Origin of the sequence: Halopiger djelfimassiliensis, assembly GCF_000455365.1 — an archaeon.
Taxonomy (GTDB): Archaea; Halobacteriota; Halobacteria; order Halobacteriales; family Natrialbaceae; genus Halopiger_B; species Halopiger_B djelfimassiliensis.
The window spans coordinates 592779-650449 of sequence record NZ_HG315686.1; the positions used below are offsets into that span (position 1 = coordinate 592779).

At 63.4% G+C, this 57671-nt stretch carries 50 protein-coding genes and 1 tRNA gene; 28 read left to right on the forward strand and 23 right to left on the reverse strand.

Translation table 11 applies throughout. From position 1 onward, the window contains the following. Nucleotides 1-201 (forward strand): hypothetical protein (locus TX80_RS19820; RefSeq protein WP_230198735.1); only part of this gene is annotated, 201 nt, incomplete at its 5' end. 97 nt (nucleotides 202-298) lie between these two features. On the opposite strand, the gene TX80_RS18710 is transcribed toward TX80_RS19820, so the two are convergent. The 4 genes from TX80_RS18710 to TX80_RS13915 all read right to left on the reverse strand — a co-directional run bounded on the left by TX80_RS18710 (nucleotide 299) and on the right by TX80_RS13915 (nucleotide 6654). After that, a complete protein-coding gene (locus TX80_RS18710; protein ID WP_195893085.1) occupies nucleotides 299-1453 on the reverse strand; it encodes an outer membrane protein assembly factor BamB family protein in 1155 nt (384 codons plus the stop codon). Between the two features lie 294 nt (nucleotides 1454-1747). Next, a complete protein-coding gene (locus TX80_RS13905; RefSeq protein WP_049923725.1) occupies nucleotides 1748-1954 on the reverse strand; it encodes a hypothetical protein in 207 nt (68 codons plus the stop codon). A 308-nt stretch (nucleotides 1955-2262) separates the two neighbouring features. After that, a complete protein-coding gene (locus TX80_RS13910; protein ID WP_049924091.1) occupies nucleotides 2263-6132 on the reverse strand; it encodes a PAS domain S-box protein in 3870 nt (1289 codons plus the stop codon). 69 nt (nucleotides 6133-6201) lie between these two features. Next, nucleotides 6202-6654, reverse strand: coding sequence for a hypothetical protein (locus TX80_RS13915; RefSeq protein ID WP_049924092.1), 453 nt, complete (start codon nucleotides 6652-6654; stop codon nucleotides 6202-6204). Nucleotides 6655-6881: 227 nt separating this feature from the next. Between TX80_RS13915 and TX80_RS13920 the strand changes: the two genes are divergently transcribed. Continuing rightward, nucleotides 6882-7292 carry a hypothetical protein gene (locus tag TX80_RS13920; protein WP_195893086.1) on the forward strand — a complete coding sequence of 137 codons (411 nt, stop codon included), beginning with the start codon at nucleotides 6882-6884 and terminating at the stop codon, nucleotides 7290-7292. Between the two features lie 11 nt (nucleotides 7293-7303). Here the strand turns inward: TX80_RS13920 and TX80_RS13925 are convergent, their stop codons facing one another. Both TX80_RS13925 and TX80_RS13930 read right to left on the reverse strand, forming a co-directional pair. Further along, nucleotides 7304-8116 (reverse strand): mechanosensitive ion channel family protein, encoded by an 813-nt coding sequence (locus TX80_RS13925; protein ID WP_049923726.1) that lies wholly within the window; start codon nucleotides 8114-8116, stop codon nucleotides 7304-7306. 600 nt (nucleotides 8117-8716) lie between these two features. After that, nucleotides 8717-9508, reverse strand: a complete 792-nt coding sequence (locus TX80_RS13930) for a creatininase family protein (protein ID WP_049923727.1) — start codon at nucleotides 9506-9508, stop codon at nucleotides 8717-8719. Nucleotides 9509-9690: 182 nt separating this feature from the next. Between TX80_RS13930 and nikR the strand changes: the two genes are divergently transcribed. Further along, the gene (nikR, locus tag TX80_RS13935; protein ID WP_049923728.1) at nucleotides 9691-10119 is read left to right on the forward strand and encodes a nickel-responsive transcriptional regulator NikR; all 429 of its coding nucleotides are present in this window, start codon (nucleotides 9691-9693) and stop codon (nucleotides 10117-10119) included. A gap of 42 nt (nucleotides 10120-10161) precedes the next feature. Here nikR and TX80_RS13940 read toward each other — a convergent pair whose 3' ends face one another. Next, the gene (locus tag TX80_RS13940; protein WP_049923729.1) at nucleotides 10162-10683 is read right to left on the reverse strand and encodes a hypothetical protein; all 522 of its coding nucleotides are present in this window, start codon (nucleotides 10681-10683) and stop codon (nucleotides 10162-10164) included. A 198-nt stretch (nucleotides 10684-10881) separates the two neighbouring features. On the opposite strand from TX80_RS13940, the gene TX80_RS13945 reads away from it, so the two are divergent. From TX80_RS13945 to TX80_RS13965, 5 genes are all read left to right on the forward strand, one after another. Beyond that, nucleotides 10882-11259, forward strand: coding sequence for a cupin domain-containing protein (locus tag TX80_RS13945; protein WP_049923730.1), 378 nt, complete (start codon nucleotides 10882-10884; stop codon nucleotides 11257-11259). A 91-nt stretch (nucleotides 11260-11350) separates the two neighbouring features. Next, nucleotides 11351-11797, forward strand: a complete 447-nt coding sequence (locus TX80_RS13950; protein WP_049923731.1) for a hypothetical protein — start codon at nucleotides 11351-11353, stop codon at nucleotides 11795-11797. 123 nt (nucleotides 11798-11920) lie between these two features. Then, nucleotides 11921-13321: a cytochrome P450 gene (locus TX80_RS13955; RefSeq protein WP_081661610.1), complete on the forward strand. Its 1401-nt coding sequence runs from the start codon at nucleotides 11921-11923 to the stop codon at nucleotides 13319-13321. A 67-nt stretch (nucleotides 13322-13388) separates the two neighbouring features. Then, nucleotides 13389-14543 (forward strand): acyl-CoA dehydrogenase family protein, encoded by a 1155-nt coding sequence (locus tag TX80_RS13960; protein WP_049923732.1) that lies wholly within the window; start codon nucleotides 13389-13391, stop codon nucleotides 14541-14543. Nucleotides 14544-14679: 136 nt separating this feature from the next. Further along, nucleotides 14680-16647 (forward strand): PAS domain S-box protein, encoded by a 1968-nt coding sequence (locus tag TX80_RS13965; RefSeq protein WP_049923733.1) that lies wholly within the window; start codon nucleotides 14680-14682, stop codon nucleotides 16645-16647. A gap of 4 nt (nucleotides 16648-16651) precedes the next feature. Here the strand turns inward: TX80_RS13965 and TX80_RS13970 are convergent, their stop codons facing one another. Then, nucleotides 16652-17230 carry a HalX domain-containing protein gene (locus TX80_RS13970; RefSeq protein WP_049923734.1) on the reverse strand — a complete coding sequence of 193 codons (579 nt, stop codon included), beginning with the start codon at nucleotides 17228-17230 and terminating at the stop codon, nucleotides 16652-16654. A gap of 362 nt (nucleotides 17231-17592) precedes the next feature. Continuing rightward, nucleotides 17593-19566, reverse strand: a complete 1974-nt coding sequence (locus TX80_RS13975; protein ID WP_049923735.1) for a 3-hydroxyacyl-CoA dehydrogenase/enoyl-CoA hydratase family protein — start codon at nucleotides 19564-19566, stop codon at nucleotides 17593-17595. Nucleotides 19567-19681: 115 nt separating this feature from the next. Here TX80_RS13975 and TX80_RS13980 point away from each other — a divergent pair, with 115 nt between their 5' ends. After that, nucleotides 19682-20833, forward strand: coding sequence for an acyl-CoA dehydrogenase family protein (locus tag TX80_RS13980; protein ID WP_049923736.1), 1152 nt, complete (start codon nucleotides 19682-19684; stop codon nucleotides 20831-20833). A gap of 91 nt (nucleotides 20834-20924) precedes the next feature. On the opposite strand, the gene TX80_RS13985 is transcribed toward TX80_RS13980, so the two are convergent. Next, on the reverse strand, nucleotides 20925-21452 hold the full coding sequence (locus TX80_RS13985; protein ID WP_049923737.1) for a hypothetical protein: 528 nt from the start codon (nucleotides 21450-21452) through the stop codon (nucleotides 20925-20927). A 61-nt stretch (nucleotides 21453-21513) separates the two neighbouring features. On the opposite strand from TX80_RS13985, the gene TX80_RS13990 reads away from it, so the two are divergent. Both TX80_RS13990 and TX80_RS13995 read left to right on the forward strand, forming a co-directional pair. Then, complete coding sequence (locus TX80_RS13990) at nucleotides 21514-22257, forward strand: helix-turn-helix domain-containing protein (protein WP_049923738.1); 744 nt, start codon at nucleotides 21514-21516, stop codon at nucleotides 22255-22257. Between the two features lie 87 nt (nucleotides 22258-22344). Continuing rightward, a complete protein-coding gene (locus TX80_RS13995; protein ID WP_049923739.1) occupies nucleotides 22345-24933 on the forward strand; it encodes a heavy metal translocating P-type ATPase in 2589 nt (862 codons plus the stop codon). 273 nt (nucleotides 24934-25206) lie between these two features. Here TX80_RS13995 and TX80_RS14000 read toward each other — a convergent pair whose 3' ends face one another. Continuing rightward, nucleotides 25207-25824, reverse strand: coding sequence for a DNA-3-methyladenine glycosylase family protein (locus TX80_RS14000; RefSeq protein ID WP_049923740.1), 618 nt, complete (start codon nucleotides 25822-25824; stop codon nucleotides 25207-25209). Nucleotides 25825-26084: 260 nt separating this feature from the next. Between TX80_RS14000 and TX80_RS14005 the strand changes: the two genes are divergently transcribed. Continuing rightward, a complete protein-coding gene (locus TX80_RS14005; protein ID WP_049923741.1) occupies nucleotides 26085-27347 on the forward strand; it encodes a hypothetical protein in 1263 nt (420 codons plus the stop codon). Between the two features lie 165 nt (nucleotides 27348-27512). On the opposite strand, the gene katG is transcribed toward TX80_RS14005, so the two are convergent. The 5 genes from katG to TX80_RS14030 form a co-directional block, all read right to left on the reverse strand. Then, complete coding sequence (katG, locus tag TX80_RS14010; protein WP_049924095.1) at nucleotides 27513-29639, reverse strand: catalase/peroxidase HPI; 2127 nt, start codon at nucleotides 29637-29639, stop codon at nucleotides 27513-27515. 319 nt (nucleotides 29640-29958) lie between these two features. Beyond that, the gene (locus tag TX80_RS14015) at nucleotides 29959-30207 is read right to left on the reverse strand and encodes a PRC-barrel domain-containing protein (RefSeq protein ID WP_049923742.1); all 249 of its coding nucleotides are present in this window, start codon (nucleotides 30205-30207) and stop codon (nucleotides 29959-29961) included. A 67-nt stretch (nucleotides 30208-30274) separates the two neighbouring features. Further along, the gene (locus TX80_RS14020) at nucleotides 30275-31606 is read right to left on the reverse strand and encodes a RimK family alpha-L-glutamate ligase (RefSeq protein WP_049923744.1); all 1332 of its coding nucleotides are present in this window, start codon (nucleotides 31604-31606) and stop codon (nucleotides 30275-30277) included. A 95-nt stretch (nucleotides 31607-31701) separates the two neighbouring features. Further along, on the reverse strand, nucleotides 31702-33171 hold the full coding sequence (locus TX80_RS14025) for a flippase (RefSeq protein ID WP_049923745.1): 1470 nt from the start codon (nucleotides 33169-33171) through the stop codon (nucleotides 31702-31704). A gap of 251 nt (nucleotides 33172-33422) precedes the next feature. Next, a complete protein-coding gene (locus TX80_RS14030; protein ID WP_049923746.1) occupies nucleotides 33423-34172 on the reverse strand; it encodes a GNAT family N-acetyltransferase in 750 nt (249 codons plus the stop codon). A gap of 157 nt (nucleotides 34173-34329) precedes the next feature. Between TX80_RS14030 and TX80_RS14035 the strand changes: the two genes are divergently transcribed. From TX80_RS14035 to TX80_RS14060, 6 genes are all read left to right on the forward strand, one after another. Continuing rightward, nucleotides 34330-35427, forward strand: coding sequence for a succinylglutamate desuccinylase/aspartoacylase family protein (locus TX80_RS14035; protein WP_049924096.1), 1098 nt, complete (start codon nucleotides 34330-34332; stop codon nucleotides 35425-35427). Nucleotides 35428-35666: 239 nt separating this feature from the next. Continuing rightward, on the forward strand, nucleotides 35667-36098 hold the full coding sequence (sdhC, locus tag TX80_RS14040; RefSeq protein WP_049923747.1) for a succinate dehydrogenase, cytochrome b556 subunit: 432 nt from the start codon (nucleotides 35667-35669) through the stop codon (nucleotides 36096-36098). Further along, nucleotides 36098-36463, forward strand: coding sequence for a succinate dehydrogenase (locus TX80_RS14045; RefSeq protein ID WP_049923748.1), 366 nt, complete (start codon nucleotides 36098-36100; stop codon nucleotides 36461-36463). The genes sdhC and TX80_RS14045 overlap by 1 nt, the downstream gene beginning before the upstream one ends. A 1-nt stretch (nucleotide 36464) precedes the next feature. Then, nucleotides 36465-37343, forward strand: coding sequence for a succinate dehydrogenase/fumarate reductase iron-sulfur subunit (locus TX80_RS14050; protein WP_049923749.1), 879 nt, complete (start codon nucleotides 36465-36467; stop codon nucleotides 37341-37343). Between the two features lies 1 nt (nucleotide 37344). Continuing rightward, nucleotides 37345-39180 (forward strand): FAD-binding protein, encoded by a 1836-nt coding sequence (locus TX80_RS14055; RefSeq protein WP_049923750.1) that lies wholly within the window; start codon nucleotides 37345-37347, stop codon nucleotides 39178-39180. A gap of 92 nt (nucleotides 39181-39272) precedes the next feature. After that, nucleotides 39273-40577, forward strand: a complete 1305-nt coding sequence (locus TX80_RS14060; RefSeq protein WP_049923751.1) for a 5'-deoxyadenosine deaminase — start codon at nucleotides 39273-39275, stop codon at nucleotides 40575-40577. A gap of 42 nt (nucleotides 40578-40619) precedes the next feature. On the opposite strand, the gene TX80_RS14065 is transcribed toward TX80_RS14060, so the two are convergent. Then, nucleotides 40620-40814: a XapX domain-containing protein gene (locus TX80_RS14065; RefSeq protein WP_049923752.1), complete on the reverse strand. Its 195-nt coding sequence runs from the start codon at nucleotides 40812-40814 to the stop codon at nucleotides 40620-40622. A 158-nt stretch (nucleotides 40815-40972) separates the two neighbouring features. On the opposite strand from TX80_RS14065, the gene TX80_RS14070 reads away from it, so the two are divergent. After that, the gene (locus tag TX80_RS14070; protein WP_049923753.1) at nucleotides 40973-41197 is read left to right on the forward strand and encodes a MarR family transcriptional regulator; all 225 of its coding nucleotides are present in this window, start codon (nucleotides 40973-40975) and stop codon (nucleotides 41195-41197) included. A gap of 28 nt (nucleotides 41198-41225) precedes the next feature. Here the strand turns inward: TX80_RS14070 and TX80_RS14075 are convergent, their stop codons facing one another. The 3 genes from TX80_RS14075 to TX80_RS14085 all read right to left on the reverse strand — a co-directional run bounded on the left by TX80_RS14075 (nucleotide 41226) and on the right by TX80_RS14085 (nucleotide 43465). After that, the gene (locus tag TX80_RS14075) at nucleotides 41226-42041 is read right to left on the reverse strand and encodes an HD domain-containing protein (RefSeq protein ID WP_049923755.1); all 816 of its coding nucleotides are present in this window, start codon (nucleotides 42039-42041) and stop codon (nucleotides 41226-41228) included. A 61-nt stretch (nucleotides 42042-42102) separates the two neighbouring features. Further along, entirely contained in the window at nucleotides 42103-42582 is a 480-nt protein-coding gene (locus tag TX80_RS14080) for a redoxin domain-containing protein (RefSeq protein ID WP_049923756.1), read from the reverse strand. 166 nt (nucleotides 42583-42748) lie between these two features. Continuing rightward, nucleotides 42749-43465, reverse strand: coding sequence for an archaellin/type IV pilin N-terminal domain-containing protein (locus TX80_RS14085; protein ID WP_049923757.1), 717 nt, complete (start codon nucleotides 43463-43465; stop codon nucleotides 42749-42751). A 501-nt stretch (nucleotides 43466-43966) separates the two neighbouring features. Between TX80_RS14085 and tatA the strand changes: the two genes are divergently transcribed. Then, nucleotides 43967-44272: a twin-arginine translocase TatA/TatE family subunit gene (gene tatA / locus TX80_RS14090; RefSeq protein WP_049923758.1), complete on the forward strand. Its 306-nt coding sequence runs from the start codon at nucleotides 43967-43969 to the stop codon at nucleotides 44270-44272. Nucleotides 44273-44285: 13 nt separating this feature from the next. Next, a tRNA-Arg gene (locus TX80_RS14095) sits at nucleotides 44286-44358 on the forward strand. Between the two features lie 239 nt (nucleotides 44359-44597). Here the strand turns inward: TX80_RS14095 and TX80_RS14100 are convergent. Beyond that, nucleotides 44598-45842, reverse strand: coding sequence for an acyl-CoA dehydrogenase family protein (locus TX80_RS14100; protein ID WP_049923759.1), 1245 nt, complete (start codon nucleotides 45840-45842; stop codon nucleotides 44598-44600). A gap of 179 nt (nucleotides 45843-46021) precedes the next feature. Next, nucleotides 46022-46789 carry an SDR family NAD(P)-dependent oxidoreductase gene (locus tag TX80_RS14105; RefSeq protein ID WP_049923760.1) on the reverse strand — a complete coding sequence of 256 codons (768 nt, stop codon included), beginning with the start codon at nucleotides 46787-46789 and terminating at the stop codon, nucleotides 46022-46024. Nucleotides 46790-47143: 354 nt separating this feature from the next. On the opposite strand from TX80_RS14105, the gene TX80_RS14110 reads away from it, so the two are divergent. The 7 genes from TX80_RS14110 to TX80_RS14140 are packed head-to-tail and all read left to right on the forward strand — an operon-like array spanning nucleotide 47144 to nucleotide 56291. Then, nucleotides 47144-50971: an ATPase, T2SS/T4P/T4SS family gene (locus tag TX80_RS14110; RefSeq protein ID WP_049923762.1), complete on the forward strand. Its 3828-nt coding sequence runs from the start codon at nucleotides 47144-47146 to the stop codon at nucleotides 50969-50971. Further along, a complete protein-coding gene (locus tag TX80_RS14115; protein ID WP_049923763.1) occupies nucleotides 50968-53022 on the forward strand; it encodes a type II secretion system F family protein in 2055 nt (684 codons plus the stop codon). Before TX80_RS14110 ends, TX80_RS14115 begins: the two co-directional genes overlap by 4 nt. A gap of 1 nt (nucleotide 53023) precedes the next feature. After that, complete coding sequence (locus TX80_RS14120; protein WP_049923764.1) at nucleotides 53024-53578, forward strand: DUF7287 family protein; 555 nt, start codon at nucleotides 53024-53026, stop codon at nucleotides 53576-53578. Between the two features lie 4 nt (nucleotides 53579-53582). Further along, nucleotides 53583-54230, forward strand: coding sequence for a DUF7288 family protein (locus tag TX80_RS14125; RefSeq protein ID WP_049923765.1), 648 nt, complete (start codon nucleotides 53583-53585; stop codon nucleotides 54228-54230). 35 nt (nucleotides 54231-54265) lie between these two features. Next, nucleotides 54266-55063 (forward strand): hypothetical protein, encoded by a 798-nt coding sequence (locus tag TX80_RS14130; protein WP_049923766.1) that lies wholly within the window; start codon nucleotides 54266-54268, stop codon nucleotides 55061-55063. Beyond that, a complete protein-coding gene (locus tag TX80_RS14135) occupies nucleotides 55060-55539 on the forward strand; it encodes a DUF7266 family protein (RefSeq protein WP_230198736.1) in 480 nt (159 codons plus the stop codon). Before TX80_RS14130 ends, TX80_RS14135 begins: the two co-directional genes overlap by 4 nt. Continuing rightward, complete coding sequence (locus tag TX80_RS14140) at nucleotides 55536-56291, forward strand: DUF7289 family protein (protein WP_049923767.1); 756 nt, start codon at nucleotides 55536-55538, stop codon at nucleotides 56289-56291. The genes TX80_RS14135 and TX80_RS14140 overlap by 4 nt, the downstream gene beginning before the upstream one ends. 7 nt (nucleotides 56292-56298) lie before the next feature. On the opposite strand, the gene TX80_RS14145 is transcribed toward TX80_RS14140, so the two are convergent. Next, nucleotides 56299-57537: a hypothetical protein gene (locus tag TX80_RS14145; protein ID WP_049923768.1), complete on the reverse strand. Its 1239-nt coding sequence runs from the start codon at nucleotides 57535-57537 to the stop codon at nucleotides 56299-56301. Nucleotides 57538-57671 lie beyond the last annotated feature (134 nt).

Consider the following 57671-nt stretch of genomic DNA (forward strand, 5'->3'; position numbering starts at 1 on the left):
GAAGTTGGGAAGAACGAAGCAATAGACTTCGAGACGTATACAGAGGTCATCGTGCTTATGCCGGGTGCGGTCATCTCGAAAGGTGGACCGGTACCAGCGGTAGCAGATGGTAGATTCGTACGGAAGGGCACAACATACTGTTCAGATACCTGGAAAGTAGTGGGACCGGAAGCTAGCACAGATACAAAAAAGTGCCTTTGATGTAATTGATTGTATTTAGGTTATGAGTCCAGAAAATTATTCTTAGCCCGTTATATAATATAAATAATATTGGAACATTATATTGGATGTTAATTTATTAACCAAACGCAACAAGCCCAGGATCATCAATTGGGAGGAGAATTAATCCGTTCAAAATAACAGGCATGTGATTCTCTGATAATTCAACTGTTTCTTTCCCCCAATTAACATCTCCTGTTTCTGGATCTATTGATATCAATTCTTGGGGTGTATTCCAACCAGTGCTATGTACGGCATAGGAATTCCCATCTGCAAACAGCATTGCTTCGTTACTCTTCTCTTCTGGATCCCATTCAGCTGCTTTCTCAGCTGTTTCTAGATTGTATGAACGTAATACACCAGTACTAACATATATGTTATTATCATATATTGTTGGTCTAGACCAGGGAGTGTGATCTAAATCTATGACATCTGATCTTTCTCCGGTTTCAGTATCAATTGAAATGATATTCTTCTCATCGACTGTAAATACCTCTCCATTAATAAGCGGGAAAGTACGGGTCTGACGGTCGTCTCCCCATGATTGAACGTGAGTGATCTGCTCTCTCCAGCTAAAATCGCCGGTATTTCGGTCATAGCCAGCCATTATAAATCCGTCTTTATCTTTGTCTGGTCGTGACCGTACGATAATCTTGTTCTCATCAATTGCCAGTGATTGTACCGTTTTATCGACCTCAAAGACAAGTTGTTCTTCTCCGTCTTTATCCAAAACAAGGACGCGGTCTTCAAGTCCAGCGTAGATTAGTTCATCGTGGACTCGAAGAGACTCAACTGATTGATCGTGATTAGTTCTCCAGAGAACATCTCCCTTATCATGATCAAGTGCTTCAACACCTTCACCTGCAACGAAAAGAGCTGCCTCAGAGACGGCAATTGCTTTTCTATCGGATGTTTCGTGATTCCAAATAGGATCACCATTTGAGAGGTCCACAGCAGTATAACTACTGTGATTGTGACTAACGAATGCAGTGTCATTGTAGACAACAGGTGGTTCTACTATTCCCTCAAGTTCAGTAGTCCAGCGTATTTCCGGTTCACCATCGAGACCAGAATGCGGGACCGAAAGCCGATTCGCAGCATTATACCGGACCATCGGCCACGGACCGTACTCACCGTCGTCCTCGACGCCGCCCGGCGAAGCGTCGGCCGTCGCCTTGTCGCCGTCGTCGCTCAACGCGTTACAACCGGCAAGGGTCGCCATCCCAGCAGTCACACCCGCACACGTCGCCAGCCATCGACGACGAGTTTGTCCATGCTCCGTCATTCATTTACTTATCGGAAATTCTCTCGTGATGAACCCTTCGGACTGACGATTAATCGGTGGACGCGATCGATACACGAACTGGCTCGAGAAAACACGGGGAAACTGCAGCGGCCGGACTCGAGCCGCGATTGCGGGCCGGGTCGGCGAGGGAACGGCTGGGAGCTGTCGATGGAGGGAGAACCGGCCGACCCGGCTGGCCGCCGCGGCTCGAGTCCCCCACCCCGAAGGGGTCGAGCCGCGGGGCTACTCGCGGTCGCCGTCGTCGCGGTTCATGACCGAGCCGGGCGCGACCCGACAGCCACACGGGCCGGCGACGGCGTCGATGGGACCGATGACCGAGACGGTCGCCACGGGGGTTCCACACCGGGGACACTCGGGGACCGACGACTCGTCGCTCGATTCGCTCGAGTTCGGCGACTCATTGCCGGCCGGGTCGGGTGCGTCGCTCATCGCACCACCCGCGGGCCATCGACGCTCGGTATCGGTGCTCGAGTGCGGTACGCCTGCCGTGCGGGACGTTTATATCCCGGTAGAATGTACGCAATCATGGCTTCGAAGCCGCTGCTTGGAAGCCACGTCTCGGGTGTCTCCAGCACCCGGGGCATTTCGGCGCATGCCCCCGCGGCGGGTTGGGACGCGACTTCCATGCTACTTGTCGTCGTGATGTGACTTATATCTAACTGTTAGCGCGTGGAACGAACCGGTCGGCTCGGTGATCGAACGCGATCCCGTCGCTTCGGTAACGGTGGAGGCGGGGTTCAGGCGCGGTCGCTCGAGTCGTCCGGTCCGTCGATCGCCGGCAGGGTCATCGAGAACGTCGTCCCCTCGCCGGGTTCGGACTCGACCCAGATCCGGCCGCCGTGGCGCTCGATGATCCGCCGACAGAGCGTGAGTCCGAGGCCGGTGCCGTCGTGTTCCTCGCGGCTGTGGAGTCGCTGGAAGATCTCGAAGATCCGATCGGCATCCGCCGGATCGATGCCGATCCCCTCGTCGCTGACCGAGATGACCCACTCGGTACCGTCCCGTTCCGCGGAGACGGTCACGCGTGGCGACTCGTCGCCGCTGTACTCGAGGGCGTTGGCCACGAGGTTCTGGAACACCTGCCTGAGTTGGTTCCCGTCGCCGCGAACCCGGGGGAGCGATTCGACCGTGATCTCGGCGTCGGTCTCCGCGATCTGCAGTTCGAGGTCCCGCCGCACGTCCTCGACAACGTCCCTCAGATCGACCGGCTCGAACGGCTCGCCGCGCGTCTCGACCCGCGAGTACTCGAGCAGGCCGTCGATCATGTCGCTCATCCGCTCGGCCCCGTCGACGGCAAACTGGATGAACTCCTCGCCGTCCTCGTCGAGCGCGTCGGCGTACCGCTGCTCGATAAGCCCGAGGTAGCTCGTGACCATCCGCAGCGGCTCCTGTAAGTCGTGGGAAGCGGCGTAGGCGAACTGCTCGAGGCGTTCGTTCGAGGCCTCGAGTTTGCGCTCGTACTCCTTGCGCTCGGTGACGTCCTGCACGACGAGCATCCCCGACTGGATCTCGCCGCCGGCCCGGACCGGCAGGGTGTGTGCAAGCAACTCCCGGCCGTGGTAGGTCACCTCGAAGGACCGTTCCTCGCCCTCGAGCGCGGCCCGGAAGTGAGGTTCGACCTCCGCGAGGAACTCCTCGGAGTACCGCTCGGTGATCGGGCGGCCGATCGCGTCCGTTCGATCGATCCCGAGTTCGTCGATGAGTTCGCCGCCGGCGGCCGTATACCGCAGGCCCTCGTCGAACAGCGCGACGAGCCCGTTCGGGAAGTTCTCCGCGAGCGTGCGGTAGCGTTGCTCGCTCTCCTCGAGCCGTCGCCGTCGTTCCTTCCGTTCGGAGACGTCCCGGACGACGCCGACCCGTTCGCGCCCGTTCTCGTCCGTGGTGAACCCGGTGACGGTCGCTTCGACCGGGACGCGATCGCCCGATTTCGTCTCGAGTTCCGCCTCGACGGTCGAGGTCTCATCGTCGTCCTCGGCTACTTGCTGGGCGCGTTCCATCGCCGGCTCGTCGGCGACGAGCGAGGCGTGACTGCCCAGTAGCTCCTCGCGATCGTAGCCGGTCAGTTCCGTGTAGGCCTCGTTGACCGCCGTGAATTCGCCGGCACCGTCGATCGTGTAAACGCCGTCCTCCATCGTTTCGACGAGCGTCTCGTACTTTGCCAGCGCTCGCTCGCGTTCCCTGTGTTCGGTTACGTTCTGGGACATCGCCATGCCCGCGAAGACCTCGCCCTCGTCGTCCGTGAGCGGGGCCGTGTGGACACGCCAGACCTTCCCATCGTATTCGTCCTCGATCACCTGTGACTCGCCGTCGAGGGTACGCTCGAACGCGGTTTCGAGTTTCGATCCGATGGGTTCGGGAAAGACGTCGGTCGGCCGTTGCCCCTCGAGATCGGCTCCGGACAGCGACAGGTCGTCGAACGCCTTCCCGTCCGCCAGCGTATACTCCAGCTCCTCGTTGTACAGCGTGACGACGCCGTTGGGGAAGTGTTCGGCGAGGGTGCGGTAGCGTTGCTCGCTCTCCTCGAGCTTTCGAATCCGTTCTTTGCGTTCCGTTATGTCCCGGAAGTACACCGACAGCCCGGTTTCGGAGGGGTAGGCTTGGATCTCAAGCCATCGATCGAGCGACTCCGAGTACCGTTCCCACGAAACGGACTGCTGAGTTTCCATCGCTTCGATGTAGCGTTCGAAGAGATCGGAGCCGACCGTGCCGGGGAACACCTCCCAGACGACGCTACCGATGAGTTCGTCGCTCGAGTAGCCGAGCAGTTCCTTGGCGTGTTCGTTGACGTGGGTGAACCGCCACTCCTCGTCGAGCGCGTAGAAGCCATCCGAGATGCGACCGAAGATCTCGCGCAACTCGCTTTCGAGTTCGTTCTTGCGCTGCTCGATCTGGCGTTTGCGCTCCTTGAGCGCCGTAATGTCCTCGGCGCTGGCGACGACCCGTTCCAGGGTGTCGTCGGAGCCGAACACGGGGACGGCGTTGACCGAGAGCCACCGCCGTTCGCCCGTCGGCCCTTCGACCATGAGTTCCCGGTCGAAGACCGGTTCGCCGGTCTCTCTGACGTGTGCGGCCGGTCCTGCGTCGGGACTGAGCGGTTCGGTCGCGGCGTCGTAGACGTCCCATTCCTCTATCAACTCCGTCTCGCCGAGTCCCTCACGGGAAGACAGGCCGAACCTGTCTTGGATTCGCTGGTTGGCGAGGACGGTCTCGCCGTCGGCGTCTTCGACCGAAATCCCGATCGGGACGGATTTGAGGAGTTTTTCGGTCTGGGCGCGCTCGCGCTCGAGTTGCCGTTCGTGTTCGATCCGATCGAACGTCGCTTCGAGGCTCGAGGTGACGACGTTGGCGATCGACAGGTTGGCGTCGTCGAACGCGGTTCGCTGCTGGGAACCGATGAGGACGACGCCGTGGTCGCCGATGGGGAGACAGATCTCGCTGCGGATCGGCGTCTCGGGGTTGTAGACGTCCGGGTCCGTCGTGACGTCGTCGTGGACGGCCGGCTCCCCGGATTCGAAGACGCGCCAGGCGACGCCCTCGCCGGCCCGGAACCGCGGGATTTCCTCGAACAGGGATTCGGCCCTCTCGGACCAGCCGGCCGGCTGGAGTTCCTCCGCGTCCGGATCGTAGAGAAAGATACCGTTGATATCGAGCTGGAAAATCTCCTGAATCTGGCGGCTCGCCGTCTCGGCGACCGCCTCGCGCGAGTCCCCGGCGAGCCACTCGTGGACGGCCTCGTGCAACCGTCGAAGCTGTGCGACGCGTTCGTGCTGTTCGGTGACGTCGTAGTACAGTTCGACCCGGCCGCCGGCGTACGGGCCGGACTCGATCGGTCTGCTCCGGTGCTCGAGCCACCGCTTTTCCCCGTCGTCGCCGGTAACCCGGCACTCGAAGCGTTCGACGTAGCTGTTGTCGTCGTACGTGGCGACGACGGCGTTCGCGAACGCCTCCGGATCGGCCACCCGATCCGTGATCGTCTCCTCGATGAGTTGGCGCTTGTCACGTCCGAGCACGGCCGCTCGATCGAGACCGAAGTACCGTTCGATCGTCTCGTTGATCCAGGCCACGTCGAACTCGTCGTCGAGAACGAAGACGCCGACGTCGGCGTCCTCGAGAACGGTCGTCGCCGCTTCGAACGGACTTCCGGTCGCGGACTCGGTCGGCGTCGGCTCGGGTTCGGTTTCGATTCCGGACTGCCGGCGTTCATCGACAACCCCCACCGCCCCCCGAAACCGCCCGTCGGACCGAACGCCGGTTAACTTGATGACGGCCGGCACCGGGTTGCCCTCCGCGGTCCGGAGCGACACCTCGAGACGACTGCTGGGACCGTCGTCCCGGGCCGTACGGCGTCGCGGCCGGCCCGCTCCCTCCAGTTGCTCCGACGCGGCCTCGGAGACGAGTACGGAGACGTGTTCCCCGACGACCTCGTCGCGGCGATACCCCGTCGTCTCGAGGAGGGTATCGTCGACCGCGACGATCCGGTCGTCGTCGTCGAGCCGAAACACGCCCTCGTCGATCGTCTCGACGAGCGCCCGACACCACCCGGGTTCCGATCCCTCGGTGTCGCCCCCCCAGAAGTTCGTGTTCGGTGACTCTGTTCGCTCGTTCATCACCAGCATCAGGGCGTTCGGACCCATAAGTCCAGCGCAGAACGTCATCCTCGAGACGACGGCGTGGGACTACTCGTCCCCACCGTCGGCCAGAACGCGTTCCTCGGGCGACGGCCGACCGGGATGAAGCCCGTAGACGGCGAAGCCGTACAGTACCGTCACCGCCACCGCACAGCAGACCGCCGCGCCGGCGATCGCCTCGAGCGCGAGCGGGACGGGCGATCCGGCGACCGCGTCGCTGAGGGCCGTCGCCGCGTCGCTTTCGGGGGCCGCCACCAGGGCGTAGGGGAGGAAGGTGACGAACGCGAGGGTCCACCATCGCTTCGTCATCAGCCGGAGGCGATCGACGCTGTAGTCACGGACTGCAGCGGTAACGCAGGCGACCCCGAGGACGGTCAGGAGCAGCGCGGGGACCAGTCGATACGGTGACTCCAAACCGGCATTAACCGCGACGCCGGCGGCGACGGCGGCGACGGAACCGGGGTACAGCAGGGCGGACGGGAGCGAGAACGGGCGGGACATGACTGCAAAGCGGTAGTGAGTCATTGTACAAAACTCCCGCGAATCGGCCGCGACCCGATCGCGGGGGTGGTGACCGACTCCCGGTCGCGGCCGACAACAAAGAACGTATTACCGGTGTCGACAAGACGAACGTGAACACGAATGTGGACGAAACCGAAGGCAAGTCGGTCGCACGCGCGTCCATCCCGCCGCGTCGCCCGGCAGGGGGCGTCCCCGGAGGGTGAGTCGTGCAGTTCCTGAAACGACTCTGGAAACGCCGCGTGCGGGGGCGACCCGACGGCTATCAGGCGTACGTCTCCCTTCCGACGCGCGACGGACGACCGTTCGGTGAGGTACACGGCTGTATCGAGGCCCTCGAGCGGGTCTTCGAGGGTCGTCTCGACGTGTACGCACGGACCAACGGTATCGCGGTGGCGACCGACCGCGTCCCCGCGGCCCAGTTCGACGGCGACGCGTTCGAGACAGCCATCGACCGACTCGAGGAGTGTTACGCCGAGACGCACTCGCTGGCGCGACTCGAGAAGTGGCGGCCGGCCGACGGCCGGGTCGTCAAATCGTACGTCGTCGTGCCGGTCAAGCCGCTCTTTCCCCGCGAACGAGCCGACGACGCGCCGCGTGCTCGCTCGGCCGCCGAGTGACGATCCGCCGTTCAGGCGTCGCCCGGCCCGGGTTCGGAGCCCGGTTCGCGGTCGGAACGGGCGGAGCGACTCCCGCTCGTCCGGTCGCTTTCTGTCGTGCGTCCGCTCCCGGCAGCCTCCTCGTCGGGGGTGACGGTGGCCGTCCGGCCCATCCAGCGATCGATGTTATTGGCGACGTAGTCCTTGCCGCCCCAGCCGAACGCGACGCCCGCGCCGATGGCGACCGCCGCGGCGAGTCCCCACGCGAGTGCCCGCGCGAACACGTAGAGGATGCCCACGTCGATCCCCATCGTATCGAGGCCGATGACGATCGCCGTAAAGTAGAGGAACATCCGCGCGCCGTTGGCGAACCAGCTACCGTAGACGGTCTCGGCGGCCGCTTGCGTGCGTTCGATGACGTCACCGATGAAGTCCGCGACGACGAAGCCGATGACGATGACGAGCAATCCGGCGATGAACGCCGGCAGGTACGCGACGGCCGTCGAGATCCACTCCGACAGCAACTCGATCGCTAACGCGTTAGCGGCCGCGAGGATGGCGAGACCGTAGACGAACCACTTCGCGAGCGTTCCGAACGCGCTCGAGACGGCCCGCTCCGTCCCGCCGAGGATGCGACCCAGCGGCGTCTCGAGGACCATCCGATCGAGTTCGATCCCGTCGGCGATCCGCCGAACGGCCCGCGCGGCGATGCGTCCGGCGATCCAGCCGATAAAGAGGATCACCAGCGCACCGATCAGGCGCGGAAGGAACGTCACCAGATCCGCGACTGGGTCCTGCAGCCAGTCGGGCAACTGTACTTGTTGGGCAGGTTGAAGCTGTACCATATGTTCATCGGTGTCACCTCACGGCGCTTCGTAATTGAGTCCCTATCGAACTGTCGGCAAAGCAACCACTATCGCGCCGTGAACCCGCCGCGATTGAAGTGTCCGTTGTCCCGAATTGCGCGGCGACCGAACCGTGACGTATCGATGCCGATCGCGCGTCGCCGGTCGACGTAATCCGACGCCGACGAGACGGTATCGCCCCCCGCCGGCTAGCGATAACGGTGTTTTGGCGGCCTCGTTTCGCTCCGTTCGACGCGTCATCGGACGGCAGCGTCAGTTTCGCGGGCCGCCACCGACCGTAGCTATCGAGTTTCATTCACGACTGCGACCCTGCATAGGCCGGTCGGCCGCGAGCGAGACGGCGCAGTTCCGCGCGCCGAAATCGGACGATCACGGCCCCCTCTGGGCACTGAAACGCCCCGAGAGATCGGATCCTGACGGAACGCACACACTGGAATCGGTCGCCCGGACGGTCGCTCGACCGGCGGCCTCCCGGTAACGGTGGATTAGCCGATCACTCCGCAACGGGGCTCGCTCGAGACCGCGCGGTGGTCGGGACCACGGCCCGACGCGTACGAACGCCGACGGGAACCCGGCGAATTACGCGCCGCTGCCGGGTTGGGGATCGAGGTGTGGTTTCGGCAACAGGTCAGCGAAGGGTTGTGCATCGAGCCACTCGAGCAAGGCCACGAGCTGGTCCGCCGCGGCCTCGAAGAGTCGCTCACCGATCTCGGGCGTCGCGTCGGTCTGATCGCCGAAGACGCCGTTCGGACTGTTCTCGATGGAATCGTAGAACGTGGTCGCTCCATGGACGCGTTCCGCGTCGGAATCGAAGACGGCACCCCCGTCGTGGGCCGCCTCGAGTCGATCCTCGCGAACGAGTTCCTCGGCGATGTGCATGATCATCGCGGTCTCCTTCGGGCCGCCGTGGGGACCGGTGGTTTCGAAGACCGCATCGATCAGGTCGGGGATCGACTCGTCCCACATCCACTCGATCGCGTAGGCGGTCCCGTCCTCGTGAAGCCGTCGTCCCACCTCCCGGAGGTGTGAGACGTTTCCGCCGTGGGCGTTGACGTAGACGATCCGGTCGATCCCGTGGGAGGTGAGGTTGCGCGAGAGGCTCTCGACGTAGTCCCGAAACACCGGCGGTTCGACCCACATCGTGCCGTGGAACTGCCGATGATGGGAACTGACGCCGACGGGGATCGGCGGCGTACAGAGGTGTCCGGTCCGGTCGGTCGCCGCACGAGCGAGCGCCTCGGCGATCAGATAATCGGTTCCCTCGGGGAGGTGTGGACCGTGTTGCTCCGTCGAGCCGAGCGGGACGACCGCGAGCGATTCGGTTGCGGCGTACTCGGCAAGCTCCGGCCAGGAACGGTGTGACAGGAACATACTCTCAGGACGGAACGGACACGCAAAACGTTGTCTGGCCGGTCACAACGGACGAAGATCGACCACGATAGTGCCGGTTCGAACGGGTAACGAAGCCGGAGCGACCGTCTTCCTCGCTGCTCGAGACGCCGACGAACGCGTGGTATGATAAGCCTTAATAGCTGACTACTTCGAGTTATTATATGGCAGTTGTCAGCGTCTCGATGCCGGACGAACTCCTCGAGCGGCTCGACCAGTTCGCGGACGAGCACGGCTACACCGGCCGCAGCGAAGTCGTCAGGGAAGCGTCCCGGAACCTGCTCGGCGAGTTCGAGGACACCCGGCTCGAGGATCGCGATCTGATGGGGATCGTCACGGTCCTGTTCGACTACGAGACCACGAGCGTCGAGGAGCGCATGATGCACCTTCGCCACGAACACGAGGACCTCGTGGCCTCGAACTTCCACAGCCACGTCGGCGACCACTACTGTATGGAACTGTTCGTTCTCGAGGGCGAACTCGAGGACATCTCGTCGTTCGTCGGCAAGATTCGAGCGACCAAGGACGCGCTGACGGTCGATTACTCGGTCATTCCGGTCGACAGCTTCGATCCGATCGCACAGGATCCCTGAGCCGGACGACTGACCGAGGGCCGGCGTCCGTCTCGGGTCCGGTCACTTCCGGCTTCGCAGGGTGACATACACCAGGCCCGTGAGACAACCGACCGGGATGGTGGCCCACCACGTGAGCGCGAATCCGACCAGAACGGCGAGTCCGGAGAGTTCGACGGTGGCTCCGATACTCGTGGAAAGGTCCTTCGTAGCGACCATGGTGACGGCGAGGAGCACGAATCCGACGAGATACGTGCTGATGGTTCCGAGACCACCGACGACGAATCCGGCACCCGACGTCCGCGCCGGCAAGAGCCGCCATCCAACGGTCCCAACCAGAAACGCCGCCGGAACGACGAACAGCTGTCCCCGCGTCGCGAAGTACAACACCCAGCGGCGTTCGAGCGCCATGAAGTACACCGACCGGTCGACGGGGAGATGACCGGAGTCGATGAGAACGACCGTGGCCACGTACAGCGTCGTCGCGACGACGGCGGCAATCACGGCCGCATAGCCCGCACCGATGTCGCGTCGATCCGTCCCCGGACCGTACCGCTCGTACGTGGTTCGAAGGGCATGCTGCATACGCAGAGAGAAGTCGGTTTTATAACATAACTATTTCGTTGCGTGATGAATGTATTCGTCCGAATAATACCACAACAGCCGATAGCCGGGACGGAATCCGTCGGTCCCGGGCTGGTCGGGCCGTTCTCGATGGGTAGGTCTGTATGAGCTTCGGTGACGAACGCGTAGTTTTACTGCCGGTCCGTCCGAAGGGGCGGTATGACCTATCGGAAGGTAAACTACGAGGACGTCGAGCAGGTCTCGAGCGCGATGCACGTTCTCAGCGATCCCCTCGAGACCGAGCAGGTGGGCGTCACCGTCGCCCGCTGTGATCCCGGCTGGAAGAGCAAACCTCACGATCACACGGACAACGACCACGAGGAGGTCTACGTCCTCATCGAGGGGAAGGCGACGGTCGTGGTCGACGACGAGGACGTCGAGATGGAGGCCGGCGACGCCCTCTGGATTCCGCCGGAGTCGACCCGGCAGATCCGCAACGGCGACGCCGAGAGCGCGTTCGTGCTCGTGAGTGCTCCGAGCATCGGCGACGAGGACGGTGAGGACGGCGACTGGCTGCTGTCGGGGTTCGCCGGATAGCCCGGCCAGAAAATCGGCGGGACGGTTTAGTGTCTCGACGCCGTCCCTCGAGAGCGGGTGAGGATCGATCTACTCGAAACACCACGCCGTCGTGTCGTTCGTCGTCGCGGCCGTACTCGGGTACGCGCTGTCGCCGATCATCCTGCTCGGGGACGCCGTCCCGACAGCCCTCGTCGTCCTCTACGGGACGGCCGTCGGCGTGCTCGTCGACCTCGATCACTTCCTGATCGCCAGACTGAAAACCGGCCGCTGGGACGCCGTACGCTTTTGTCTTCGAACCCCGTCCGCGGCCGTGGCCGACCAGGGGCGGATCTTCGGGCAGGGTGACGTCGGCATGCTCTCGCGGCTGTTGAGCCACCTCCTGATCCTCGGCGTCGTCGTCCCGTTGCTGGCGGCCGTCAGCGTCCCGCTGGCGATCCTTACCGGGGCGATCCTGTACGTTCACCTCGTCTGTGACGTCGGCTGGGACATCCGACGGCTTGATCACCACGTCGACGACGCCACGGACGAGGAGGACCTCGTCCGGGCGCTGCGGTGAGGTGTCGGCCGCGGGAACGGCGAGCCATCGATGGCCCGGCGGGCGGTGTCGGATCGCGTCGGGCATAAAAAGCCTAGCCGCTCCGGCACAACGTCGATCCGTTCGGCATCCGAACCAACGCGTATGACGACGCAGCCTCCAGGCGACACGGACGATGACGGGCGGTTCGATTCCGCTACGGAACGATCGTCAGGGACGGCGGACCGACACCCCAACGCACAGCCGCTGCCGCCCGGCCCCGACGGCTACCCGATCGTCGGCAACACCCTCGAGTTCGTTCGCGATCCGTTCGGGTTCTACGATGAACTCGAGGAGTACGGCGACGTCGTCCGGTACAGGGTGGCCGGCCGCACGTTCGCCGCGTTGTTTGCTCCGGCGTCCGTCGAACGGGTGCTCGTCGGGGAACCGAAGCGGTTCGAGCGGTTCCTCTTTTCCGATCTCGGACTCGACTTCGCGCCGGAGGGACTCCTGTTCACCGACGGCGCGCAGTGGCGAACCCAGCGCCGGGCCATGCAACCCGCCTTTACGATCGATCGGATCCGATCGTACGCCGATGCGATGGTCGACGAAGCCGAACGAACCGCCGAGTCCTGGCGCGACGGACAGCCGGTCGCGCTCAACCGGGACTTCTCGGATCTCACCCTCCGAATCCTCTCGAAGGCGCTCTTCGACGTCGATGCCGATCCCGACGCGGAGGACGAGCCGATCACCCGCGCCGCCAGAGTGATCAACGAACGGGGCGACTCGCGTCGTCTCTCGACGTTCCTTCCCACCTGGCTCCCCACGCCGGCGAACCGCCGGTTCCGGCGGGCGATGGCCGCGTATCGCGACCGGGTCGACGAACTGATCGCCCGGCGTCGCGCCGATCCCGACGGCGACGATCTGCTGTCGATCCTGCTCCGGACCGACGACCTCTCCGAAACCGAGATCCGTGACAACCTGATCACGTTCACGTTCGCCGGCCACGAAACCACCTCGCTCGGCCTGACCTACACCTGCATGCTGCTGGCCGAGCACGACGACGTCGCCGAAACGCTCCGGCGGGAACTCGAGACGGTCCTGGACGGCGAGCGGCCCCGATTTGAGCACGTGCCGCAACTCGAGTATACCGAACGCGTTCTCAACGAAGCGATGCGGCTGTACCCGCCCGCGTACGTGCTCTTCCGAAGGGCGACCGAGGACGCCGTCGTCGGCGGGTATCGGATCCCGGAGGGGACGGTCCTGTCGCTCCCGCAGTTTCACCTGCACACCGACGAGCGGTTCTACGACGACCCCGAGGCGTTCAGACCCGAGCGCTGGAGCGAGGACCGCGACCGACCCGAGTACGCCTACTTCCCGTTCGGCGGCGGTCCGCGCCACTGTATCGGCATGCGCTTTGCGACCCTCGAGATGAAGCTCGTTCTCGCGACGCTGGTCCGCCGATTCGACCTGCGTCTGCTGAGCGATCCCGATCCGGAACTCGCGGTGGGGGCGACCCTGCAACCGGACGAGGACGTCCGGGTTCGAGTCCGTCGGCGGTCGTAGCCGGGCACCCACCACCCCGTGCAGCGCAGCCCCCGGCTATATTCGGCTCGCTGTCGACTGACGGGACATGGACCTGCTTGACGACAGCATCGTTCCGGAGCACGCCCGCGACGTCAAAGCAGACGCCCGCGAGTTCGCGCGCGAACACATCGAACCGAACGCGACGGCGTACTTCCAGTCCGGCGAGTACCCACACGACGTGCTCGAGGCGGGACGGGAGGCGAACCTCGTCGCTCAGGACATTCCCGAGGAGTGGGGCGGGCGCGGCCTCGATCTCCCCCAGTTGCTCGCGATCACCGAGGAGTTCTACCGGGCGGATGCGGGCATCGCCCTGACGCTTCAGCTGGCGAGTTTCGGCTGCGAGATTACCTACGAGTACGGCTCCGACGAGCAGTGCGAGGAGTATATCCGGCCGGTCGCCGAGGGCGAACAACTGTCGGGACTTGCCGTCTCGGAACCGGAGACGGGGAGCGATCTCGCGGGAATGGAAACGCGCGCCGAGCGGGACGGCGACGAGTACGTACTCAACGGCGAGAAGTACTGGATCGGAAACGGCGTCGAAGCCGACTGGGTGACCCTCTATGCACGAACGGACGACGACGAGGACAACCGGTACGGCAACCACTCGATGTTCATCGTTCCCACCGATACCGACGGCTACGAGGCCGAGCACATCCCGGAGAAGATGGCGATGCGCGCCTCGAAACAGGCTCACATCGAACTCGAGGACTGTCGAATTCCGGCCGAGAACCTGATCGGAACGGAAGGAGCCGGCTTCTGGATGCTCGCGGAGTTTTTCAATCAGGGGCGGGTCGTCGTGTCCGGACACGGACTGGGGATTGCCGCGGCCGCCATCGAATCGACCTGGGAGTTCGCCCACGACCGCGAGGAGTTCGGGCGGTCGATAACCGAGTTTCAGGCCGTCCAGCACGGGCTCGCCGACATGCTCGTCGCGTTCGAAGGGGCACGGTCGCTCACGTGGCGCGCCTGTGAGAAAGTCAAAAACGGTGAGAACCCGGGGTACTGGGCGGCCCTCTCGAAGACGAACGCGACGGAGGCGGCGGTCGACATCGCCGAACAGGGGATGCAGTTCCACGGCGGCCGGTCGATCCTCGACGAGCGTCGGATCGCCCGCGTCTATCGCGACGCACGGATTCCCGTCATCTACGAGGGAGCAAACGAGATCCAGCGAAACCTGATCTACGGACAGGCTCCCCAGTAGCGTCGGCCGAACGAGGGCGGCAGGCATCGCGATCTCGCCCGGGTCGGTGTCGAAAGAACAATCCGTTTCGACGCGAACTGTACTGCAAGACCGCCACCACCGTACCGACGGTGGGGGCAGACAGGACACACCGACTATGAGCCGACCACGGGTTCTCTGCGTCAGCCGCGACCGATCGACCCGGGCGTCCGTTGCGCTCTCGCTTACGGACACGCCAGTCAACGTCGTCATCGCCCAGCGGTCGGCCGAGGCGATCGATCGACTCGAGCGAGAACCGATCGACGCCGTCGTCATCGACGCGAGTACGATCGCGGACGTCCCCGAACTCGTCGATACGGCCGAGTCCGAAGCGCCAGCGGTGCCGGCGTTCGTCCACTGGGGACACGCCGACGGCGACGACGACTCGATCGCAGTGCTGAGCGAAGTCGTCACCCGCCCGGACGATACCGATTCGGCGGAACGACTGGCGACGGCAGTAACCGATCGGATCGCCACCGCGCTCGCCGATCCGGACCGGCCCGCCGGGTTCGATCGGACGGAGTCGCCGGGCAATGACGCCGACGGTCCCGACGTTACCGCGCTCCCGACCGAACTCGAAGAGACCGTCGAGACCGTCAGGTGTCGGCTTGCCGATGTCGATTCGGCGCGGACCGTCGAACGAGTCCTCCGCGAGACGTTGACGGCGACCGACCGGTTCGCGTTCGCCTGGGTTGGCGAGTACGATCGCGGCGAGCGGGCGATCGTCCCGTGGCTGACGGATCCGGAAGCGTCAGCGTGGCCGATGCAACGAACGTTCGACATCGGCTCGGGGGACCAACCCCTGCTGGAGCGAGCGATGCACAGCGAGGACCTCCAGACGCTCCAGCAGGTCGCCGACAACAGGGATGTCGTTCCGTTCGGCCAGCGTGCACTCGAGCGGGACGTCCAGGCCGTCGCCGTCGCACCGCTGGTCTCGAACGACGATCTGTACGGCGTCCTCGTCGTCTACGCCGAGGAGACCGTCTCGACCGCTGAGCGCGAGACGATCCGTGCGATCGCCGCTGTCGCCTCGCACGTCCTCGAGACGATCGCCGTTCGCGGGCAACTCGAACAACAGGAACGGACGCTCCACCGGTACGAACGGCTGGTCGAGACGGCCGGCGACGGGATGTACGTCCTCGACGAATCGGGGCATTTCATGACGGTCAACGACGCGCTCGTGGAGATGACCGGCTACAGCCGCGAGGGGTTACTCGGCGAGCACGCCTCGATCCTGTTCGACGAGACGGACGTCGAGGCCGGCGAGGAGACGATTCGATCACTGCTCGAGGGCGAAGCGAGTACCGCAACGCTCGAGATGTCCCTCGAAACGAAAGCCGGTGAGACGATCCCCTGTGAGGCCCAGATCGCGCTTCTCGTCCGCAAGCGGGAGTTCCGCGGTTCCGTCGGGGTGATCCGGGACGTCACCGAGCGGAAACGGAGCGAACGGAAACTCCGCAAGCAAAACGAGCGACTCGACGCGTTCGCCCGGATCGTCAGTCACGACTTGCGAAACCCACTGGGGATCTCACAGGGGTATCTCGATCTGCTCGAGGACACCGAATCGATGGACCACGTCGAGCACATCCGCGACGGTCTCGATCGGATGGAGTCGATCATCGACGACGTTCTGGCGATCGCCCGGGACGGAACGTGGGCGGCCGAAACCGAACCCGTCGATCTCGAGTCGGCCGTCACCGACGCCTGGGACCACGTTTCGACGGCGGAAGCGACGCTTTCGGTCGACGGGACGGCGACCTTCGAGGCCGACAGATCGCGGCTCCTGCGATTGCTCGAGAACCTCTTTCGAAACGCCGTCGAACACGGCGGCGCGGACGTGACCGTTCGGGTCGGACCGATCGGCTCGAACGGCGAAACGCGAGGCTTTTTCGTCGAAGACACCGGTGACGGGTTGCCCGACGGGATTCGAGAACGCGTCTTCGACCCGTCGGTTTCGACCGACTCCGACGGGCTCGGCATCGGACTCTGGATCGTCCGAGAAGTCGCGACCGGACACGGATGGTCCGTCGACGCGACGGAAAGCGAGGCGGGAGGGGCCAGATTCGAGTTTACGGTCGACCGCTAGACGCTCAGTCGCTCGATTCGGACTGCAGGTCCTGAAACACGGCGACGAAATCGTCGTGTGTCGTCAATCCCGCGACCGCGTCGTCGACCCGTGCCTCGAGTTCCGCGACGCGCTCCCGGAGTTCCTGATACTCCTCGTTGCCCGCGAGTTCCCGCTCCGTTTTCTTGGACTCGAGCAGCGCCTTCTTCGAGACCAGCGAGTAGTACTCCTGAATCTCCGCCTCGTACGTCGCGCGCGTGGTGACGTCTTCGACGATCTCGATCAGTTCGTCACGCGAAACCGGCTTGACCAGGTAATCGTCGAATCCCATGTCGATGATGTCGAAGTCGGGATCGACGGCCGTCACCATGACGACCTGACAGTCATAGCCCGCGTCTCGGATCTCGGTCAGAACCTCGTCGCCGGACAGGTCCGGCATCCGTCGGTCCAGCAGGACGACGTCGACCGAATCGGACAGCTTTTCGAGGGCACCCTCGCCGCTGTAGGCTGCCTCGGCGGACCACTCGGTCTCGAGCCAAGTAGCGAACGGATCCGCGAGTCGTTTCTCGTCGTCGACGACCAGGATTTCCAGCTCCTCACTCATGGGCTGACCCCTCCGTTCCCATCATTTACAGCCACGACTCACCAATGGTATCTCTGGTTGATAAATCTCGTGACCAGAAATCAACCATCCGACGTGTTATTCGATGTATTTCCGTATCGAATAGGTAATTTAACTACTCGATGAGTGTATACGCACATTCTGAGAGGAAGGTAGCTGGATAAAGCAATCCGACACGGAGTCGATAGAACGCGGGCTGTCAGGTTCGGTTCGCGGTGGTGGTCACGCCGGCGGGCGGTCACCGGCCGGTCGATTCGGCGACGGAACTCGCCGACGAACGACCGGGGAGGGTTCCGCCGACTCGAGGGTACCGTCGTCCGCGGCCCGTTTCGGCCAGCTGCGGGCTACTTTCCTTCGAATTCGGGTTCGGAGTCGCCCATGAAGGCCGTGATTCCTTCCATCAGGTCGTCGGTCGCCATCAGGTGTCCGAACGCGGACGCCTCGTACTCGAGGCCGGCGTCGGTGTCGTCGCGGCCGGCGAGCATCGCACGTTTCGTGAACTTCTGTGCGATCGGTGGGCCGCCGGCGAGGTCGGTCGCTAGTTCGAGCGCGCGTTCCTCGAGTTCGTCGTTGTCGACGACGTCGTTGACGAAGCCGTAGTCCGCCATCGTTTCGGCGTCGAAGCGTTCCGCGGTGAAGATGATCTCCTTTGCACGGCCCTCGCCGACGATGTGTTTGAGCCGCTGGGTCCCGCCCCAGCCGGGAATGAGACCGAGGTTGAGTTCCGGCTGACCGAACTCCGAGCGGTCGCTTGCGACCCGGAGGTCGGCGCAGGTCGCCAGTTCCATCCCGCCGCCGAGACAGAAGCCGTCGATACCCGCGACGACCGGCATGTCACAGGCCTCGAGTTTGCCGAACGTGGCCTGCCCCTTGCGGGAGAGTTCCTGTCCCTCGAGCGGGTCGGCACCGCTGCCGGCCATACTCTGGACGTCGGCACCGGCGGAGAAGGCCTTCTCGCCCGCGCCGGTCAGCAAGATGGCCCGGACCTCGTCGTCGTCCTCGAGGCGGTCGATAGCCGTCGAGAGCTCCTCGAGCAGTTCGGCGCTGACGGTGTTCATCCGGTGGGGACGGTCGAGGACGACGTGGCCGACCATATCGCCGGGGTACTCGACGCGGATCGTATCGAAGTCGACGCCGTTCTCGTCGCCGGTTTGTTCGTAGAACCCTCCCTCGTCGGCACGTTCCGCGAGGAACTCTGCGGGCTCGTAGCGGGCCGCACCGGTCTCCTCGTAAGCCTCCTCGAGCACCTCGTGCAGTTCCGCGAGGCCGTAGTCGTCGACCAGTTTGACGGGGCCGTCGGGGAAGCCGGCACCGAGCTGGACGGCCTCGTCGATCGACTCCGGCGGGGCGACGTCGCCGCCGATCAGCTTGGCGACCTCGTTTGCCATCGACGCGAGCAGCCGCTCTTTGACGAGTTCGGACTGTTCGTCGGTCGGGATGTCGACGCCGTCGCCGTCCTCGTAGTCGTAGAAGCCCTTGCCGGTCTTCTTGCCGAGTTCCTCGTTTTCGACTTTCTCCTCGAGCAGCGGGGCCGGCTCGTAGGCGTCACCCAGCACCTCGTGCATGTACTCGAGGACGTGGTAGCTGATGTCGTTGCCGACCTGATCGCCGAGTTCGAAACTCCCCATCGGCAGCCCCATGTCGTATTTCGTCGTCGAGTCGACCTCGGCGATGGTGGCTTCGTCCTCGCTGACGAGCCAGCAGGCCTCGTTCATCAGGGGGACGAGGATGCGGTTGACGATGAAGCCGGGCGAATCCTTGTGGACGCGGACGGGCGTTTTGCCCATGTCCTCGGCGAGTTCCGCGGTGAGCTCGAGGGTTTCCTCGGCGGTCTCCGCGCCGGCGATGACCTCGACGAGTTGCATCCGGACCGGCGGGTTGAAAAAGTGCATCCCACAGAACTGTTCGGGCCGCTCGGTCACCTCCGCGAGTTCGGTAATCGAGAGACTCGAGGTGTTGGTCGCAAAGACCGCGTCGTCGGCGGCGTGTTCCTCGAGTTCGCCGTAGACGTCCTTCTTGATCTCCATCTGCTCGGGAACGGCCTCGATGACGAAATCGGCGTTACCGACGGCTTCCTCCATATCCACCAGCGGCGTTACCCGTTCGAGGGCGGCGTCGGCTTCCTCCTGTGAGAGCTGGTCGTTCTCGGCGAGTTTGTTGAGCGACCACTCGATCTGCTCGTAGCCGTTCTGGACGAACTCCTCTTTGATATCGCGCATGTTCACGTCGTAACCAGCCATCGCGGCGACCTCCGCGATGCCGTGGCCCATGTTACCCGCACCCAGAACTGCGACGGTGTTGATATCGTCCAACTCCATGGTTGAACGTGCAACCGGAACCCGTTTGAACGTTTCCCTATTCAGGGGAGAAAACTCAAGTTCAGTTTACAGCCGGTTACAAAGGTCTTTATCGTTCCGTTAGGAATGTTTTCACATGGATTTCGGTCTCTCCGAAGAACAGCAACAGATTCGCGAGGAAGTCCAGCGGTTCGCCGAGAACGAGATCGTTCCGGTCGCCGAAGAGTACGACGTCGAAGAGAAGTTCCCTCACGACGTCGTCGACAAGGCAACCGAGATGGGACTGGTCGGCCCCGCGATCCCGATGGAGTACGGCGGTGCAGGGTACTCGACGCTCGATACGGCGATCATCGCGGAGGAGCTGTTCTCCTACGACCCCGGCATCGCGCTCTCGATTATGGCCTGTTCGTTCGGGACCGAGGCCATTCAGGCGTTCGGCACCGAAGACCAGAAAGAACGCTTCCTCGAGCCCGTCGCGAAAGGCGAGAAGATCTCCGGGGCCGCGATCAGCGAACCCGACACCGGCTCTGACGTCTCCTCGGTTTCGACCCGCGCCGAGAAGGACGGCGACGAGTGGGTGATCAACGGCAACAAGATGTGGATCACCAACGGCAGCGTCGGCGATTTCTTCGTCGTGCTCTGTAAGACAAACCCCGACGCCGAGGGCCGGTACAACGGCTTCAGCCAGATCGTCGTCGAGGCCGACCGCGACGGGTTCTCCGCCGAGAAGATCACCGGCAAGATGGGGATCCGCGCCTCCGATACGGCCGAACTCATCTTCGACGACGTCCGCGTCCCCGAGGAGAACCTCATCGGGACGAAAGACGCCGCGTTCATGCAACAGATGCAGTTCTTCGACGAGACCCGAACCGGCGTCGCCGCACAGGGCGTCGGGATCGCGAAGGGCGCGCTTCGCAACTCCCTCGAGTACGCCGAGGACCGCGAGCAGTTCGGCAAGTCGATCAGCGAGTTCCAGGCGATCCAGCACAAACTCGCCGACATGGCGACCCAGACCGAGGCCGCCCGGAACCTGACCTACAAGGCTGCCTGGAACGTCGATCAGGGCAACGACATCACCAAACTCGCCTCGATGGCCAAGGAGTACGCCTCCCGCGTCGCCGTCGAGGCCGCAAACGAGGCCGTCCAGATCCACGGCGGCTCCGGCTACGTCAACGACTTCCCGGTCGAGCGGCTCTACCGCGACTCGAAGATCACCCAGATCTACGAGGGGACGACCGAGATCCAGAAGAACGTCATCGCCCGCGAACTGCTCGGCAAGGGCTTCTAAGGAACGGAGGTTTGCTCCGCGGGCCAGCTTCGCTGGCCTCGAAGAGAGTTTCGCCGCGCACGTGCCCGGCCGTTCTCGCGCCGGCCCCGAGTCATCCGTCGCTGTCGCTATCAGTATCACCGTCGTCGCGATCCGTGTCCGTATCCGTTCCCCGCCCGTCGCTGTCGGAGTCGGTATCGGTGCCGGTGGCATCGAAATCGGTATCACCGTCGTCACTGTCGGAACCGGTATCCCCGTCGTCGGAGTCGGTATCAGTGTCGCCGTTTCCGACGTCGACGGTCGCTTTCGACCTCGAGACCCCGCCGTCGCTCGAGTGATCCGTATTCGTTCCTGCCGTCGTGGATTCGACGGGCCGATCGGCTGACGGCGATCCCTCGGCCTCGGATTCGGGCCGCTTGACGCCGCGAATCGGCTCGTCCGTGAGGACGTACAACACGACCGGTGGAACGACGTAGCTGGCGATGGCGATCACCGCGAACCACGGATCGACGAACACGAGGATTCCGAAGATCGTCAGCGCCGCCGCCGCGGCCGTGTGGGTCGCGGTATTCGTATAGCTCCGGTAAAACGACCACAGCCCCCGGAACCACTGTGTTACTGCTGGAAATACCAGCACCATTATCGGCACGTACGGTCCCCATTGAGAAACCCTTTGTCGCACGCTCCCCTAGTAACGGCCAATGAGAGAGTTCGTTTTCGCCCTCGAGTACGAACGGGGCACGAATCCGGTCGCGGACGTTCTCGCGGACTATCCCGACACGTCGGTCCGCTCGCTGTCGTGTCACGTGACCCCGGATAGCCTCTGGCGGGTCGACCACGCGACCGGGCCTGACGCGGCGCTTGAGGAACTCGAACGGGCCTACGAGACGGCTGACTACTTCGCGGACTGTCTGGTGAAAGACGACTGTGGTGCCGACTGTGAGGTCCAGGTACTCGATCGCTCCAACGGGACGCTCGTCGTCTACACCTACTGGGAGCGGACGGACGTCTGTACCTCGGTTCCCCACGTCGCACTCGAGTACCTCGGCGAGGGGCTGTTGTTCGAGACCTACCGGGAGGGGCGGCGCTATCGCTGGCGGATCGTGCTCGGGAGCGACGCGCCGATTCACGAGTTCTTCAACGCACTCGGCGACGAAGTCGGCGAATGCACGGGCATCGAGATGCTCCGGCTGACGGAGCTCGATCCCGAGCGAACCCACCACGAACCCGTGGACTCGCTGCCGGACGAACAGCGAGACGCGCTGCACGCGGCGGTCGAACACGGCTACTACGAGACGCCGCGGCGGATCGAGCTGTCGGAACTGGCCGACCTGCTCGACGTTCCGCGTTCGACCCTTTCCTATCGGCTCCGCCGGGCCGAGGCCAGCCTCGCGACCGCCTTCGTCGACGAAGAGGAGTCGCTCGAGGCGCTTGCCGGCCTCTGATTTCGGACGTGCGCTCGGTCCGAGCCGACACCAGAGTTGGCGCACGCCAAATAACCCGTATGGTACACGGGCGATTACTGTAACGTAATGACCGAATCGAAGCCCTCTGCGAGCGAGACGCCGCCCGACACGAGCCGCACGCTCGAGTTACGGGTCCCCGAGATGGACTGTCCCTCCTGTGCCGGCAAGGTGACAAACAGCGTCGAACGGCTCGAGGGGATCGACGGAACCGATGCGCGGGTCACGAGCGGTCGCCTCGTCGTCGAGTTCGACCCGACCCGAACGAGCGAGGCAGCGATCCGCGACCGCGTTCGTGCGGCCGGATACGAGATCGCGTCCGGGGCGTCGGAACTTGCGGTTTCGGTCCCCGAGATGGACTGTGCCTCGTGTGCGAACAAGATCGAACGCGCACTCGAGGGCGTCGACGGCGTCAGCGAAATCGAGACGCAGCCGGCGTCGGGCCGCGTCGTCGTCACCGTCGACGGGGACACCGACGCCGAAACGATCGTCGATGCGATCGACTCGGCCGGCTACGACGCGACGCCGATCAGCGGGGATCGAGAGCCGATGGACGACGACCAGCCGGTCTGGAAGAGCCGACGCGGCGTCACCACCGGCATCGGCGCGGTCCTTGCAAGCGTCGGCATCCTCCTCGAGTACCTGCTTTCCGGCGTCGATCCGACCCTGTTTTCGCTCGTCGGCCGGAGCTACGAACTCTCGACGGTGCTGTTTATCGTCGCCGCGGCCGTCGCCGGCGCGCCGATCCTCCGGAACGGCTACTACTCCGCACGAAACCGGAGCCTCGATATCGACTTCCTGATGGGCGTCGGTATCGTCGCCTCCGTCGCGGCCCATCATCCGTTCGAGGGGGCGATGCTCGCGGTCCTGTTCAGCGTCGCCGAACTGCTCGAGCGGTTCTCGATGGACCGCGCACGCGACTCGCTGCGGGAGTTGATGGATCTCTCGCCCGACACCGCGACGGTCAAACGCGACGACGGATCCGAGGAAACGGTTCCGGCCGAGGAACTCGACGTCGGCGACGTCGTCGTCGTCCGTCCGGGCGAGAAGATTCCGGCCGACGGGGTCGTCCTCGAGGGCGAAAGCGCGGTCGATCAATCCCCGATCACGGGCGAGAGCGTCCCCGCGGATAAGACGGCGGGAGACGAGGTCTACGCCGGAACGATCCCCGACTCGGGGTATCTCGAGGTCGAAGTGACCAGCGAGGCCGGCGAGTCGACGATCGATCGGATCGTCCGGCTGGTCGAGGACGCCGAGCGCGAACGGACCAACCGCGAGCAGTTCGTCGATCGGTTCGCTAGCGTCTACACGCCGATCGTCGTGGCGCTCGCGATCGCGCTTGCGACGCTCCCGCCGCTTCTAGTCGGCGCGTCCTGGAACACGTGGTTCCTCCGCGGGCTGACCCTGCTTGTTATCGCGTGTCCCTGCGCGTTCGTCATCTCGACGCCGGTCAGCGTCGTCTCCGGGATCACGAGCGCCGCCCGAAACGGCGTGTTGATCAAGGGCGGCCGCCATCTGGAGGCCGTCGGCGAGAGCGACGTCCTCGCGGTGGACAAGACGGGGACGCTGACCGAGGGCGATCTCTCGGTGACCGACGTCATCCCGCTCGAGGGTGCCGACGAGGACGCGGTCCTGCGGCGCGCAAGCACGGTCGAGCGACGGAGCGAACACCCGATCGGACAGGCGATCGTCGGCTACGCCGAGGAACGCGGCCTCGACGGCGACGCCGACGTCTCGAACTTCGAGGCGCTGACCGGGAAAGGCGTCCGTGCCGACGTCGACGGAACCACCCACTACGTCGGCAAGCCGGACCTGTTCGACGACCTCACGGACCTCGATCACGTCCATGCGACGACCGACGGCGGCGTGGCGCTGTCGGAACTGGGAGACGACACGCGGTCCCAGTGTGAGCGCGAGGGCTGTCTCGACGTGCTGGCCGACGTCGTCCCGGACCTCCAGTCCGAGGGCAAGACCGTCGTGATCGTCGGAACGGAGGACCGGCCGCTGGGCGTAATCGCCGTCGCCGACCGGGTCCGACCCGAGGCGAAGTGGGCCGTCTCGAGGCTGCAGGAACAGGGGGTCCGCGTCGTGATGCTCACCGGCGACAACGAGGGGACCGCCCGGGCGATCGCAGCCGAGGTCGGGATCGACGAGTACCACGCCGAGTTACTCCCCGACGAGAAACTCGAGTGGATCCGCCGACTCGAGCGCGGGTCCCGACCGGACGAGCGCCGATCCGAACCCCGCGGCGACGCGGACGGGGAGTCCGAGACGGCCAACGTCGCCATGGTCGGCGACGGCATCAACGACGCCCCCGCGCTGGCGACCGCCAGCGTCGGGATCGCGATGGGTGCGGCGGGCACCGACACGGCCCTCGAAACTGCCGACGTCGCCCTGATGGGCGACGACCTCACTCGCCTGCCGTACCTCTACGAACTCTCGGGGACGGCAACCAGCGTCATCCGTCAGAACATCTGGGCGAGTCTGGCCGTCAAGGCCGTACTGGCCGTCGGCGTCCCCTACGGTCTCGTCACCGTGATCCACGCCGTCATCATCGGCGATATGGGAATGAGCCTCGGCGTGACGGGGAACGCAATGCGACTCGCCAACATCGAACCCGAAACGCCCGCGGAACTCGGCGGCCGTACCGACGAGTAACGGCCGACGGTTCCCGACCGCTGCCGTCGGGTTTCGCTATCGACCCAGCCCGGGTCGCCAGTCGATCCACCACAGCGTGACTTCGGCAGCCAGCGAGTGGCCGATCGTTCGACCCACGGAGACGCCGAGCAGCCACGGCGGTTTGTCGAGTAGATCGGGAAGTGATGCGCCGATAACAGCGGTCGCCGACGGCAAGGTAGACGACCGGTTGCATTCGCTGACGGCTACGTTCCTGCGGCCGAAAACTCGGGCCTCGAGTGCTGGCGCGACCGGTCAGGCCTCGTACTCGGCCCAGATGTACCGCGACGCGAGGCTGCGGTGGGGCCGCCACGGCTCGGCGATCTCGCGCATCGCCGTCCGCGGCAGTTCCTCGCCGTCGTTGTAGAGTTGCTCGATGCCGCGTCGGATCGCGAGATCGCCGAGCGGAAGCACGTCCGGACGCTGTAAGACGAACATGAGGTACATGTGGGCGGTCCACTCGCCGACCCCCTTGATGCGAGTGAGTTCCTCGATCACCGCGTCGTTCGAGTGCTCGGCGAGCCCGGCCCTCGTGAGATCGCGCGTCTGAAACGCGCGAGCGGCGTTTCGCATGTAGTCAACCTTCGTCCGCGAGAGGCCAGCCTCGAGCAGTTCCTCCTGGGAGACGGCGAGCACGGACTCGGGCGTGATCTCGCCCTCGAGAACGTCGAAAACGCGGTCACGGACGGCGGTTGCGCTCGCCGTCGACAACTGCTGATTGATAATCGAGACACAGAGCCGTTCGTACTCGTTAGACACCGGCTCGAGCGGCTGTAGCTCGTGACGATCCATCACCGCCGCCAGCACGGGATCGCCACGGAGGACGGACTCGGCGTCGCGGTCGGGATCGCGACCGGGATCGATATCGGCCATCGTCCTCGGGTCGTCGGCCCGAACGGACAAAAGCACGTTGCTCGACCACGACGGACCAAGCGACGTTCGCGGCCGTCCACACCGGACTGTAGCTGCGGTAATCCGATACTGAGCACGCACGGACCCGCTGGAACGGGGGTCGCCGGCGAGTAGCCGCCGGTTACGACGACGGAGGCGGGTCCGCTCGGTCGGAGAAACGAGAGACTGTGCCCTCGAGACGGCCCCGCCGACTCAAGTAGGGATCGCCCACGATCGCTAGTATGGCAGACAACCCGCCTGCGGACGATCCCGAGCAGCGGCGAGTAACGACCGATCCGGAACGGATCAGGGAGTGGGCGGAGGCCCGTGACGCCGTCCCCGTCTCGACCCACGGTGGGGAGGGACACGGCCATACCTTCGCCCAGCGGGACGAACTCGATCCCGGTCAGGACGAACTGTCATGGGACGAGTTCGCCGAGACGTTCACGAACCGGGATCTCGTGTTCGTCTACCACGACGCGGAACCGACCGATCGCGGGCTGGGATCGTTCGATATCCTCGAACGCGAGGAGGCGTTCGATCGGGCGGCGCTCGGTCGCGACGAACTCGAGGCGTCGCTGCGGGAGGGTGAAACGGTCACGACGGAAATCGTCGAAACACAGGTCGTCGAACGCGAGATCGTCGAACGGGATACGATCGAGAGCGAAGTCGTCGACAGCGACGTCGTCGAGCGGACCGTCGCGGATTCGGAACTGCTCGAGCGCACCATCGTCGATACGGAGTTCGTCGCCGAGGACGTCATCACGGTCACGACCGACGAAACCCGCCTCGAGACGATCGAGGAGATCGAACGCTACACCATCGAAAGTCGGGTGGTCGACGTCGACATCGAGCAACACGACGAGATCGAACGCGAGAAGATCGAGACGGACCTCGACCTCGAAACCGTCCAGCGATCGATCCTCGAAAGCGACGTCGTCGAGTCGGACGTGACGGCGGACGACGTCCTCGCCGAGGACGTCATCCGGAGCCAGCGAACCGAAGGCGACACCGTCCGAACCGAACTGCTCGAACGGCGTACGCTCGAGGAGGAGGTTTCGGAACGGACGCGAATGCGGTTTACGCTCGAGGACACCGAACTGCTGGAGTCGTCGGTGATCGGGACCGACGTCATCGAGGGGGAGATCATCGACGTCGAGGAGTACGGCTCCATCGAAACGACGGGCGAGACCGGCACCCGCGCCGAACCGACCGACACCGGGGCAGAACCAGAGACGCCGACCGTCGACGCCGGTACGGTCGAACTCTCCAGAGACGAACAGGGGAAAGCCGTCGTCGACCAGTCCGGCCAGCAACTCGGCATCGTCACGGAGGTCGAAGCCCAGACCGCCTACGTCGATCCCGAACCCGGATTGGCCGACCGACTCAAGGCGCGGCTTGGCTGGGGCGGCCACGGCGACGACGAGTATCCGATCGATGCATCGGACATCACGGACGTGACCGACGACACGGTGGTTATCGAACACACGGACGAGCCGGAGTAGTCGAACGGCCACAACGAGGGCCTGAAACGGCAGTGAACGGTCCCGATCTCTCGAGAAACGACCGCGACGAGACCGGGATATCTGGGTGCGCTTACCGGGCGGCAGCCGCGTCGCGTACCTCCCACCGCGTGGGTCGGACGCGACTCCGGCCCGGAGGCGTTCCGCTTACTGGAGATCGAAGCGATCGTTGGTCATGACCTTGTGCCACGCGTCCACGAAGTCCTGTACGAACTTCTCTTCCTCGCCCGCATAGACGTTCGAGATGGCCCGGAGCCGGGAGTTCGAACCGAAGACGAGATCCACGCGGCTGGCCTCCCACTCGAGGTCGCCCGTTTCGCGGTCGCGAATCTCGTACAGTTCGTCCGCGTCCGAGGCCGCTTCCCACTCGTAGTCCATATCGAGCAGGTTCACGAAGAAGTCGTTCGTCAGCGTCTCCGGTTCGTCGGTGAAGACGCCGAGGTCGGTGTCCTGATAGGTCGCGCCCAGCGCGCGCATACCGCCGACCAGCACCGTCATCTCGGATGCCGTCAGGTCGAGCAGGTCCGCCCTGTCGACCAGCAGCTCCTCGGCCGGTCGGTCGTAGTCGCCGCCGAAGTAGTTACGGAACCCGTCGACCTCCGGTTTGAGCGCTTCGAACGACTCGACGTCGGTCTGTTCCGAGGCGGCGTCGGTCCGTCCGGGCTCGAACGGGACGTCGACGTCGTACCCGGCGTCGGCTGCCGCCTTCTCGACGGCCGCGTTACCGCCCAGCACGATCAGGTCCGCAAGCGAGACGCGCACGTCGTCGGACCGCGAACCGTTGAAGTCCTCCTGAATGGCTTCGTAGGTCTCGAGGACGGTTTCCAGCGCTGCCGGCTCGTTGACCTCCCAGCTGCGCTGTGGCTCGAGCCGGATGCGAGCGCCGTTCGCGCCGCCGCGTTTGTCGCTCTTGCGGAAGGTCGACGCCGACGCCCAGGCGGTTTTGACCAGCTGGGAGACCGCGAGGTCCGACTCGAGGATCTCCGCTTTGAGCTCGGCGGCTTCCTCCGCTCCGATCAGTTCGTAGTCGGCGTCGGGAAGGGGGTCCTGCCAGATGAACGTCTCCTCGGGCACGTCCGGGCCGAGGAACCGCTCCGGCGGGCCCATATCGCGGTGGATCAGCTTGTACCACGCCCGCGCGAAGGCGTCGAGGAACTCGTCGGGGTTCTCCCGGAAGTTCTCGATGATCTCCCGGAACTCCGGATCCCGCTTGAGGGCGACGTCCGTCGTCATCATCATCGGGGCGTGCTTTTCCGACGGATCGTGGGCGTCCGGGACGGTGCCGTGTGCCTCCTCTTCGACCGGCTCCCACTGCTTTGCGCCGGCGGGGCTCTCGGTCAGTTCCCACTCGTAGTCGAGCAGGTTGTCGAGATAAGAGGTGTCCCACATCGTCGGCCATGCGTTCCACGCGCCCTCGATGCCGCTGGTGGTCGTGTCGGAGCCTTTGCGGGAGTCGGTCCAGCCGAGCCCCTGATCCTCGATCGGTGCCGCCTCGGGCTCGGGACCGATGTCCTCATCGGAGGCACCGTGGGCTTTCCCGAACGTGTGTCCGCCCGCGATGAGCGCGGCCGTTTCCTCTTCGTCCATCGCCATGCGGCCGAACGCCTGGCGGATCCGCTTTGCCGACTTCATCGGGTCGGGATCGCCGTTCGGTCCCTCGGGGTCCACGTAGATGAGCCCCATCACGGTGTTGCCAAGCGGGTCCTTGAGTTCGTCGTCCTCGTCGAACCGGTCGTCCTGTGGAGCTTCCCACTCGTCTTCCGGACCCCAGTCGACGGCCTCGTCGGGCTTGAAATCGTCCTCACGGCCGCCGGCCCAGCCAAGCGTCTGCATGCCCATCGACTCGAGGGCGACGTTCCCGGCAAGGACGATCAGGTCGGCCCACGAGAGCTTCTGGCCGTACTTCTGTTTGACCGGCTCCAGCAGCCGGCGTGCCTTGTCGAGGTTTACGTTGTCGGGCCAGCTGTTGAGGGGGGCAAGGCGCTGTCTCCCGCCGGACGCGCCGCCGCGGCCGTCGGTAGTGCGGTACGTACCGGCGCTGTGCCAGGCCATCCGAATGAACAACGGACCGTAGTGGCCGTAGTCTGCCGGCCACCAGTCCTGCGACGACGTCATCAGGTCCTTGAGGTCCGCTTTCACTTCTTCGAGGTCGAGTTCCTGAAACTCCTCGGCGTAATCGAAGTCTTCGTCGTGAGGCCCGACGTCGCGGGCGTTCTCGTCGAGAATGTCCAAGTTCAACTTGTTCGGCCACCAGTCGTGGGTAGTTCGGTTCATCATCAGCCCTATTGTTACTTTTCCCTATTAAGATTGTCTAATCGGGTTAGGAAACTTCGCTACATAGAAAGCAATCTTTCGAATTGGTGAATTTTTGTCAGTGATAACGGCGTGCTGTCTCTACGGCCCCACGCTTCGATCCGTCCCTGATCACGACGCGACCGACAGACCCATCGTTCAGAGGCCGTCGGATGCTCGTCGCTTCGAACTCGTTTCAGGAGGATACGCCGTCCGATACTCCGATCGTCACAAATCGGTCCGGAAAGGACGATGCCCTGTTATCGCTCGACGGGACCGCAAGAACCGATCGCCAGCCGCCTCACTCGGCTCCGGCCCGTTCGACGATCAGGTAGTCGTCGAGTCCGCTGATGTACCGGGCAGAAACCGGGATCAGGCCGTCGTCCGTCGTTTCGATGCCGTGTGAGGCGTCGGCGGGCGGCGAGACGTACACCGTTTCGAGCGCGCCCGTCTCGAGGTTCATCGTCACGTTGTGGACGGTCCCGAGTTTCGTCCCGTCCGATTTCATGACTGGCTTCTCGGAGAGCGTCGATGCGAGGACCTTCGACATGGGATTATGTTCGATAAACTGGACAATAAAGTTAGCTTTTCGCCGCCGCAGGAACGGTTCGACGGAGTCACTCTTCTTCCGGCGTATCGCCCGTGTCCCGGTCGATCCGACGGCTGACGTCGACGCGGTAGTTCTCGAGGATGTCCCGTCCGAGCAACACCGGATAGTCCATGTGACTGCGGTCCTCGACGCTTGCGGTAACGGTATGTTGGTTACCGCCGACGCCGACGACGACGTCGACGACGGGACGGCTCTTTGCGGTCTTGCTGCTTCCGGACCTGATACGCGTGATGGACTTGATCGGTCCGGCCCCGATGTCGGCCGCGAGCGCGGTATCGATACTCGTTCGCGTCGCGCCGGTGTCGGACTTCGCCAGCACCGACTTCGACCCGCTGGTTCCCGAGAGGACGACCTCCTCGGTGTAGCCGATCACGGCCGGTTCCGCGTCCGGTTCCGCCGTCGTGACCGGTTGTGCCGTCGGCCGTGAATCGTCGAGGACCGTCGCGAGGTCCCGGACGCGTTCGTCGTCGACCTCGCCGCCTGCGCGTTCGATCGCGAGTCGCGCGATGTACGGTGCGGGGCTGACGCGGGTAGCTTCGTAGAGGCCCTTGAATCCCGCGGTCGGGTTCACCTCGAGGACGAACCAGCCTTCGTCGCCCTCGACCAGATCGACGCCGGCGTAGTCGAGGCCGACGGCGTCGGCCGCCCGTCGGGCCATCTCGCGGGCCCGTTCGGGAAGGTCTGCGGTCGCGTCCTCGACGCTGCCGCCGAGCGCGACGTTGGTCCGCCAGTCGTTATCCGGCGCGTAGCGGTACATCGCGGCGATGATCTCGCCGTCGACGACGTAGACCCGCACGTCACGGTGGCGAGCATCGTCGCGGTCGATCAGTTCCTGCAGGAACGCGTACCGGTTTCCGACCTTCGGGTTCACGGGGTCGTCGGGGCCGACCTTCCACGTCCCGCCGCCGTGAGTTCCGATCGCCGTCTTGTAGACGGCTTCCTCGCCGTAGCGGCTGCGAGCGGCGTTTAGCTGGTCGCTGTTGAGCGCCAGCGTGACGTCCGGCGTCCGAACGTCGTTGGCCGCAAGCGTCGTCGCCGTCGAGAGCTTGTGAACCGCCGTCAACACCGACCCGGGTTCGTTGAGCATCGGCACCAGCTGCGCGAACGTGTTCGCGAGTCCGAGCTCCTCGGCGGGGTGTTCGGTGTTCGACAGCAACAGCCGGTTCGCGATCACGTCCACTTCCGGCTCGAGGACGACGCTTCCGTCGGTAACGCTGATCGCGGTGTTTTCGGTCCGGAGCCACGCGGTCTCGTGTCCGAGCGCTTCGACGGCGTTGAGTATCGCTTTCGTTTCCTTGCTCGTGTGAAGACTCAACACCCCGACGGTGACGGAATCCATACCCTAGCCACACGGCGACGCGAGGGATAAGTATTGCCAGTCAATCGCACTCAAGCTTCCGGGATCGAGCAACGGCGACCGCCGCCGTCACGTCCCTACGTGATCGCCGACCGAACCTCCCGCGGATCGACGAGCCCGCTCGCGACGGCGAGCGTCGCCCAGGTGATCGCACCGAGGCCGATTGCACCGAACAGCATCACCACGCTCGAGACCAGCGGCGTCACGAGCAGGACGGCGACGGCCATCACGCCGGTAATTGCACAGACGATCCCCATCGAACGGGCGAGCCGATCGAGATGGAGCGACAGCTCCTGATGGACGATATAGAGGTTTACGGTCACGTACACCGAGTGGGTCGCGACGGTCGCGATCGCAGCGCCGACGACGCCGATCGTCGGGATGAGCACGAGGTTCAACAGGAAGTTCGCGACGGCCATCGCCCCCTTCGCGACGGCGCGGTCTCGAGCGCGCCCGAGGTAGTCGAGGCTGTCGCTGGTCAGGTTCGTGATCGCCTGTAACACGATAAACCCCGCAAAGACCTGTAACACGGGGATCGCCCCGGCGTAGTCGCCGCCGAAGATCATCGTGACGAACGGCTCCGCGACGATGGCCAGCCCGACCGCCGCCGGAACGTACAGCACCATCGTCTGGGTCAGCGACGTCTCGTAGATCCGGCGCGCCCGCTCGAGCCGATCGGCGGCCCGGTGTTCCCCGAAGTTGGGCGAGATCGTAAAGCCGAGCGCTTCGGCCGGGGCGAGCACGAAATCGGATATCTGCTTTGCGAGCGTGTAGAAGGCGACCGCCGTCGGCGTGAGAAAGACGCCGACGAGGACGGTATCGATCCGTTTGTCCAGCACGTTCGCGCTCCGGGTCGCCGTCAGCGGAACGCTGTACTCGAGCAGCCGACGCGAGAGCCCCTCCTCGTACCGGTCGGCCGGTTCGTACTCCCGGTAGAAGCGTTCGTAGAGGATCGTTACCCCGACCGCGGCGGCGATCGTGTATCCGACGATGTAGCCGAAAAGCGCTCCGAGCGCGCCGAACCCGACGAGAACGAACGCCACGGCGAACACGAGCCGACAGACGCCGCCGATGGCCTGAATCGCGGCGCTGTATCCGAGTTCGTTGAATCCCTGAAAGGCGATCTGGGTGAAGCCGTTGAACGAGTTGGCCACGATGTAGATGACCCCCGCCGCGAGAAACGGTGCTGCACTCGGCTCGCGGAGAAGGGCCGCGATCTCCGCGTGAAAGAGCAACAACACGGCTGCGACGGAGCCGACCACACAGAGCTTGTAGGCGATCGTCGACCGGAGCAGGTGCGGGATCTGTCCCGGCTCCGCCTCGCCGTACTCGGAGATGTATCGCGCGGCGGACTTTCCCAGGCCGAGATCGGCGACAAGCTGGACGACGGACAGAACACCGATCGCCCAGTACAGCGCACCGTACCCGTCGGGATCGAGGAGATACCGCGCAAGCACGAACATCAAAACGGCGCTCGAACCCATGTAAACGGCTCGAGCGACGAGCGTCGCTTTGAACCCGCGAACGATGTGATCCTGTGAGCTCATGGTCGGTGACTGTTCGCGCCGTCGGAGCGAACGGCGACGGCTCGACTCACTCCTCGCAAAACGAAATCGAGCCATTGTAATGCGGTGCCAACAGCTGTAACGCCGGCATACCGCGGCTGAAATGTCGCTGTACAGTGTGGGTTCAGCACGTCGATCTACTGCCCACGGACGGCGTATAGACACATGGCAACAAATACAATACCGGGTCGTCCTCCGCCGACCGTCCGAACTGCTTTGGCCTCGAGACGGGACTAGAGGTACGAGGCGTCCCACCGGGTCGCCTTCCGGCGGTTTCCACAGACGTTACACTCGATCCGACCCATCGCGTCCATGGCGTTGTCGAGCGAGTCACAGTGGCCACAGAACCAGGCGTACAGCTCCGCTCGCTCCTCGTCCTCGTAGGCGGCGTAGAAGGGTGACCGGGAGCCGCGTGCGGCCTCCCCGTAGCTCACGTAGACGGTTTCCCCCTCGACCTCGAGTTCGTCGACCGCACCCCAGCCCTCGTCGCCGATCTCGCCCTCGACGTAGACGTTCTCGGTGAACGTCTCGTCGCCGATCTCGACCTCACGCTGGCCGGCCTGTTCGAAGCCGTGGTTTCGGTAGAACTCGTTGCCCCCCTCGTTGTCCGCGAGAACAAATCCCTGAATCCGATCGGCCCCCTCGTCGAGGAGTTTTTCGCGGGTCCGGATGAGCAGTCTGACGCCCGTCCCGTCGCCGCGGGTGTCGGGCTCGATATGCAGCCAGAGAATCCGACCGGTGCCGTAGCGCTGGCCGATCAGATCGTTCTGCGAGAACCCGACGACTTCGCCGTCGCGTTCGACGACGAGGACGAGCGCGTGATCGGCCTCGAGTTCGTCGGTAAACGACTCCCCGTACCATTGTTCGATCGCATCGTCGATGGTGTCCTCCCCGAGGAAGTCCGTGTACGTCGAACTGAGCGACTGCTGGGCGATCGAACGGATCGCGTCGACGTCTGACTCGGTGGCCTCGCGAATCTCCATGGCCGGCGCTACCACGGCATCGTACAAAACGTATGCCCACGGGGAGACGCCGTCTCCACCATCGGTCTGGAGCGAGGTTCCGAAAAGCTGGCACGCAACCGTTCACGAGACCGTCGGGGAGGGGAAGATTCACATTGCTTCCGGGGGTGAAACCGATATGAGCGACGACGCCGCGACCGGCGACAACCCGGACGAGATGGCGACAGCCGACGCCATCGACGAGGCGTTTACGTACGACGGCGGCCGCGTCGATCCCGGCGAATCGGCCAACATCCGGTACGGGATCAGCGAGACGTATCTCGGCGATCCGGTCAGGATCCCCGTCACGATTATCAACGGGGCGTCCCCGGGACCGACGGTCTTTCTCTCGGCGGCGGCACACGGCGACGAACTCAACGGGATCGAGGTCGTGCGCGAGGTCGCCCACGACTGGGATCACACGGAGCTTCACGGAACGCTGGTCTGTCTCCCCGTGATGAACGTCCCCGGCTTTCTCGCACAGGAACGGTACCTGCCGATATACGATCGGGATCTGAACCGGTCGTTTCCCGGCCGGGAGGGATCGACGAGCGCCCGACGGATGGCGTACCGAATCTTCACGAACTTCATCGAACCCTGTGACGTCGGGATCGACTTCCATACGTCGACGCGTGGCCGAACGAACATGCTTCATGTCCGGGCCAACACGGACGATCCGACCGTCGCCAGACTCGCCAACGCGTTCAGTTCGAACGTCATCATCGCCGGGGAAGGGCCGTCCGGGACCCTCCGACGGGAGGCGACCGAGGCCGGCGTCCCCACGATCACCGTCGAAATGGGCGAGGCTCACCGGTTCCAGCGACGACTGATCGACCGCGCACTGACCGGCGTCGCGAGCGTGCTCGCCGAATTCGGCCTGCACCGGGAGTCGTCGGTCCACTGGCCCGGCTGGCGCACCGTTATCCACGACGACGACGAGAAAACGTGGCTCCGGGCCGACGCCGGCGGAATCGTCGACATGAAACGCGGCCGCGGAGCCCTCGTCGAGGAGGGCGACGTGATCTGTACGATCACGAACCCCTTCAAGGAGGAAGACGACATCGTCACCGTCGAGGCCCCGTTTACCGGACTCATCGTCGGCGTCCTCGAGAACCCGGTAGTCTACCCGGGCAACCCGCTGTGTCACCTCGTCGGTCTCACGTCGGACACCCGAACGGCCCTCGAGCGCGAGCGCAGGACCGAACGTTCCCGATCGGAGCTTCGTCACAGCGGCTGAGGCCCGGCTCCACTCGAGTGTCGGACGGTCGCCGATCGGTGGCCGGGTCGTCGCTCGAGGGACGACCGCCCCACCCTCGTCGACCCATCTGACACATAATCTATATAAACGCCCCCGAACCGGTTCGGAGATTGTGGCGGGGACGAGTAAACATTCGCCGAAGACGGGTTCGTGACCCGATCCACGGAGCGATAAAAGTAACTTCTATACCCCCGCGGTCTAACGGTCCACATGAGCGTATGAGCCAGTCTTACAATCGCGGCCTCGTCGAGGACTTCGGGCGCTGGAAGGAGTTCTCGGCCGGCATGTGGGCGTGGATCTTCCACAAGTTCACCGGGTGGATGCTGATCGGCTACCTGTTTACCCACATCGCCGTGCTGAGCAGCGCTATCGGTGCCGCACGGGGCGATACGATGATGTTCGCCGGCGAACAGGTCAACGTATACACAGGCACGATTCAGGGACTCGAGAGCCTCTTTATCGTTCGGGTGCTCGAGGTCGGCCTGCTCGCGGTGGCCGTCTTCCACATTCTCAACGGGATCCGCTTGCTGATGGTCGACCTCGGCGTCGGGCTAGAGGCACAGGACAAGAGCTTCTACGCGTCGCTGATCCTGACGGGCGCGATCACCGTCGCCAGCGTCCCGACCTTCCTGACGGGGGTGGGCTTCTGATGGCGGAACGGTACTCCTCGTTTACCCCGGGCGGGACCGGATGGCTCCTCCAGCGGATCACGGCGGCGTTTCTCGTCGTCGTTCTCGCGTTTCACTTCTTCCAGTTGCACTTCGTCACTCACGCCGCCGACGTCACGTTCACCGGCACGCAGGACCGGATGGCGAACATCGGCTACTTCCTGACGATGGTGTTGTTCCTCGTCGCCGGTACCTTCCACGGCGTCAACGGCGTTTACAACGCTCTGGTCAACCAGGGTCTCGAGGGCACCCCCAAGAAAGTCATGCTCGCGGTCCTAACGATTGCAGGTGGGGCACTCATCGCGCAGGGAACCTACGTTGCGCTCGTCATGGCAGGGATGATCTAATATGAGCACTCAACAGCAAGAACCCGAGAGCCAGGAGGCACCGAAAGACCCCGAGATGAAGGGGGCCGAGTCGCCACAGGACCGGCGACTCAAGGAGAAAGAACAGGGGCTTGCCGAGAAAGAAACGGTCGACGAATCCGAACTCGAGGGGGAGACGGTCCACATCAAGGTGTTCCGCTACGACCCCGAAGTCGAAGGCAAACAGGAGCCCCGCTTCGACGACTTCCACGTCCCCTTCGAGAAGGGGATGACCGTCCTCGACGCGGTCATGTACGCCCGCGATGAGTTCGACTCCTCGCTTACCTTCCGACACTCCTGCCGACAGGCCGTCTGTGGCTCCGACGCCTTCTTCGTCAACGGCAAGCAGCGACTCGGCTGCAAGACCCAGATCTCGGACCTCGAGCAGCCGATCCGCATCGAGCCGCTGCCACATCAGGAGGTCGTGAAGGACCTGGTCGTCGACATGGACCACTTCTACGACCAGATGCACACCGTCGAGCCGTACTTCCAGGACGAGGACACGCCCGACGCGGCCGATCTGGAGGAGCAGCGCCAGAGCCCCGAGAACCGCGAGAAGATCAAGATGTCCTCGCGGTGTATCTGGTGTGGTGCCTGCATGTCCTCGTGTAACATCGCGGCCGGCGACAACGAGTACCTCGGTCCCGCGGCGATCAACAAGGCCTACAAGTTCGCCATGGACGACCGCGAGAGCGAGGAGATCAAGGAGCATCGCCTGCGCATCCTCGAACAGGAACACGGCGTCTGGCGGTGCCAGACCCAGTTTTCCTGTACCGAGGTGTGTCCGAAGGATATCCCGCTGACCGAGCACATTCAGGAACTCAAGCGGGAAGCAGTCAAGAAGAACCTGAAGTTCTGGTAACATGTACGAACACGACGTCATCGTGGTCGGCGCTGGCGGCGCCGGCCTCCGTGCCGCGATCGCAGCGCACGAGGCGGGAGCCGACACGGCTATCGTCTCGAAACTCCACCCGGTCCGCAGTCACACCGGTGCTGCCGAAGGTGGCATCAACGCCGCCCTTCAGGAGGGCGACGACTGGGAACTCCACGCCTACGACACCATGAAGGGGTCGGACTACCTGGGCGACGCCCCGGCCGTCGAAACCCTCGCACAGGACGCTCCCGAGGACACGATGCGACTCGAGCACTGGGGGATGCCGTTCTCCCGCGAGGAGGACGGACGGGTCTCCCAGCGGCCGTTCGGCGGCCTCTCCTATCCGCGAACCACCTACGCCGGGGCTGAGACCGGCCATCACCTGCTGCATACGATGTACGAGCAGGTCGTCAAGCGAGGCATTCAGGTCTACGACGAATGGTACGTAATGAACCTCGCGACGACCGACGAGGACGACCCCAACGAACGCGACTGTCACGGCGTCGTCGCCTACGACGTCCAGTCCGGCCAGATTGAAGGGTTCAAGGCGAACAACGGCGTCGTACTGGCGACCGGCGGTCCCGGACAGGCCTTCGACCACACCACCAACGCCGTCTCCTGTACCGGCGACGGCCACGCGATGGCCTACCGTGCGGGCGCGCCGCTCGAGGATATGGAGTTCATCCAGTTCCACCCGACCTCGCTGCCGTCGACAGGGGTACTCATCTCCGAGGGCGTCCGCGGCGAGGGCGGCATCCTCTACAACAGCGAGGGCGAGCGGTTCATGTTCGAGTACGGCTACGCGAACAACTCCGGCGAACTCGCCTCCCGCGACGTCGTCGCCCGGGCCGAACTCACCGAAGTCGCAGAGGGACGCGGAATCGACGACGAGTACGTCCACCTCGACATGCGCCATCTCGGCGAGGAGCGCATCATGGACCGCCTCGAGAACATCCTGCACCTCGCGGAGGACTTCGAGGGCGTCGACGGTCTCGTCGAACCGATGCCGGTCAAACCCGGCCAGCACTACGCGATGGGCGGGATCGAGACCGACGAGAACGGCCAGACCTGTATCAACGGCCTCTACGCGGCCGGCGAGTGTGCTTGCGTCTCCGTCCACGGCGGCAACCGGCTGGGCGGCAACGCGCTGCCGGAACTGATCGTTTTCGGCAAACGTGCCGGCCGCCACGCCGCCGGCGAAGATCTCGGCGAGGCCGAGATCCGGACCGGCTACGGCGACGATGTCGAGGACGAAACCGACACCGAGCTTCCGGTCCAACCCGGTAGCGCCGGGCTGGCGGATACCGGCGTCGCCGCGGACGGCGGCGTCACCGCCGATGCGGAGGGGCTGCTCGAGCGCGCGGTCGAGCGCGAGCGCGAACGCGTCGATCGCCTGATGGACCGCGACAGCGGCGTCCAGCACGCCGAGATCCGCTCGAAGCTCCAGCAGGCGATGACCGATCACGTCAACGTCTTCCGCACTGCGGAAGGCGTCAAGAAGGCGCTCAGGACCATCCGAGAGTGTCGCGAGGAGTACCAGAACGTCTACGTCGACGATCCGTCGCGGACGTTCAACACCGACCTCCAGCAGACGATCGAGACGCGGAACCTGATCGACGTCGCCGAGACGATCGCGCTCGGTGCCCTGGTCCGCAACGAGTTCCGGGGTGCCCACTGGCGACAGGAGAACCAGGTTCGCGACGACGAAAACTGGCTCAAACACACGCTCATCTCCTGGAACGGCGGCAATCCCGAGATCTTCTACCGTCCGGTGATCCTCGAGGGCGAAGAGAAGACCTACGAGCCCAAAGAGCGCAGCTACTGACGCGACTATCGATTTTCGGGTCGCTTCGACAACGGTAGCGACGCCGTCGCATCAGCAAAGCTAAGGGCGACGACGCGCTATCGTGGGTCGGTATGTTATTGTCGGGGACGGTCGTCGCTGACGCTGCAACCGTGCTTGACGACGGTGCGGTCGTCGTCGAAGACGATCGGATCGTCGCCGTCGGGGACCGGACGACGTGTCTCGAGCAGTATCCGGACCACGAACGCGAATCCTACGACGTGCTCGCGCCGGGAACGGTCGGTGGCCACGTTCACTCCGTCCAGAGCCTGGGTCGGGGCATCGCCGACGACACCGAGTTACTCGACTGGCTCTACGAGTACGTGTTGCCGATGGAGGCGTCGCTGTCGCGAGACGGGATGCGTACCGCGGCCGAACTCGGCTATCTCGAGTTGATCGAGAGCGGAACGACGACCTGCATCGATCATCTCTCGGTCGCCCACGCCGATGCGGCGTTCGAGGCGGCCCGTGATCTCGGCATCCGCGGCCGATTCGGAAAGGTCCTGATGGACAAGGAGGCACCGCCGGGACTGCTCGAGGATACCGAGGCGGCGCTTGCAGAGAGCGAGCGTCTCATCCGTCGCTATCACGGTCTCGACGACGGTCGGATCCGGTATGCCGTGACGCCCCGGTTCGCGGTAAGCTGTACCGAGGCCTGTCTGCGCGGGACGCGGGAACTCGCCGACGACTACGACGGCGTGATGATCCACACCCACGCGAGCGAGAATCAGGGCGAAATCGCAACCGTAGAGGACGAAACCGGCCGCCGGAACATCCACTGGCTCGACGAGGTCGGATTGACGGGCGAGGACGTCGTGCTTGCCCACTGCGTCTGGACCGACGAGAGCGAGCGGGAGGTACTCGCGGAAACCGGCACCAACGTGACGTATTGTCCGTCTTCGAACATGAAACTGGCAAGCGGCGTCGCCCCCGTGCTCGACTATCTCGACCGCGGGATCAACGTCGCGCTGGGTAACGACGGGCCGCCGTGTAACAACACGCTGGACCCGTTCACGGAGATGCGACAGGCTACGCTCCTCCAGAAGGTCGACCACCTCGAGCCACAGGCGCTGCCGGCCCCGACGGTGTTCGAAATGGCGACGAGAAACGGGGCGAAGGCCGCCGGGTTCGACCGCGTCGGAAAACTCCGCGAGGGATGGAAAGCCGACATCATCGGCCTCGAGACGGACCTGACACGCGCAACGCCGCTGCACGACGTTCTATCACACCTCGTGTTCGCCGCCCACGGCGACGACGTCCGGTTTACGATGGTCGACGGCGAGGTGTTGATGCGCGACGGTGAGATCCTCGTCGCGGACGCCGAAGCGATCCGGGAACGGGCCCGGGAGTTCGCGGCCGAACTGAACGCGGCCCCCTGACGGGATGGTTCGACGGTTGTCGTCACGGCAGCCGTCGATCGGTCAGAACCCGAGCGCATCGAGAACGTCAACGCTGCGGTCCGCGGCACGAACCAGTTTGTACCCGAGATAGATCCCGACGATCCCCATGAGGCCGGGTAACTCCGGCGGGGCCGGAATCGGGACTTCGAACAACGCAAAGAACACACCGGTGAGTGCTCCGGTCAGCAAACCGAGCACGACGAGTTCGAGATTCATACCGATGAGCGGAGCGGCGACGGCAAAAGCACACTGGCTCCGAGGTCGCCCGCTCCCGAACGCAACGCGAAACCGACACCGAAACCCGCTGCCCACGGCTGATTTTCGACATCTGACGACACTCAGTTTTAATATCGTCGAATAACTGATGATCGGGTATGGATACCGACGGGCAGGCACGCACCGCAGTATCGATCCCGAGCGACATCGAGTCGGCACAGGCGAAACTGGTGTACCTCTATCTCTCCATCCGACAGGGCGCGTCCGCCGACGACATCTGTACGGCCCTCGAGTTATCGAAGGGAACCGTCCTCTCGATTGCGGGCACGCTTCGGGAGCGTGGGCACCTCGAACGAACGGATACCGGTTTCGCCCTCGCTTGAACCCTCCGCGCCGCTGAAAAACCGATCTTCAGAGTTCGATCCGTTCGACCAACTGCTCGTGGTTCTCGTTCGTGTTGACCGCGACGATTCTGATCTCGTCCTCGAGTCCCGAGTTTCGGAGTTTCGCCTTGAGCAGATTGTCGACCTGATAGACGCCGGCGGCGTTGGTCATCGCGATTTCGACCATCACGGGGGCCGTCTCGCCCTCGTGTAAGGAGACGCGACTGATCGCCTGACTCGAGAGGGTGTTGATCCCGCGGCCGCCGTGCTCGTAGGGAATCCGCGAGCGCCCGCTTTCCATATCGAGGGCGTCGGCGACGCGGATGATGCCGGCTTCAGTCGTCAGCGGCGTTTCGGCCGTGTGATGACAAAGGATCGCGTGCAGGATCTCGCCTTTCATCCGGACCGTCTCGGCGAGATCGTAGAACTCGGGGAGAAGTCGGTCGAGAACGTCGGCGGCAAGCGGGATCGAGTAATAAACGTGCTCGTCACGGTGGACGACGTGTCCGATGTCATGCAGGGTCGCCGCGAGCGCGATGATGACCGACTCGTCCTCCTCGGCGAGTCCCTGTTCGCGCGCGCCGTTGAAATCGACGTTGCTCGCCTTCAGCAGGTCGTACAGACAGAGCGCCCGGTTGCGAACGATTTCGATGTGTTTGGTGCCGTGATCGTTGTAGCGCATCCGGTCGACCGCGTTGACGTTCTGGGCCTCGAGATACGTCTGGATCTCCTCGTCGTCCTCGATAAACTCGAGGACGGCGTTCAGTTTCTCATCGGGAAATGCATGGGTCTCGTCGGGGGAGTAGACGCGATAGCCGCGTTCGTCGCCGGCAGAATCGCTCATACTGGAACGTCGGGGGCGGGCTAAAAAAGGGCTGCGACGGCAGCCGTTCGAACGGCCCGGTTCAGGCGGCTGCGTCGACGGCGTCCTCGACCTCGTCGTAGTCGGGTTCGACGCCGGGATCGTCGCTGACCCATGCGTAGGTGATCTCGCCGTCGCCGTCGACGACGAATACGGACCGCTTTGCGACGTCGTAGACGCCGAGATCATCGAAATCCATCTCGAGGCCGTACTCGGCGACGATCTCACGGTTGAGGTCGCTGATGAGTCCGAACTCGAGGTCGTTCTGGGCGCGGAATTCGTTGAGCGTAAACGGGGAGTCCCGGCTGATGCCGTAGACGGTCGCATCGAGGTCCTCGAACGCCGCGAGTCGGTCCTGGAACGTACACATCTCGCTCGTACAGACCGACGTGAACGCGCCCGGGAAGAACGCGAGAACGATCGGTGCCTCGTCCTCGAGGCGCTCGGAGAGCGTGAACGATTCGATATCGCCGTTTGCAAGCGGTGCGGTGAAGTCTGGTGCGGAATCGCCAGTCGTTGCCATCGTCGCCACCTTACGTGCAAGCGGGAAAGACAGTTTCGTTCGCGGACGGGTCGGTCGAGAACCGGTGGCGACTCGAGCAGTCGCGGCTCCGTCGGTCGAGTCGCCGCTATCCAGTGGAACCGGGTCATCGGCAAATCCGGAAGTCGACGGTGCGTTTCGCTCGCCGTTAGAGTCGCACCGCCGGATCGTCCTGAATGATGTCCGGTGCGTTGAGCACCGTAACGAGCTGTCCACCCGAAGCCAACGAGAGCGTGAGTTCGACCGAGTCACCCTGCCCGAGGAGATCCGGCTGCTGGAGATCACCGCTTCCGTCGACGATGAAATCGTTATCGGCTGCGGGATACTCCCCGAGGAGAATGACGATCTCGATCCGATCACTCTTTTGAGTGAGTATCTCGCTGTCGCCGATCTCACTTTTGATTTCCCTAGTGAAGAAGACGTTGTCCTGTTCGTTTTCCGCCGGTTCGAGTTCGTCCGTCGCAGGGAGGCCGTCGACGGTAAACGAATCGACTTCCGAGTGGAGGAGCGTGACTTCTTCGTCCGAAAGATACTGGATCGATGTCCGATTGAGGTCGATATCGTCGGCACCGGGACTCTTCTGGACGGTCATTCCGATCCGATAGATTTCGTCGTCGTCGGCACCGGTGGCGTTGACGTTGTCGTTGCCGCCGATCGTCTCGCCGATAGCGGACACCACCTGAATTTGATCGGCGACCTGTGCCGTGCTCTCTTCGCCGGTTGCCTCTGCCTGTGTCTGGAGGAAGCCAGCCGTATTGATCAGTACGCCTGCCGCAATAGCGGCGACCAGCACCATCGCGATGAACACGATGAGCGTGCCGATCCCCACTTGACCGCGATCGTCGTCGGTATCTCGTGCAAACATATTAGTTTCGCAGAACATCCACCATACCGGACGTTCCTGTGCAGATTGCGGTAGCGCTTCTAATACTCTTATGGCAGATTTTCCGATCGTATCATTTTAAAGACCATATGAGCGGCCCGATCATGACGCTCTCTCTGCACTCTTCCCTGATAGAAGGGTTCGAGCACTCGCGTACATTTCAGACACTTCATACAAGAACGCAAACCGGTGTTCGAACTCACCCGACCCTTTCCCATAACAATAGTATCATATTACCAATCCGGGGTAATCGAGTACGGCAAGGAGGCACCGTCGTTCGGCCGAACGTCCGACGAGAGAGCAAGCGTTCGTTCGTGGTCGTGGCTTCGAAGGCGCGACAGCTCCAGCCCTGTGTCGACAGCACAGCCGGTCTTGCAAGCCGTTTCGAGACAGGTGTCGTTCTCGAGCGGACTTTCACCGCCTCTTGCGTAACTAAGTGGTCCAAAAAGGTTATAATTGCCAGCGGGTAAGCCACGCATAGAGATGGTAGCCGAAATCGCACCGCTGTTCGCCCCGATTCCAGGGGGTCCGGAACTTCTGATCATCCTGTTCATCGCCATCTTGCTGTTCGGGGCAAACAAGATCCCGAAACTGGCACGGTCGACCGGCGAGGCCATGGGTGAATTCCAGAAGGGACGCGAAAAGGTCGAAACGGAACTCGAAGAAATGCGCGAATCGGGCGACTACGACGACCTCGACGAGAACGAGGACGACGACTTCGTCGACACGGAGCCGGTCACCTCCGAGGGGAGCGAAACCGAAACCGAGACGGAAACGGAAACCAACTAAGACGGTTTTTCCGGGGCGTGTGGCCTAGCGGACAGGGCAGGAGGTTCCTAACCTTCTGATCGTGGGTTCGAATCCCGCCACGCCCGTGCAGCGAACGGAGTGAGCGACCGCCACGCCCGTTATTGTGCCGAGCGACGACGAGGCCGATAACGGATCGTACGGGATTCGAATAAGAGACCGGCGAGCGAAGCGAGCCGTTCGCGTGGTTCGAGTCCCGCCACGCCCGTTTTTCTGGAGCCGCGACGAGTACTGTCACCGGAGCCATCGGCCTCGGGAGACAATCGCACAACGGAAGGAGACTGCCGAGACTCGAGTCCCGGGCGTCTCAGCGTCCACCAGCGCCGCGGTCCCGCGTCGGCTCGCCGAATCGAGTCACGGGCTCGAGTTCGTCGCGGTCGACGTCCTCGAAGGCGGCGCGCGCGATGACCCGACGGTGGACCTCGTCGGCCCCGTCGACGATCCGGAACTGTCGCACCGATTCGTAGAAGTCGGACAGCGGGAGGTCCTTGCCGATCCCGTTCGCACCGCAACACTGGACCGCGAGGTCGATCGCGTTCTGGGCGACCGACGCCGTGAACACTTTGCACATCGAGACCGGAACGCGGGCGTCATCGCCGGCGGTGATCCGATCGGCCGCGTCGCGGATCGCCGTCCGGGCGACGTGCAGTCGCGTCTCGGCGTCGGCGATCCGATGGCGGAGCGATCCCTGCTCCGAGAGCGTCGAGTCGAACCCGCGGCGTTCGCTGAGGTAGGCCTTTGCGATCTCGAGTGCCCGTTCGGCCATCCCGGCGTAGCGCATGCAGTGCGTGAGCCTGGCGGGACCGAGTCGCTCCTGGGCGTGGTGAAAGCCCCTGTTGCGCTCGCCCAGGAGATGTTCGTCGGGAACGCGGACGCCGTCGTACCGGATCTCGGCGTGGGAAACCCCGCGGTTACCGCCGCCCATGTGCGGAATGTCGCGGACGACCTCGACGCCGTCGGCGTCGGCCGGGACGAGAAAGAGCGAACACCCGTCGTAGGGATGTGCCTCCGGGTCGGTCCGGGCGAGGACGATCAGAACGTCGGCCTCGATACCCTGTGTCGTCCACCACTTGTGGCCGTCGATGAGCCACTCGTCGCCGTCCTTTTCGGCAGTGGTGCGGATCATCGTCGGGTCCGATCCGGCCCCCTGCATCGGCTCGGTCATCGAAAACCCGGACGCGAGTTCGCCGGCGACCAGCGGCTCGAGATAGGTTTCTTTCTGGAGGTCGGTCCCGACGAGTTCGAGGAGGTGCATGTTGCCTTCGTCGGGGGCGTCGACGCGCATCGCCACCGGACCGAGCAGACTGCGTCCGGCTTGCTCGAACGCCGGCAACGCGTCACGAAAGTCAAGCCCCATGCCGCCGTATTCCGCGGCGATCTGTGGCGCGTAGACGCCGTATTCGCGGGCCGCATCGCGTAGCGTCGCGACCGTCCCGCTCGAGACGGCCATGCCGCCGGGACGCTCCCGCTCGAGCGGGAGGATGACTTCTTCTAGCAGCGCACGAGCGCGGTCGGCGACGTCCTGTGCGCGATCGGAGTCAGGGTATCGCATACGAACACTCGCCGCTGGGACACGGTAGGTGGCGTGTCCCGATCCCATCTGAAGGGATATCGGGGAAGATACTTGCCACTGTATGTAGAATATCTTTGTTTGGCTTACAGTGTTTCAGACAACGGGTGCTGAGCAGTGAAACGGAAACCGGGGACACCGTTTTCCGGCCGTCGGAACGACTACCGGGCCGTCCAGCCCCCGTCGACGGAGAGACACGCGCCGGTAACGAAACTGGCCGCATCGCTCGCCAAAAACACGACCGGGGCCGCGATCTCTTCGGGATCGGCGAACCGTTCGAGGGGAGTCCGGTCGAGGATCGATCGACGGAGTTGCTCGTTCGCTTCGATCTCCGCAGTCAGGTCGGTCGAGACGTATCCGGGTGCGACGGCGTTGACCCTGACCTCGGGTGCCCAGTCGATGGCCATGCTTCTGGTAAGTCCGACCAGTCCGTGTTTCGATGCGACGTAGGGGTGTTGTCGCGGCAGGCCGACCAGTCCGCCGACGCTTGCAACGTTGATTACGGCACCGTCGTCGCTCTCGTGAAGCCGGTTTGCCGCCGCGGTCGTTACCTCGTACGCTCCCGCGAGGTTGACATCGAGGACGCGGTCGAGGCTCTCCGTCGTGACGTCTTCCGGCGGACCGAGGGCATCGGCCGGGTTGAGACCGGCGTTGTTGACGACGATATCGACGGCACCGAACGCATCGTCGGCACGCTCGACGACCGTGGCGACGTCGTCCGGGTCGGTCACGTCGGCGGTGACGGCCACCGAGTCACCGCCGTCGGCTTCGATCGCCGCCGCGACCGCGTCGATCTCCGGTGTCGTTCGTGCCGTCGGAACGACCGCTGCTCCGGCGTTTGCGAGTTCGACGGCGATCGCACGACCGATACCGCGTCCCCCGCCAGTGACGACCGCAACGCGGCCGTCGAGATCACAGAGGTCGGACATCCGTTTCGGTCATCAGTGCCACCGTCGAGGATATCAAGCTATCCGTGACCACTTCCTGTCGGCAAACCGGTAGTCATTACCGAGGATCGATCGAGCCGCCGAGTCGGTCCTCGAGAGCGGCCCACTAGTAGGATACTTGAGTAGAAAGCCGGCTCCAGCAGCGACCGCCCTGCCGTCGTCACGTCCGACGAACTCCGCCAGCAATACCGGATACAGGTCGGGTTCTGCCGGAACACGCCGGAACTGAAAATCGAAATCAACCGTCGAAGGTATTCCGAATCTGTCACGACCTGATTATCAGATATGGTAATGAGTGGATGAGTTTTTTGAAGGGTGAATGATAGCGTAAATGCAATGGCTATTGACGAGGCCGACCAGTCGGATGCCGGGCAGTTTTCCGAGGGCGAGGCGTCTGAACCTGGGTCGGAGGGCGAGCGTTCCCATGATGCGACCGCCGATTCCGATCCCGGCGCTCGCGTCGGCGAGTACACGTGGGAAGACTTCATGGAAGAGTACGGGCACGGCGACGAAGTATCGGCGCTGTATTCGGACGACTCGGGGACGGCCGGGGCCGACGACCAGCTCGGACTCGATACCGACGAGTCCGTCGGGCCGACGGTTCCGACCGGTGACGACTGGACTCGCGTCGAGTTCGACCCCGAATCGTATCTCGGATACCATCCCGACGAACTACGTGACGAGTGTCTCAGCGTCGCCGGAACACACGCCGACGTGCTCGAGAACGTCTTTCTGGAGTACGTCGACCCGGAGACGACGCCGGTCGTCAAGGACGTCTGGACCTGGGAACACTACAAGTGGGAGTACTATTACGACGAAAACGGGGACCGGCCGCGGGACGAAAACGGCGAGGTCGTTCCCCACGACAAGGAGGACGCGCTCGGGTTCGATCCGGACACGCTCGAGGACCGGCTCTCGATCGCCGACGATATCGCGATGGAGCTCGACGACGTCGTCGAGGAACGGACGGTCAACGTACAGGAGGACCTAGACGAGGACGAGTTCTTCTCGACGGCCGACGGTAACACGACGGTCACCAATCGGTACGACCTCGAGAAGGCCGTTCCCCTCGAGAAGAAGAGTCACTTCCAGGAGATGGAGCGCTACTGGGTGAACAAACCCTACGCGTGTGTCGTCATTTTCCACTCCGAGAAGGAAAACGAGAAGAAATACTACATGATCGAGCCGTATCTGAACGAGATCGAGTTGGAACTCCAGGAGTTCCTCTCGGGCAAACTCAGGACGGCGATCAAGTACTCCGACGAGGGGATCAAGGAAAAGGCAAACGAGGACGGCCGGCGGACGGTTATCGAAGACGAAACCCGACGGCTACTGAAACGGTATGACCTCTTCGAGAAGACGTCTGGAAGTACGAGTGCGGGGCTTCTCGAGACCGTCCGAACCCTGTTCGACGATTCCGACGGCGAGCAGGACGAACCCGGGCAACGACAACTCGAGGGGATCGAAGTACGTCCCGAGCCGATAATCCTCGATGAAGATCCGGATACGTTATCCGAATATCAGGTCGAGAAGTTGCTCTACCTGCTCAAGCGGAACTTCATCGGCTACGAACGGATCGACGGAATCAAACACGACATCAACGTCGAGGACATCTCGTGTGACGGGTACAACTCGCCGGTGTTCGTCTATCACTCCGACTACGAACAGATCATCACGAACATCTACCACGGCGAGGACGAACTCGACGACTTCGTCGTCAAACTCGCCCAGCGCTCCGGAAAGGGCATCAGTAAACGGCTTCCGCAGGTCGACGCGACGCTCCCCGATGGCTCGCGCGCCCAGTTGACGCTCGGACAGGAGGTCTCCGACCACGGGACAAACTACACCATCCGTCAGTTCAAGGACGTTCCGTTTACGCCGATCGACCTCATCAACTGGAACACGTTCAGCCTCGACGAGATGGCGTTTCTCTGGCTCTGCATCGAGAACCACAAGAGCCTGATCTTCGCCGGGGGTACCGCGTCCGGGAAGACGACATCGCTGAACGCCGTCTCGCTGTTTATCCCCTCGAGCGCGAAGATCGTCTCCATCGAGGACACCCGCGAGGTCGAACTGCCCCAGCGCAACTGGATCGCAAGCGTCACACGACCGTCGTTCTCCGACGACGAACAGGGCGACGTCGACGAGTTCGACCTGCTCGAGGCCGCACTGCGCCAGCGGCCGGACTACATCGTGATGGGTGAGATCCGTGGCGAGGAGGGGCGGACGCTGTTTCAGGTCATGTCGACCGGGCACACGACCTACACCACCTTCCACGCCGACTCCGTCGACGAGGTCCTCAAGCGGTTCACGACGGATCCGATCAACGTCTCGAAGACGATGTTTACCGCGCTGGATCTGGTCTCGATCCAGACCCAGACCCGCGTGCAGGGCCGGAAGGTCCGTCGGAACAAGTCCCTGACCGAGATCAACCACTACGAAGCCGAACACGACGAGATCAACGTTCAGGACGTCTACCAGTGGCAGGCCGAGACCGACGAGTTCCTCAAGATGGGGGACTCGAACACCTTAGAGGAGATCCAGTTCGACCGCGGATGGAGCAAGGAAAAACTCGAGGAGGAACTGTTCAAACGAGAGGTCATCCTCGCGTATCTCATCAAGAACGGACTCAACACCTACGCCGAGGTCGCTGCGACGGTCCAGGCGTTCATCAACGATCCCGATACGATCCTGACACTCATCGCCAACGGACAACTCGAGGAAAGTCTCGAGGACCTCCGGGAGATGGAGAGCGTGCTGATCGACGTCGACCAGGAAAAGGAGGAACTGGTTCCACGTCCGGAGGCGACGAGCGAGACCTACAACCTCTCGATGGACATCCTCGAGCGGGCCGAGGAGTCACTGTTCGAGGAGTACCGGGGCAAGACGCCCAGCGGTCTCGCGAGCGCACTAGGTGGCGTCGAACAGGAGGATCCGATCGAAGTCGAAGGCGACGACGATGAGTCGTTCGATTTCGCAAACGACCTCGACGAGGGGATCGACGACGAGTGGGAACTCGGCGGCGACACCCAGACGTTCACGACCGGCGACACCGACAGCGACGAACCGGCGTGGCTCAGCGACGACAGCGGGTTCGATATCGGCTCCGGTATCGACGGTCCGGAGCCGTCGGGAACGGAAGCGATGGCCGGAGCCGACGGCTCGAGTGCTGAACTCGTCGCAGGTGACGGAACCGAAACCGAAGCCGAGGCCGGGTCGGCCGACTTTGACAGTGCCGGACCGGATTCGAGCGAGATGTCGGAGTCTGCGCCGGAGATCGGCGCTGGTGCCGGGTCAGCGGGCGGCGAAAGCGATGGTCCGATGGCCTCGAGTCCGGCCGACGCCAGCGAGCCGGCCGACGCCGGAAGCGGGGACGATCCCAAGGTGTTCCCGTCCGACGATCCCGAGGAAGCGGAGTTCGGAGGGCTGTTCGACGACATGGGCGAGACGCTGGACGAGATCGAGGCCGACGACGAGAACGCCGAGACGAGCGAAGAGCCGCCCGAAACCGGAAGTGACCGCCCCGGTATGGATGACGCGTTCCCGGACGACGAACTCGACGCAGTCTTTGATCCCGATCCAATGCCGGAATCGTCCGACGATGAGGTCGCCGATGAAGACGAATCCACTGCGTCGTCGGCTACGGACGAAAGCACTCCAGCGTCCGAAGACGGCGACGAATCGTCCGCCAATGCGGTCTCGGGTTCGGAGCCGTCCGCAACCGAGATCGACGCTACCGCGGGGGAGTCGGCTGACGTCACCGAACGGACACGGGAACCACCGACGATCGACGTCGGTCATGACCCCGCGACCGATAAGTCGGACGCCAGTGGCACGACCGACACCGAAACCAGCGAGGACGACGCGTTCTCCGACGATGCACAAACGGCGGACAGTCCAGACGACGGACCGCCGGTGACCGACGACGTGGCGGAGTCGGAAACGGACACCGACGAATCGGACGATACGTCGATATTCGGCGATGCGTCGGAGCAAGTCTTCAGCGACGACTCCGAGACGACCTCCCAGGAGTCCGGAGTGACGGACGATTCCACCGGTGAGTCCGAGCGTAACGAAGGGACCACCGACGACTCGATATTCGAGTCCGACGACGACGGAACCGGTCTCTTCGAAGATACCAGTGACGAGGATACCGACGCATGAGTCTGCAGACTGACGACAGCGGCGGAACCGGCGTTGCGAGTAGCTCCGATACCGTCGGTGATACCTTCTATCCACTCTACGATCGCCTCTTCTCGGAGGACAGCGAGTTCGTCGCCGACGTCGAAACGAAACTCAACCAGGCCCGGATGACCGATACGGTCGAACTCTATCTCTCCCGGGCGCTCGGGATCGGTTTCATCAGCGGCCTCGCACTCTGGTTGATCGGGGTCCTTCTGGGCTATGGAATTTTCGCCACCGGACTCGTTCAGGTCGACGCAATCCTCGGCTTTCCAGTCGGTAACGAAACGCTTCTCGAGATCATCGAAATGCTTCGGGTGCCGGTACTCGTGCTGTTTACCGGGCTCGTGTTCGGATCGATCGGGTTCGCGATCGGGTTCGGTTCGCTCGTCGCGATTCCGTATTCGCGTGCGTCCGCTCGCAAGCGCGAGATCAACATGTTGCTTACCGACTCCGTCTCGTTCATGTACGCCCTGTCGGTCGGTGGCCTGAACCAACTCGAGATCATCGAAGCGATGGCCCAGGCCGATGATACCTACGGCGAAGTCTCGCGGGAGTTCCAGAGTATCGTCAAGGAGACGGAGTACTTCGACATCGACTACCGGACTGCGATCCGGAAACAGGCCCTCGAGACCCCAAGTGACGAACTCTCGCAGTTCCTGACGGACATGCTCTCGATCGTCAACAGCGGCGGTGACATGGAGAGTTTCCTCGAGGACAAGAAGGAAAAACACATGCGCACCGCAAAGCAGGAACAGGAACTCACCCTCGAGACGCTCGAGTTGTTCGGGGAGATGTACATGACGCTGTCGCTGTTTCCCCTCTTATTGATTATCATCATGGTCGTCATGCAGATGATCCCGGATGCGAGCGTGACGAATAATATGCTCTATATGACCGTTTACGGCCTGATTCCGTTGATCGGGGTTGGATTCCTCGTTCTGGTGTCGACGGTCAAACACGACGAGCCCGGCGACGGCTACCTTTCGGCCGGTGAAGCAAACCGCATTCAAAGTGCCGACGAACAGGGGCTGCTCAACCTCGGTCTCGTCGAGCAGTTTACTGGGACCTACAGTGTCTTCGATCGAATCAAGAACCGCGAGGGGACACACGAGACGATCGAGGTCCTGAAGCGTCCACACATTTTCTTCCGAGACAACCCGCTGTATATCCTCGCGTTGACCGTTCCAACGGCACTTGTCGTCGTTGCGACGGCGATGGTAACCGGTTCGGCACCGACCTCGGTCGATGGGATGATGGCGAATGCGGTCTGGGGGACGTTCGTCTACCTTTACATCCCGCTGTATATTATCGCCGTCCCGCTGGCGATCTTCAGGGAGTGGAACGTTCGGCACAGAAACACCGTCGTCAACCAACTTTCGGAGAACCTCCGGAAGCTTGCGAGTGCGAACGATACCGGAATGACGTTGCTCGAATCGTTCAAGGCCGTCTCCGACACGACCAGCGGCAAATTGGCCAGGGAGTTCGAGATGATGCACACGAAGGTCAACTACGGGATGAGCCTGAAGGAGACGCTCATCGAGTTCAACAACAAGTACCACATTCCCCGGCTTGCCCGGACGACCCGGCTGATCACCGAAGCCCAGGAGGCGTCGAACCAGATCACGGACGTGCTACGAACGGCTGCACGTGCGAGCGAAAACCACGACGACATCGAGCGGGAGCGCAAGTCCCGAACCCGGATGCAGGTCGTGATCATCGTGATGACGTTCATGACGGTGCTGGCAGTGATCGCGATCCTCAAGACGCAGTTCATCGATACGATGGCCGGACTTGATGCCGGCAGCGGTGCTAGCGGGAGCGAAGCAACCGGCGAACTCGCAGAGGCCGACCTCAGCGAGAACACCGATATCGAGATGCTGTCGATGCTGTTCTTCCACGCCGTCACCCTGCAGGCGATCATCTCCGGGGTCATCTGTGGGTATATCCGGGATGCGGACATCCTGAGCGGTCTGAAGTACTCGGTCGTCCTCGCGACGATCGCGCTCGTTGGCTGGACGTTGGTGGCATAAGATGTCCCGCAAACGATCTTCCGGACGGAACCGAACGCGTCGCCCGCGAACGATCACGATATCCGTCCGCCCACGGGCCCAGACCACGCAGGATTTCGCGGTCGGGATCGGCGTGTTCATCCTCGCGGTCGCGTTCGTTTTCTCGTTTGTGCCGTCGTTGATCACGCCCTTTGACTCACCGGCCAGCGGCGCGGAGACGGCACAGGCCGACCGGCTCGCGGATCGGATCGTCCACAACCTGTCGGCGTCGACGCAAGCGACAAACGAGATCAACGGGACCGAGTTCGACGCCCGATACACGGAGACGGACCTGAGCGACGAACTTGGACTTCGATCGAGCGGAAGCGACGACGTCGTTTTCGATCATGTGAACGTCTCCGTCGAGACGTTCGACGGCGAGACGATAAACAGCACCGCGTTAGCCGGTGGCCAACGGTACGCGAATCAGTCGGCGGCAAGTGCGGCACGGATCGTCACGGTCGACGAGGGTAACCGGGACATGATCGACGACGGCGACTGTGCTCCCGCGTGTCGACTCGTCGTGAGAGTCTGGTGATATTATGAAGGAAACATCACTTACGGCTTCGGATCGCGGACAAGCATACACGCTTGAAGGGTTCATCGGGGCGATGGTCGTCCTGATGGCCGTTCTGTTTGCCCTTCAGTCGCTGGTTCTGACGCCGACGTCTGCGGGCCTTGCCGACCGATCGGTTCAGTCGCAGATCCAACAGGAGGCACAGGATAGTCTCGTGGTCGCGGCCGAAGACGGCGACCTCTCGGAACTGCTTCGGTACTGGGACGAAAGCGACAACTACTCGAACTTCGTGAACGCGACCGATCACGCCGCCGACGGTGAAGATCCCACATACAGAACGTATTCGGATACATCCCTCGCCAACGAATCCGAGTTCGGAACGATACTGAACGAAACGTTCGGGAAGAAGGCCTGGGACTACAACGTCGAACTCCACTACACGAACGGGAGTGACTTGGAAAAGCGGTCGATCGTCTATCAGGGCGGCCCGCCGTCGGATGCGCTTACGGTGAGTTACGTCGTCACGCTGTACGACGACCAGTACGTGCAACCGGGTCGTGGGACGACACTCACACAGGCTGCCAAAGAGGGTGAGCCGGCCATTCCACCGGCGGACAACGCCGGTCCCAATCCCGTCTACAACGTCGTGGAGGTGCGATTGATCATATGGTAAGCGATCGACACTCCCGAGACCGACCCCGTGGCCAGGTGATCCTCATCGGCGCGATCACGCTGGCGTTTATCATCCTCGGTATCGTCGTCGTCTTCAACGGCGTCCTCTACACCGAAACCATCTCCTCGAGTTCGACGAGCCACAGTACAGCCGACGCGACGATGGCGGTACAGGAGCTCGACCAGGGGATTGGGGGGATCGCCCATCAGAAGAACATCAATAGCAGTTACGACTTCGACGATGCGGTCGACGAGTTCTCGGACCGCTACCGCAATACGACGGTGAACGCGCAACCGGTCGCTGCGGCGGTCACCGATGCACGCACCGACGAGAGAGCGAGAGTCGCTACCGGCGATCTCTCCGCGATTGAGTCCAATCCCGGGAACAACGCTTCGGTCGAGGACCGAAACGTAGGACACCTGCTGGTGACCCTCGATCCGGACGGCGGCCGCGTCACGGTCACGACCAACGAGTCGGGGACCGAAGAGAGCGTCGACATCGAGGCGACAGGGGGCGACATCTACGTCGACGGGACACGGGTCGCGGACGCACCGGCTCGAGTCGACCCCGTCACCGGCGAAATAAACGATTCGGCCGTGTCAGGGTCCGGACTCGATATCATCGATCCGACAACGGAGTACGACGAGGTCGAACTCGAGGTCGGCTCTGGCATGGATGGAGAGTACGAACTCGTCGCGAAGGACGACACGTCCATCAACGGCGTCGCTGACTCGATAGCCATGTGGTCGGTTGAGATCGATACCACTTACGAGTCAAACGACGTTTCGTACGAGCAAACGCACACGGTCGACATCTACGGTGATCGGACATGATCGATCGCGACGAGCGAGCGATGTCGATCACGGTCACGCACGTCCTGACGATCGGGATCACGACGATCCTCATCGCGACGCTGCTTACGAGTGCCGGCGGATTGCTGGACACCGAAACGGAGCGGTCCGCCGATCGATCCCTCGAGACGATCGGCGAGCGGATCGCGGGGGAGATCGAAAGCGTCGATCGGATCGCGGCCGATGGCGACGCCGAACACGTCAACGTCACCGCCGAGCATCCGAAGACGGTTGCAAACGCGGGGTATCGCGTCGAGTTACGGGAAAACTGTGATACCGCATTGCTCGACGGAACGGACTGTCTCAAACTGACCGCGAGCAATGGCGACGTGGACGTCTACGTCCCGGTCGTGACCGAAGAACTCCCCCTCGAGCCGGGCAGTTCGGCACACGGCGGGACGATCGAGATCTACGTGACCGATGCCGACAGGATCGCGATCCGGGGTGTAAACCGATGAGACGAACTGAGTCACGATCGGGTGCTGGAGAGAAGTGGGACGACCGTGCGGTCTCGGATGTCATCGCCTTTATCCTCGTGTTCGCGATCATCCTCTCGTCGGTCGCAGTGCTGTCGATGACGGGCTTTCAGGCGATGGAAGACTATCAGGAAACCGAACAGCTCAGAAACGCCGAACGGGCGATGACCGCCCTGTCCGAGAGCTTCAACGACGTCATTCGGTACGACGGAATTGAGGAGCGGAAAGGGGAACTGGCCTTACGGGAAGGGACCGTCACGACCGGTAACTCCGGAACGAAGCTCAACGTCTCCGTCGACGGCGAGCCCATCGGGACGAAGGACGGGTTTTCGCATCTGGGCAACGATGCGGTCGATCTCGGCGAGTTCAGGTACGAATCCGGCTCGGACACGATCGCATACGACGGTGGAGCCGTCCTCCGGGAGAGCGAAACCGGCAGCGTCGTTCTCAAGGATCCACACCTGAAGTACAGCGAAGAAACCGATACCGCGATGATCTCACTCGTGAAAGTCGACGCGGTCAACCGATCGATTCAAAGCAGCTCGCAACTCGGGTTCGAAATAACCGTCACGGACCGCACGAGTGTCGTTTACACCGACGCCGATGTCGCGATCACGCTCGAGGACGGCCCCGAAGCCTGGGAGCGGATCGTCGAACGCGAGGGCTGGGACAGCGGTCACGACGACGTCGATCGAGTCGTAATCACCGTTGTGACCGTCGATGTCGGGCAGTAACGGGATACTATTCCCAGTCCCCGGTCACCATTGCCCGTAATCCCGCACGGGACGACAGCGCCTCGATGCGGGCGGCGTGGGCAGCGGCGTCGCCACCCGTCTCGAGATAGTAACCGTTCGAGAGTTGTTCGGGAGCAGTCATCGGCGACCCGTCGGCGGCGACGGGGTCGTCGTTCAGGACGGTAGGGCCGTCGTCCGGGTTCCACGGAAGGGTCACGCCGGAGAGGCCTCGATCGAGGAGGTATTCGACGGCGTGGACGAGCGCCTTGCGTGACGACGAATGGCCGATTGCACCGATCGACCCGCGTTCGTTGAAAAACCGAACGACGTACTCGCCGGTTTCGTCGCGATCAGCGTCGGCATCGTGATCGGTATCCGTCGCGTGGGTGTCCGTCGTCCCGTCGTGGTCCGTGTCACGCTGTCCGGACCCGGTTCGGGAATCGGTTTCGGCGGCCTCCGCGGTCGACCCGCCGTTTCCGTCGCGGCCGGACCGTTCGGGCCCGGAACCGTGCCGGTGAGTCGAGTCAGGAGCGTCCTTCCGGCCCGCGGTGTTCTCGTCCGTGATCTCCGACTCGGTAAACGCAAACGAAACGTCGTCCCGACCGGCAACGCGTTGCCCGTCATCGCCGGCAAACGAGACGATGAGTCGATCGAGAAAGCGATCGGCGGCGCTCTCGAACTCGTCGACGTAGACGTCGCCGCCGTCGGACACAGCCGTGAGCTGCTCGACGATCGAATCGACGAGGGTCCCTCGCTCGAGCGCCAACTGGCGGGCGACGAACGGGCGGGAGTGGCATTCGAGGCGTTGGCCCACCGTCGCACGCGAGTAGTGCCCGATCGATGTCTCGTGGTCGGGAAGCGACGGGAGCCGACAGGCGACCCGGTCGGCGTCGGTCGTGCCGGCAAGCAGGAGGAACTCGCGGCCGTTGGTGTAGATCGCCCGATCGACGCCGGTCCAGGCCATCGCCTCGAGCAGCCCCGTCGCACGGGACCGGTCCAGCGACGTCCCGTAGGGTTCGACGGCGACGAACAGCGCGGGAACCGTATCGACACCGAGGACGTACTCCAGCCGGGTCCCCTCGACGGTCGGCTCGCTCGGATACGAATCCGCGTGGACATCCCAGCCGAGCGTCTCGAGGAACGGATCGACGAGCCAGGCGCGCGTTTCCCGCATGTCCGTCGGCGGCGACGACTCGATCAGTGCCCTCGAACGGGCAACGAACGTCCGGAGGTCAGGCCGAGGCATTTCCACTAGATATGCGACGGCCGGTCATGTAACGTCCGGTTAGTTTTCGCGTCAGGTGAACGGCAAGGACGAGAGCGCTGAGTCGAGAGATGAGTACGGTTGCAACCGGAACCCGGTTCTTGGCCCGGGGCAGC

Bases quoted from the DNA above. Each gene is read 5' to 3' on its own strand.
- TX80_RS13905 (WP_049923725.1), bottom strand. From the start codon at position 1,954: ATGAGCGACGCACCCGACCCGGCCGGCAATGAGTCGCCGAACTCGAGC.
- TX80_RS14015 (WP_049923742.1), bottom strand. From the start codon at position 30,207: ATGTCGAAGGTCCTCGCATCGACGCTCTCCGAGAAGCCAGTCATGAAA.
- TX80_RS13955 (WP_081661610.1), top strand. From the start codon at position 11,921: ATGACGACGCAGCCTCCAGGCGACACGGACGATGACGGGCGGTTCGAT.
- TX80_RS14140 (WP_049923767.1), top strand. From the start codon at position 55,536: ATGAGACGAACTGAGTCACGATCGGGTGCTGGAGAGAAGTGGGACGAC.
- TX80_RS14065 (WP_049923752.1), bottom strand. From the start codon at position 40,814: ATGAATCTCGAACTCGTCGTGCTCGGTTTGCTGACCGGAGCACTCACC.
- TX80_RS14085 (WP_049923757.1), bottom strand. From the start codon at position 43,465: ATGTTTGCACGAGATACCGACGACGATCGCGGTCAAGTGGGGATCGGC.
- TX80_RS14075 (WP_049923755.1), bottom strand. From the start codon at position 42,041: ATGAGCGATTCTGCCGGCGACGAACGCGGCTATCGCGTCTACTCCCCC.
- TX80_RS14000 (WP_049923740.1), bottom strand. From the start codon at position 25,824: ATGGCCGATATCGATCCCGGTCGCGATCCCGACCGCGACGCCGAGTCC.
- TX80_RS14030 (WP_049923746.1), bottom strand. From the start codon at position 34,172: ATGGAGATTCGCGAGGCCACCGAGTCAGACGTCGACGCGATCCGTTCG.
- nikR (WP_049923728.1), top strand. From the start codon at position 9,691: ATGGCAGTTGTCAGCGTCTCGATGCCGGACGAACTCCTCGAGCGGCTC.
- TX80_RS13910 (WP_049924091.1), bottom strand. From the start codon at position 6,132: ATGAACGAGCGAACAGAGTCACCGAACACGAACTTCTGGGGGGGCGAC.
- TX80_RS13970 (WP_049923734.1), bottom strand. From the start codon at position 17,230: ATGAGTGAGGAGCTGGAAATCCTGGTCGTCGACGACGAGAAACGACTC.
- TX80_RS13940 (WP_049923729.1), bottom strand. From the start codon at position 10,683: ATGCAGCATGCCCTTCGAACCACGTACGAGCGGTACGGTCCGGGGACG.
- TX80_RS14005 (WP_049923741.1), top strand. From the start codon at position 26,085: ATGGCAGACAACCCGCCTGCGGACGATCCCGAGCAGCGGCGAGTAACG.
- TX80_RS14080 (WP_049923756.1), bottom strand. From the start codon at position 42,582: ATGGCAACGACTGGCGATTCCGCACCAGACTTCACCGCACCGCTTGCA.
- TX80_RS13930 (WP_049923727.1), bottom strand. From the start codon at position 9,508: ATGTTCCTGTCACACCGTTCCTGGCCGGAGCTTGCCGAGTACGCCGCA.
- TX80_RS14035 (WP_049924096.1), top strand. From the start codon at position 34,330: ATGAGCGACGACGCCGCGACCGGCGACAACCCGGACGAGATGGCGACA.
- TX80_RS14125 (WP_049923765.1), top strand. From the start codon at position 53,583: ATGAAGGAAACATCACTTACGGCTTCGGATCGCGGACAAGCATACACG.
- TX80_RS13990 (WP_049923738.1), top strand. From the start codon at position 21,514: ATGAGAGAGTTCGTTTTCGCCCTCGAGTACGAACGGGGCACGAATCCG.
- TX80_RS14110 (WP_049923762.1), top strand. From the start codon at position 47,144: ATGGCTATTGACGAGGCCGACCAGTCGGATGCCGGGCAGTTTTCCGAG.
- TX80_RS13925 (WP_049923726.1), bottom strand. From the start codon at position 8,116: ATGGTACAGCTTCAACCTGCCCAACAAGTACAGTTGCCCGACTGGCTG.
- TX80_RS14020 (WP_049923744.1), bottom strand. From the start codon at position 31,606: ATGGATTCCGTCACCGTCGGGGTGTTGAGTCTTCACACGAGCAAGGAA.
- katG (WP_049924095.1), bottom strand. From the start codon at position 29,639: ATGAACCGAACTACCCACGACTGGTGGCCGAACAAGTTGAACTTGGAC.
- TX80_RS13915 (WP_049924092.1), bottom strand. From the start codon at position 6,654: ATGTCCCGCCCGTTCTCGCTCCCGTCCGCCCTGCTGTACCCCGGTTCC.
- TX80_RS14115 (WP_049923763.1), top strand. From the start codon at position 50,968: ATGAGTCTGCAGACTGACGACAGCGGCGGAACCGGCGTTGCGAGTAGC.
- sdhC (WP_049923747.1), top strand. From the start codon at position 35,667: ATGAGCCAGTCTTACAATCGCGGCCTCGTCGAGGACTTCGGGCGCTGG.
- TX80_RS13975 (WP_049923735.1), bottom strand. From the start codon at position 19,566: ATGGAGTTGGACGATATCAACACCGTCGCAGTTCTGGGTGCGGGTAAC.
- TX80_RS14070 (WP_049923753.1), top strand. From the start codon at position 40,973: ATGGATACCGACGGGCAGGCACGCACCGCAGTATCGATCCCGAGCGAC.
- TX80_RS13945 (WP_049923730.1), top strand. From the start codon at position 10,882: ATGACCTATCGGAAGGTAAACTACGAGGACGTCGAGCAGGTCTCGAGC.
- TX80_RS14145 (WP_049923768.1), bottom strand. From the start codon at position 57,537: ATGCCTCGGCCTGACCTCCGGACGTTCGTTGCCCGTTCGAGGGCACTG.
- TX80_RS13995 (WP_049923739.1), top strand. From the start codon at position 22,345: ATGACCGAATCGAAGCCCTCTGCGAGCGAGACGCCGCCCGACACGAGC.
- TX80_RS14120 (WP_049923764.1), top strand. From the start codon at position 53,024: ATGTCCCGCAAACGATCTTCCGGACGGAACCGAACGCGTCGCCCGCGA.
- TX80_RS14060 (WP_049923751.1), top strand. From the start codon at position 39,273: ATGTTATTGTCGGGGACGGTCGTCGCTGACGCTGCAACCGTGCTTGAC.
- TX80_RS13985 (WP_049923737.1), bottom strand. From the start codon at position 21,452: ATGGTGCTGGTATTTCCAGCAGTAACACAGTGGTTCCGGGGGCTGTGG.
- TX80_RS13980 (WP_049923736.1), top strand. From the start codon at position 19,682: ATGGATTTCGGTCTCTCCGAAGAACAGCAACAGATTCGCGAGGAAGTC.
- TX80_RS14050 (WP_049923749.1), top strand. From the start codon at position 36,465: ATGAGCACTCAACAGCAAGAACCCGAGAGCCAGGAGGCACCGAAAGAC.
- TX80_RS14045 (WP_049923748.1), top strand. From the start codon at position 36,098: ATGGCGGAACGGTACTCCTCGTTTACCCCGGGCGGGACCGGATGGCTC.
- TX80_RS14025 (WP_049923745.1), bottom strand. From the start codon at position 33,171: ATGAGCTCACAGGATCACATCGTTCGCGGGTTCAAAGCGACGCTCGTC.
- TX80_RS13965 (WP_049923733.1), top strand. From the start codon at position 14,680: ATGAGCCGACCACGGGTTCTCTGCGTCAGCCGCGACCGATCGACCCGG.
- TX80_RS14100 (WP_049923759.1), bottom strand. From the start codon at position 45,842: ATGCGATACCCTGACTCCGATCGCGCACAGGACGTCGCCGACCGCGCT.
- tatA (WP_049923758.1), top strand. From the start codon at position 43,967: ATGGTAGCCGAAATCGCACCGCTGTTCGCCCCGATTCCAGGGGGTCCG.
- TX80_RS13960 (WP_049923732.1), top strand. From the start codon at position 13,389: ATGGACCTGCTTGACGACAGCATCGTTCCGGAGCACGCCCGCGACGTC.
- TX80_RS14055 (WP_049923750.1), top strand. From the start codon at position 37,345: ATGTACGAACACGACGTCATCGTGGTCGGCGCTGGCGGCGCCGGCCTC.
- TX80_RS14105 (WP_049923760.1), bottom strand. From the start codon at position 46,789: ATGTCCGACCTCTGTGATCTCGACGGCCGCGTTGCGGTCGTCACTGGC.
- TX80_RS14135 (WP_230198736.1), top strand. From the start codon at position 55,060: ATGATCGATCGCGACGAGCGAGCGATGTCGATCACGGTCACGCACGTC.